Annotated in this window: 45 protein-coding genes and 5 pseudogenes (1 of these 50 cut by a window edge); 28 read left to right on the top strand and 22 right to left on the bottom strand. The window is 64.9% G+C overall.

What is annotated here, in order from left to right; genetic code table 11:
* Window positions 1-414, bottom strand: the beginning of a protein-coding gene (locus tag ACH413_RS12055; protein WP_360031184.1) for a GAF domain-containing protein. 621 nt of this gene lie to the left of the window's left edge; 414 of the gene's 1,035 nt are visible here — the first part of the coding sequence; the start codon lies at window positions 412-414; its stop codon lies off the left edge, out of view.
* Window positions 415-560: 146 nt separating this feature from the next.
* Entirely contained in the window at window positions 561-1,619 is a 1,059-nt protein-coding gene (locus ACH413_RS12060) for a LysR family transcriptional regulator (protein WP_360031186.1), read from the bottom strand.
* A 321-nt stretch (window positions 1,620-1,940) separates the two neighbouring features.
* Between ACH413_RS12060 and ACH413_RS12065 the strand changes: the two genes are divergently transcribed.
* From ACH413_RS12065 to ACH413_RS12080, 4 genes are all read left to right on the top strand, one after another.
* Window positions 1,941-2,975, top strand: coding sequence for a radical SAM protein (locus ACH413_RS12065; protein ID WP_360031188.1), 1,035 nt, complete (start codon window positions 1,941-1,943; stop codon window positions 2,973-2,975).
* On the top strand, window positions 2,972-3,625 hold the full coding sequence (tmk, locus tag ACH413_RS12070) for a dTMP kinase (protein WP_360031190.1): 654 nt from the start codon (window positions 2,972-2,974) through the stop codon (window positions 3,623-3,625). The genes ACH413_RS12065 and tmk overlap by 4 nt, the downstream gene beginning before the upstream one ends.
* Window positions 3,616-4,455 carry an endonuclease/exonuclease/phosphatase family protein gene (locus tag ACH413_RS12075; RefSeq protein WP_360031192.1) on the top strand — a complete coding sequence of 280 codons (840 nt, stop codon included), beginning with the start codon at window positions 3,616-3,618 and terminating at the stop codon, window positions 4,453-4,455. Before tmk ends, ACH413_RS12075 begins: the two co-directional genes overlap by 10 nt.
* A 61-nt stretch (window positions 4,456-4,516) precedes the next feature.
* Window positions 4,517-5,008 carry an NUDIX domain-containing protein gene (locus tag ACH413_RS12080; protein WP_360031194.1) on the top strand — a complete coding sequence of 164 codons (492 nt, stop codon included), beginning with the start codon at window positions 4,517-4,519 and terminating at the stop codon, window positions 5,006-5,008.
* A gap of 3 nt (window positions 5,009-5,011) precedes the next feature.
* Here ACH413_RS12080 and ACH413_RS12085 read toward each other — a convergent pair whose 3' ends face one another.
* The gene (locus ACH413_RS12085) at window positions 5,012-5,776 is read right to left on the bottom strand and encodes an aminoglycoside phosphotransferase family protein (RefSeq protein ID WP_360031196.1); all 765 of its coding nucleotides are present in this window, start codon (window positions 5,774-5,776) and stop codon (window positions 5,012-5,014) included.
* Between the two features lie 143 nt (window positions 5,777-5,919).
* A complete protein-coding gene (locus tag ACH413_RS12090) occupies window positions 5,920-7,152 on the bottom strand; it encodes a helix-turn-helix transcriptional regulator (protein WP_360031198.1) in 1,233 nt (410 codons plus the stop codon).
* 217 nt (window positions 7,153-7,369) lie between these two features.
* On the opposite strand from ACH413_RS12090, the gene ACH413_RS12095 reads away from it, so the two are divergent.
* The 4 genes from ACH413_RS12095 (at window position 7,370) to ACH413_RS12110 (ending at window position 10,233) form a co-directional block, all read left to right on the top strand.
* Window positions 7,370-7,660, top strand: coding sequence for a hypothetical protein (locus ACH413_RS12095; RefSeq protein ID WP_360031200.1), 291 nt, complete (start codon window positions 7,370-7,372; stop codon window positions 7,658-7,660).
* 322 nt (window positions 7,661-7,982) lie between these two features.
* Window positions 7,983-8,939: a DUF5753 domain-containing protein gene (locus ACH413_RS12100; protein WP_360031202.1), complete on the top strand. Its 957-nt coding sequence runs from the start codon at window positions 7,983-7,985 to the stop codon at window positions 8,937-8,939.
* 94 nt (window positions 8,940-9,033) lie between these two features.
* A complete protein-coding gene (locus ACH413_RS12105) occupies window positions 9,034-9,372 on the top strand; it encodes a hypothetical protein (RefSeq protein ID WP_360031203.1) in 339 nt (112 codons plus the stop codon).
* A 15-nt stretch (window positions 9,373-9,387) separates the two neighbouring features.
* Window positions 9,388-10,233 (top strand): helix-turn-helix transcriptional regulator, encoded by an 846-nt coding sequence (locus ACH413_RS12110; RefSeq protein WP_360031205.1) that lies wholly within the window; start codon window positions 9,388-9,390, stop codon window positions 10,231-10,233.
* Between the two features lie 81 nt (window positions 10,234-10,314).
* Here ACH413_RS12110 and ACH413_RS12115 read toward each other — a convergent pair whose 3' ends face one another.
* Window positions 10,315-10,539 carry a hypothetical protein gene (locus ACH413_RS12115; protein ID WP_360031207.1) on the bottom strand — a complete coding sequence of 75 codons (225 nt, stop codon included), beginning with the start codon at window positions 10,537-10,539 and terminating at the stop codon, window positions 10,315-10,317.
* Window positions 10,540-11,999: 1,460 nt separating this feature from the next.
* On the opposite strand from ACH413_RS12115, the gene ACH413_RS12120 reads away from it, so the two are divergent.
* On the top strand, window positions 12,000-13,382 hold the full coding sequence (locus ACH413_RS12120) for a hypothetical protein (protein WP_360031209.1): 1,383 nt from the start codon (window positions 12,000-12,002) through the stop codon (window positions 13,380-13,382).
* A 414-nt stretch (window positions 13,383-13,796) separates the two neighbouring features.
* Window positions 13,797-14,123 carry a hypothetical protein gene (locus ACH413_RS12125; protein WP_360031211.1) on the top strand — a complete coding sequence of 109 codons (327 nt, stop codon included), beginning with the start codon at window positions 13,797-13,799 and terminating at the stop codon, window positions 14,121-14,123.
* A gap of 116 nt (window positions 14,124-14,239) precedes the next feature.
* On the opposite strand, the pseudogene ACH413_RS12130 reads toward ACH413_RS12125, so the two are convergent.
* A pseudogene (locus ACH413_RS12130) lies at window positions 14,240-14,642 on the bottom strand (arsenate reductase ArsC).
* Between ACH413_RS12130 and ACH413_RS12135 the strand changes: the two are divergent.
* Window positions 14,593-14,832: a hypothetical protein gene (locus tag ACH413_RS12135; RefSeq protein WP_360031282.1), complete on the top strand. Its 240-nt coding sequence runs from the start codon at window positions 14,593-14,595 to the stop codon at window positions 14,830-14,832. The pseudogene ACH413_RS12130 and the gene ACH413_RS12135 overlap by 50 nt on opposite strands.
* Window positions 14,833-14,954: 122 nt before the next feature.
* Window positions 14,955-16,838 carry a hypothetical protein gene (locus ACH413_RS12140; RefSeq protein ID WP_360031213.1) on the top strand — a complete coding sequence of 628 codons (1,884 nt, stop codon included), beginning with the start codon at window positions 14,955-14,957 and terminating at the stop codon, window positions 16,836-16,838.
* Between the two features lie 7 nt (window positions 16,839-16,845).
* On the opposite strand, the gene ACH413_RS12145 is transcribed toward ACH413_RS12140, so the two are convergent.
* Window positions 16,846-17,358 carry a DinB family protein gene (locus ACH413_RS12145; protein WP_360031215.1) on the bottom strand — a complete coding sequence of 171 codons (513 nt, stop codon included), beginning with the start codon at window positions 17,356-17,358 and terminating at the stop codon, window positions 16,846-16,848.
* Window positions 17,359-17,509: 151 nt separating this feature from the next.
* On the opposite strand from ACH413_RS12145, the gene ACH413_RS12150 reads away from it, so the two are divergent.
* From ACH413_RS12150 to ACH413_RS12165, 4 genes and pseudogenes are all read left to right on the top strand, one after another.
* Window positions 17,510-18,229 carry a thioredoxin domain-containing protein gene (locus ACH413_RS12150; RefSeq protein WP_360031217.1) on the top strand — a complete coding sequence of 240 codons (720 nt, stop codon included), beginning with the start codon at window positions 17,510-17,512 and terminating at the stop codon, window positions 18,227-18,229.
* A gap of 13 nt (window positions 18,230-18,242) precedes the next feature.
* Complete coding sequence (locus ACH413_RS12155; RefSeq protein ID WP_360031218.1) at window positions 18,243-18,659, top strand: MerR family transcriptional regulator; 417 nt, start codon at window positions 18,243-18,245, stop codon at window positions 18,657-18,659.
* Window positions 18,656-18,946 carry a hypothetical protein gene (locus ACH413_RS12160; protein WP_360031220.1) on the top strand — a complete coding sequence of 97 codons (291 nt, stop codon included), beginning with the start codon at window positions 18,656-18,658 and terminating at the stop codon, window positions 18,944-18,946. The genes ACH413_RS12155 and ACH413_RS12160 overlap by 4 nt, the downstream gene beginning before the upstream one ends.
* Before the next feature lie 82 nt (window positions 18,947-19,028).
* Window positions 19,029-19,304 (top strand): annotated as a pseudogene (locus tag ACH413_RS12165) (arsenic resistance protein); the annotation flags it as partial.
* A gap of 55 nt (window positions 19,305-19,359) precedes the next feature.
* Here the strand turns inward: ACH413_RS12165 and ACH413_RS12170 are convergent.
* Window positions 19,360-19,497 carry a hypothetical protein gene (locus tag ACH413_RS12170; protein WP_360031284.1) on the bottom strand — a complete coding sequence of 46 codons (138 nt, stop codon included), beginning with the start codon at window positions 19,495-19,497 and terminating at the stop codon, window positions 19,360-19,362.
* Here ACH413_RS12170 and ACH413_RS12175 point away from each other — a divergent pair.
* The 4 genes from ACH413_RS12175 to ACH413_RS12190 all read left to right on the top strand — a co-directional run bounded on the left by ACH413_RS12175 (window position 19,496) and on the right by ACH413_RS12190 (window position 22,843).
* Entirely contained in the window at window positions 19,496-19,840 is a 345-nt protein-coding gene (locus ACH413_RS12175; RefSeq protein ID WP_360031286.1) for a hypothetical protein, read from the top strand. The two genes, ACH413_RS12170 and ACH413_RS12175, sit on opposite strands and share 2 nt — an antisense overlap.
* Before the next feature lie 99 nt (window positions 19,841-19,939).
* Window positions 19,940-21,901 carry a hypothetical protein gene (locus ACH413_RS12180; RefSeq protein WP_360031222.1) on the top strand — a complete coding sequence of 654 codons (1,962 nt, stop codon included), beginning with the start codon at window positions 19,940-19,942 and terminating at the stop codon, window positions 21,899-21,901.
* 196 nt (window positions 21,902-22,097) lie between these two features.
* Window positions 22,098-22,247, top strand: a complete 150-nt coding sequence (locus tag ACH413_RS12185) for a hypothetical protein (protein WP_360031224.1) — start codon at window positions 22,098-22,100, stop codon at window positions 22,245-22,247.
* Window positions 22,244-22,843 (top strand): hypothetical protein, encoded by a 600-nt coding sequence (locus tag ACH413_RS12190; protein WP_360031226.1) that lies wholly within the window; start codon window positions 22,244-22,246, stop codon window positions 22,841-22,843. Before ACH413_RS12185 ends, ACH413_RS12190 begins: the two co-directional genes overlap by 4 nt.
* Here ACH413_RS12190 and ACH413_RS12195 read toward each other — a convergent pair.
* The 3 genes and pseudogenes from ACH413_RS12195 to ACH413_RS12205 all read right to left on the bottom strand — a co-directional run bounded on the left by ACH413_RS12195 (window position 22,836) and on the right by ACH413_RS12205 (window position 25,977).
* Window positions 22,836-23,891 (bottom strand): hypothetical protein, encoded by a 1,056-nt coding sequence (locus tag ACH413_RS12195; RefSeq protein WP_360031228.1) that lies wholly within the window; start codon window positions 23,889-23,891, stop codon window positions 22,836-22,838. The genes ACH413_RS12190 and ACH413_RS12195 overlap by 8 nt on opposite strands.
* Window positions 23,888-24,973: an XRE family transcriptional regulator gene (locus tag ACH413_RS12200; protein WP_360031230.1), complete on the bottom strand. Its 1,086-nt coding sequence runs from the start codon at window positions 24,971-24,973 to the stop codon at window positions 23,888-23,890. Before ACH413_RS12200 ends, ACH413_RS12195 begins: the two co-directional genes overlap by 4 nt.
* 225 nt (window positions 24,974-25,198) lie before the next feature.
* A pseudogene (locus tag ACH413_RS12205) lies at window positions 25,199-25,977 on the bottom strand (hypothetical protein).
* 232 nt (window positions 25,978-26,209) lie between these two features.
* Here ACH413_RS12205 and ACH413_RS12210 point away from each other — a divergent pair.
* Together ACH413_RS12210 and ACH413_RS12215 are read left to right on the top strand one after the other, a co-directional pair.
* Complete coding sequence (locus ACH413_RS12210) at window positions 26,210-26,719, top strand: hypothetical protein (RefSeq protein WP_360031234.1); 510 nt, start codon at window positions 26,210-26,212, stop codon at window positions 26,717-26,719.
* A gap of 392 nt (window positions 26,720-27,111) precedes the next feature.
* Window positions 27,112-27,465, top strand: a complete 354-nt coding sequence (locus tag ACH413_RS12215; protein WP_360031236.1) for a DUF1304 domain-containing protein — start codon at window positions 27,112-27,114, stop codon at window positions 27,463-27,465.
* 176 nt (window positions 27,466-27,641) lie between these two features.
* Here ACH413_RS12215 and ACH413_RS12220 read toward each other — a convergent pair whose 3' ends face one another.
* The 10 genes and pseudogenes from ACH413_RS12220 to ACH413_RS12265 all read right to left on the bottom strand — a co-directional run bounded on the left by ACH413_RS12220 (window position 27,642) and on the right by ACH413_RS12265 (window position 37,199).
* Entirely contained in the window at window positions 27,642-27,821 is a 180-nt protein-coding gene (locus ACH413_RS12220) for a hypothetical protein (protein WP_396424965.1), read from the bottom strand.
* Window positions 27,822-27,942: 121 nt separating this feature from the next.
* Window positions 27,943-29,107, bottom strand: a pseudogene (locus ACH413_RS12225) (IS3 family transposase).
* A 195-nt stretch (window positions 29,108-29,302) separates the two neighbouring features.
* Window positions 29,303-29,506: pseudogene (locus ACH413_RS12230) on the bottom strand (IS5/IS1182 family transposase); the annotation flags it as partial.
* 797 nt (window positions 29,507-30,303) lie between these two features.
* On the bottom strand, window positions 30,304-30,894 hold the full coding sequence (locus tag ACH413_RS12235) for a hypothetical protein (protein ID WP_360031238.1): 591 nt from the start codon (window positions 30,892-30,894) through the stop codon (window positions 30,304-30,306).
* Window positions 30,846-31,652, bottom strand: coding sequence for a carboxylesterase family protein (locus tag ACH413_RS12240; protein ID WP_360031240.1), 807 nt, complete (start codon window positions 31,650-31,652; stop codon window positions 30,846-30,848). Before ACH413_RS12240 ends, ACH413_RS12235 begins: the two co-directional genes overlap by 49 nt.
* Window positions 31,653-32,066: 414 nt before the next feature.
* Window positions 32,067-32,450: a transposase gene (locus ACH413_RS12245; RefSeq protein ID WP_360031278.1), complete on the bottom strand. Its 384-nt coding sequence runs from the start codon at window positions 32,448-32,450 to the stop codon at window positions 32,067-32,069.
* Between the two features lie 2,901 nt (window positions 32,451-35,351).
* On the bottom strand, window positions 35,352-35,636 hold the full coding sequence (locus tag ACH413_RS12250) for a hypothetical protein (protein WP_360031242.1): 285 nt from the start codon (window positions 35,634-35,636) through the stop codon (window positions 35,352-35,354).
* Entirely contained in the window at window positions 35,617-36,189 is a 573-nt protein-coding gene (locus tag ACH413_RS12255; protein WP_360031243.1) for a hypothetical protein, read from the bottom strand. The genes ACH413_RS12250 and ACH413_RS12255 overlap by 20 nt, the downstream gene beginning before the upstream one ends.
* Before the next feature lie 166 nt (window positions 36,190-36,355).
* Window positions 36,356-36,994: a hypothetical protein gene (locus tag ACH413_RS12260; protein WP_360031245.1), complete on the bottom strand. Its 639-nt coding sequence runs from the start codon at window positions 36,992-36,994 to the stop codon at window positions 36,356-36,358.
* Window positions 36,978-37,199 (bottom strand): hypothetical protein, encoded by a 222-nt coding sequence (locus ACH413_RS12265; protein ID WP_360031247.1) that lies wholly within the window; start codon window positions 37,197-37,199, stop codon window positions 36,978-36,980. The genes ACH413_RS12260 and ACH413_RS12265 overlap by 17 nt, the downstream gene beginning before the upstream one ends.
* 2,537 nt (window positions 37,200-39,736) lie before the next feature.
* Between ACH413_RS12265 and mptB the strand changes: the two genes are divergently transcribed.
* From mptB to ACH413_RS12290, 5 genes are all read left to right on the top strand, one after another.
* Window positions 39,737-41,248: a polyprenol phosphomannose-dependent alpha 1,6 mannosyltransferase MptB gene (gene mptB, locus ACH413_RS12270; RefSeq protein ID WP_360031249.1), complete on the top strand. Its 1,512-nt coding sequence runs from the start codon at window positions 39,737-39,739 to the stop codon at window positions 41,246-41,248.
* Window positions 41,241-42,440: a glycosyltransferase 87 family protein gene (locus ACH413_RS12275; protein WP_360031251.1), complete on the top strand. Its 1,200-nt coding sequence runs from the start codon at window positions 41,241-41,243 to the stop codon at window positions 42,438-42,440. Before mptB ends, ACH413_RS12275 begins: the two co-directional genes overlap by 8 nt.
* Window positions 42,437-43,819, top strand: coding sequence for a glycosyltransferase 87 family protein (locus tag ACH413_RS12280; protein ID WP_360031253.1), 1,383 nt, complete (start codon window positions 42,437-42,439; stop codon window positions 43,817-43,819). Before ACH413_RS12275 ends, ACH413_RS12280 begins: the two co-directional genes overlap by 4 nt.
* Window positions 43,725-44,702 carry a radical SAM protein gene (locus ACH413_RS12285; protein ID WP_360031280.1) on the top strand — a complete coding sequence of 326 codons (978 nt, stop codon included), beginning with the start codon at window positions 43,725-43,727 and terminating at the stop codon, window positions 44,700-44,702. The genes ACH413_RS12280 and ACH413_RS12285 overlap by 95 nt, the downstream gene beginning before the upstream one ends.
* A 513-nt stretch (window positions 44,703-45,215) precedes the next feature.
* Window positions 45,216-45,530 (top strand): DUF6176 family protein, encoded by a 315-nt coding sequence (locus tag ACH413_RS12290; RefSeq protein WP_360031255.1) that lies wholly within the window; start codon window positions 45,216-45,218, stop codon window positions 45,528-45,530.
* Window positions 45,531-46,448: 918 nt separating this feature from the next.
* On the opposite strand, the gene ACH413_RS12295 is transcribed toward ACH413_RS12290, so the two are convergent.
* Window positions 46,449-47,072 carry a DUF3152 domain-containing protein gene (locus ACH413_RS12295; protein ID WP_360031257.1) on the bottom strand — a complete coding sequence of 208 codons (624 nt, stop codon included), beginning with the start codon at window positions 47,070-47,072 and terminating at the stop codon, window positions 46,449-46,451.
* A gap of 277 nt (window positions 47,073-47,349) precedes the next feature.
* Between ACH413_RS12295 and ACH413_RS12300 the strand changes: the two genes are divergently transcribed.
* Window positions 47,350-47,678: response regulator (locus ACH413_RS12300; protein WP_360045982.1), on the top strand; the 329-nt coding region annotated here is incomplete at its 3' end.

Genomic DNA, 47,678 nt, shown 5'->3' on the forward strand with positions numbered 1-47,678 from the left:
GTCATGCTCGTTTCGCCACCTGTCCGCCCGCGTCCCGTAGAGCCGCAGCAAGTCGTCGGACCTGCTGCTGACGTGTCGCGCGAGGTTGATGTGCCAGGCGCCGGCGGCAGGCCGCGGCGGCGGATCTTCGCCCAGCGGCCCCACCCACAGCTGGACGCCGTGGACAGCCTCACCGCCATAAGCGAGCAGCGGGTAGGCGATCACTCGACGTTTGCCCGTCGTTGATCGCGCCTCGACCCGCTCGCGCCCTATGACCACTCGTGCGATCGCGCCTAGCACGTCTGGGAGAAATGGCCCCCGTCCGAGCACTGAGTGAACCGACACCATGTTCTTCGGGTTGTTCCCGACCGCGAGCACCGTCGGCTCCTGCCGAACCCCGCCAAATGTCTCGACCAACAGCCAGTCAGCCGCCATCGCTCCGTCCCCCCGGTCGAAGATTGGCCTGCTCAGGCAGGCTAACTCCGCCAACCGGGCTTCGCTTGGAGCTTCTCCAAGAAGCTGACGCTGCGACTCTCAGTTCATTCAGTTGAGTGAATCACTTAGTTGGGAGCATCCAACTTCTACCCAGGCAGGGCTGTCGACACTGACCCAGCGGGGCTGGCTTCGGCGAAGGCCCTCCACAGGAGGTTGAGTGGGTGGTCCGCGGCGTAGCGAACGCGCTCGCCCTTGCGCGCGAAGATCCCGGTGACGATTTCAAGAGCGGGTTCGTAGTCGTCTGCCAGCTCGATCTTGCGAAGGCCACGGCCAGGCAGCCGACCTTCGAGGACCGCGTCAGCAACTCGTTCGGTCGTGATCATGCAGCCGTGCAGCAGCTCGGCGTTGAGCAGGTTCAGACCGTAGTTGAGGGAGTCGATGTCGGCGATGACGTCGAGTTTGCCGCGGTAGTCGGGGCCGTACCAGCGGCCGAGGAACTGAGCCAGAAGGCCCGCCGTCGGGGCGAGCAACGGCAGGCTGGGCAGTTTGCCAACGGACACCGGGGTGTCCGGCAGCTCGCGCGTGGTGAGGTTGGTGAGCAGCGCGACTCCTTCTCGGTGCCATTCGAGGAAGTCGTAGTCGAGCTGGGGCGGCTGTCCCACGAGGGCCGAGAAGCTGCCGCAGACCATGTCGACCTTCTTCGCGTCGAGCTTGCGCCATAGATCGCGGGTGCGGACGTGCTCGATGTTGAGCTGGATTCCGCGGCGCTCGAAGTCCTCTCGCAGCCCTGGCCACACAGCTCCGAGGAACTCGACGGTGAACTCGGTGGTGCCGAAGGTGACGGTGGAACCAAGCCGTCGTCGGCTGCGGTGCAGGCTGTCCGTCCACGAGGCCAGAGTCTGAATCGCCAGCTCGACCACCTCCTCGCCTGACTGCGTGAAGAGGAAGTCCTTACCCCGCCCCTGTTTCACCACGAGCGCCTCGCCGACGAGACGGGTCGCCGCGCGGTTGAGGTTGTCGATCTGCTTCTGCACGCTGGATTGCTCGCGTCCCAGAACGCGCGCCGCGCGCTGAGCCGTGCCGGTCGTGTGCACGACGGCGAGGGTGCGGAGCTGATCGAGACTGACGTCGAGCATCTCTGGCGGGCACATCAGCAACGTCGCCAGCAGTTCCTCAACATCGACTTCGTCTCCGGTGTCGGGCACCGTCACCTCCGGGTTTCAGCGGACCGAGGAACACGGCCTGACGTGCGTGTTGTCCGGTCAAACAATTGAGTTGTTGCTGTTCGCAGTTGTACTCGAACTATCCAAAAGATGTCCACTCGGACATCTAAAGTCGCTCTACTGTACTTCCGAACATCTATTCGGGGTGCTCGATCCAGCACTCGATCATCAGCAGCATTGGCGTGTCGCCTGCTGCGGACGAGGAGGTTCACCATGACCGGGACCCGAAGCATCGCCGAGGCCGCGCTTGCCAGCTCCTGTTACTTCCGGACCACAGTGGACAGTCCGAACCGCAAGGCTCTGGTGCAGATCAACGAGGACTGCAACCTGCGCTGCGCCCATTGCTTCGTGTCTGCGACCCGCGTCGGCAAACAGATGCCGCTGGACAAGATCGTGGCCAATGTGATCCCTCAGCTGGCAGAAGCCCGAGTCGAAAGGGTCACGCTCACCGGCGGCGAACCGACGATCCACCCTGACTTCATGGCGATCGTGCGCGCCTTTCGCTCGGCTGGCATGGACGTCGGGATCTGCACGAACGCCACCACCCTCGCTGACGAACAGATCACCGAGCTCGCCGAACTCGACGTGCACTGCAACGTCTCTCTCGACGGATTCGCCGCCAGCTCGCACGGGAAGTTTCGCGGCGATCGAGGCAGCTTCGACGTCACGGTCGCCACCGTGAAGAAGCTGGGTGAGGCCGGGATCCTCCAAGGCCTGCTGTGCACGCCGAACTCCTTGGCACAGAACGAGGAGTACGCCGCTCTGTGCGAGTTCGCCCGCGCCAACGGAGCGCGCTACGTCCTGCTCAACCCGCTGGGCAGCATGGGCCGGGGCGTCAAGTCACAGGAGCGGCTCGCGAAGACGACGATGCACATGCAGGAGATACATGCGTTGACCGAGCCGTTCGCCGGTCCGGATCTCGACATCGCGCACATCCGCTTCCCGAACACCGCCGGCAAGCCGCTCTCGGGCTGCGAGGCTGGAACGATCATCTACGTGTTCACGCCAGGGGAGGTAACGGTGTGCCCGTACCTGGTGTTCGCTGCCAGAACACCAGCGTCCCAGCACGCCGACACCGAGTTCATCGTCGGGAACGTCTTCACCGACACGGACATCGCTCGCCGTCTGGACAACTACCGATTCCACGACCGCTATCAGGTCGGCACCAACAGCACCTGCGGCTCGTGCTCAATGGCGTCCGGCTGCGGAAAGGGCTGCCCTGCCGCGGTCGTCGCGTCCGGCGGACGAATCGGCGATGTCGATGCGGAGCAGTGCCCGGTCACGACGACTGGTCAGGTTTCGGCGGAACGTCGGCTGCTGCCGCTGATGCCGGCATGACCACCCTCCTGGACGAGCCTCGGCGATTGCCGGGAACGCTGATCACGCTGGACGGCCCTGGCGGTGCGGGTAAGTCCACCGCAGCGAAGCTGATCGCCGACGCTTTGGCCGCCCAAGGTCTCCCGGTACACCTCACCGCGCAGCCTTCGCGCGCTCCGCTGGGCGAACTCGCGCGGTACGGCACGGATACCTATCAGGGAATGGCTCTGGCCTGCCTGTGCGCGGCTGACCGCCACCAGCAGCTCGATGCTGAGATCAAGCCCGCGCTGCGGGAGGGACAGGTGGTCGTCTGCGATCGCTACGTCGCCTCCTCCATCGTCCTGCAGGGGCTCGACGGCCTGTCCGCCGAGACCGTGTGGCAGCTCAACCGCGGGATCTACCGACCGGACCTCTCCGTCGTCCTTAACGGCGACCCCGCCGTGATCGACCATCGACTCCGGGCACGCGGCGGACACAGCCGCTTCGAACGCGCCGAAGACAACAGCGACATGGAGTCCGGGCTCTACGCTCACGCGGTCGTGGACCTGCAGGACAAAGGGTGGCCCGTCGAAGTGTTGGACTGCACCTCCGACGATGCGGCCACGATCGCGGCGAGGATCCTGTCCCTCGTTCACCACGTGCTTGAGGAGAAGATCGCGGTATGTCCCTGAGCCTGCTCACCGTCAACGTCGGGGCCCCGTCCGTCGAGCGCGCTCAACGGCAACTGCGGTGGCTCGCAGCACGTCCCGAGGACGTCCTGGTCCTGACCGAGACCAAAGCCACCGCAGGCAGTGAGTTCCTAGCGAAGACCTTCGCGAACGCCGGGTACTCGGTGACCTTCCCCGAGCACGCCCCAGGCGAGCTCGGCGTGATGATCATCAGCAAGATCAGTACAACGCTCGATCCACTTGGCGCAGCGCTGGACTACCTGCCCGCCCGCGCCGCCGGCGTCGTCATCGACACCGATCAGGGCCAACTCCGCGTCATCGGCGCCTACGTGCCGTCCCGAGACGCCACCGAGGAGAAGACCGAGCGCAAGAAGACCTGGATCGTCCGGTTCCACGAAGCGCTGAACCGGACGGCGTCGAACACACCGGTGTTGCTAATCGGCGACCTCAACGTGCTCGAACCCGATCACCAGCCCGCCCACCGCGGCCAGTTCGCACCATTCGAGTACGACTTCTACACGGACCTCACCGAACGGCACGGCCTCGCCGACCTGTTCCGACAACTGCACCCTGACCAGGTCGAACACAGCTGGGCCCGCCGCCCCGAACTCGGCTACCGCTACGACCACGCCCACGGGTCGCCAGCCCTCGTCGACCAGCTCGTGACGTGCGAATACGTCCACGAGACCAGAGAAAACACCGACGACGGCACCCGCCTCACCGATCACTCGGGACTCGCCGTCCGGTTTGGGCTGAGCGCAAACCGAACGCTAACGTCTGACCCCGCCAAGGCGGTCGACGCGCTCACCGAACCGGAGCCGACGCTCTTCTGATCTCCGGTACCCACTCGCGCAGGCTGCCGCCCGCCAGCCGACCGCGAGGAATGCCTGCCGGATGTCCGCCACCGTCACCACCCCACGAATCGGCGCACGGGTGCTGCTGCTCGACGCCGACGACCGCGTGCTACTCATCCACGCCTGCGACCCGCAGGACCGCGGCCACGACTGGTGGGAGCTTCCGGGCGGCGGCATCGACGAGGGCGAGAAGCCTGAAGATGCCGCTCGCCGAGAGGTAGCGGAGGAGACCGGACTCGTACTTCCGACGCTGGGACGCAAGCTGTGGGTCCGGGAGTCCCGCTTCCACTACAAGGGCCGCGACCATCACCGTGTCGACCACGTGTTCTTCTGTCGCATCACGGACACGGCGCCGAAGGTCGCGCTCAAGCCCACCGAGAACGAAAAGGCCGGCCTGATCGAGCGGCGCTGGTGGTCTGCCGCCGACCTGCGCGCCTCCACCGCCAAGCTGCTTCCGGCCACGCTCTCCGTTCTGGTGGACGACCTCTTGGCGGGCACCTTCAGCGCATCGCCGCTCAGCCTGTCCGACTGACCCTCAGAGAATGAACCACCTGGAGCTCGGGTCGTCGTCCAGCTGCGCGATGCGCCGATGCACCTCCTCGGCCTGCGGACTCCCCACGGCCGACTTCCGAGCGTTCGTCGTGATCATCCTCAGCTCACGCAGGTCCCTGAACGTGCTGTAGCCGGACCATTCGCGGACGTCACGTCCGTAGCGCTCGCAGAACTCGTCGTACTCGGTGTGCGCGAACCCGAACCTGCGGCAGTGGACCTCGATCGTCACGAGATCCCACTCCACGGGGCCGAACACTGCACTCTCCCAGTCGATGAGGACCGCCACCTGAACATCGTTGTCCCATAACGTGTTTCGGTGCTGCGGATCGCCGTGGATGAGGTGATCCCGAGTCGCATCAACGTGCTTGAGCCGGAGGCGAAGAGCTTCGAGCCGCTCTTCCAGCAGCGCCCGTTCGCCATCCGAGAGCAGCGCGCTGGTCTCGATCGAGCGCCGGATCGCACCTGGAGCGTCGAGCCGCGGCAGCTCGAACGGCACATTCTCCAAGCCGTGCAAGGACAACAGCGGTTCCGCGATTTCCCAGGCGGTGATCGCTCGGTCTTGCGGAAGAAACCGCCACAGGGTGACCGCACAACCAGCGATCTGAAGCGGCAGTTCAATGTCGAGAAGCGTGGCCGTGGGAACCCGGGACGCTGTCAGCCAGCGCACCAACTTGACCACGTCTTCGGTGTGCAGGATGCCCGGACGAACGACCTTGATGACCACCGGCGCTGTGGCCAGCAGGTACACCGCGTTCGTCTGGTGTCTCAACAACGTCATGCCTGCGGGATCGAGGCCTGCACGACGGCATGCCTCGATCGCGACGGGTCTTGTGCGGTCCGGGGTGAACGTGGATTCGGTGAGGTTCGGCAGGTTGCTGATTGCCACCGGCGTCAACCATCGCCCTTCGTCGCTCCTACGAGCTGGCGGAGTTCGGTGACCGTCGGACGTTCCCACCTCTGCGTCGGGATCGCCTGTACGACGTCGGTGGCGCGCCTGAGCACGATGCGAGTGCGGTGCTCGTCCGGCAGGCTGCACAGGGTCTCGACTGCCAGCGAGCACGCGTCGTCGATGTCGCCGTCAACAGCCTCGCCGACCGCTTGGTCGAGCCTGATTAGGGCGGGGTCGATCACGAGCGTCGGATCGCTGCGGTAGCGCTCCAGCGCTTCTTGCTGCACGTGGCGTGCCCGCGAGAATTCACCCATGTAGGTGAGCGTGCCGGACAAGTACAGCAGCAGGCGCTTGTCGTTGAACTCGAAGGCGGCATCCGTGGAGCGGAAGTCGAGTTGGTCGACTATCCGCTGAGCGGTGGCCATGGCGCGCTCTGCGCCCTCGGCATCGCCGAGTCGGGCAAGGGCACGACCTTCAGCTGCAGCAGCAAGAGCGTTGGCGCTGCACACAATTCCGGTAGAGAGCGCCTGGGCTTCCCTCGCCAAGGACACCGTGCGATCGAGACGTCCGTAGTAGTACGGCAGCATCGCCTCCTGTGCCCGGACCTGAGCACGCAGCTGACCATCCGTGGTGTCGTCAGCAGCAAGACGAGCGGTGCCGTACCAGTAGCGCGCTCGATTGGTGTCTCCGAGCTTCATCAGGGCGTCGGCGCTCAACAGCGCCAGCACGGCCGTCGCCGTGGACAACCGTGCCTGCACGCGGGCTGACTGCCGATCGTCTGCGAGCTGATCCACCTCAAGCAGCTCGGGCATCAGCTCGTCGAGCATCTCAGCGGGCGGCGTATGGGTGTAGCTCTCGATCCGGTCCGCAACCCGTTCCTCGATCTGCGCCAGGCGTTCCATTGAACCGAGCCCTTTCGACAGCGTTCGGTCAACACGTTCACGCGTGCGGTCGATCCGTGCAAAGAGGTCGCCGTGGGATGCCGGACGTGCGGGCCAGACGATCGAGACTTCGGCGGTAGGCAGCTCTTCAGACGAGGCGAGCAAGCTGTTCAGCTCGCTGAGGGAGATCTCCAGAGCAGCGGCGAGGGCGATGCGGTGGTCGGCTTGCGGCATGTCCGTGCCCCGCCAGCGCGAGACCGTCGACCGGTCGACGCGGACCTTCGCCGCCAACGAGTCGATCGTGTAGCCGGCGTCTTCGCACGCCTTGATGAACTTCTCTCGCTTAGCGCTCATCGGCCCACCTCCCGTCATCCCCCAACCTACGGTAGCGGATACGCGTTCTTGCAGGTCAACACCCACATGCATATGAAATGCGTACGAACTGCGACCACTTTGCGCACTGAATGCTCTGTTCGAATGACGTCGCTCCCACTTTCCTGGAAAAACACACCTGGCAGCGGATGAACTCTCGTCGATCTGCCGGTGACCCACGTGAGGGCAGGTGGTGAACGTGACCAAGCGAAAGGCGTCACCGAACGTCGCCAAGGCGGCGCGAGAGGCACCCAGCGGAGAAGACAAGGTGGTGGCAGTCGTCGTCGAATTGAAGCTGTCACAGGCCAAAGTCCTCGCGAGGGCGGCTGTCGTGGTCACATCCGCTTTGGACTGCAGGGAGGTCAACGCCGCGGAACAGGGGCTGCTCGTGTTTCGCGGAGCCGTCGCCAGAGCCCTTGATCGAGACCGGACGTGCGAGTCGCCGAAGCAGCTGCAGTCGCTCGGTCAGCCTCACAAGCGCGCGAGCTGATCGGCCGAAGGTGACCAACGATGAGCAACCAGGTCCTGTTCAGGGAGTTGCGGCAGCGCCTCACCGATCACCTTGATCTCGTGTCGAGGGTCGCGGTCGAGGGTGACGCCGCATCCGTCGTCCCGATGATGCAACGGGAGGTTCCCCGGCTCGTGGCAGCACTTCACGCGTTTGTGGACGAGCACACCGCCGATGAGAACGGCGACTGCAGGAAGTGCCGCAGCGGACCGTTCTGGCGCAGAACGCCTGCACCATGCCGAATGCTGCTGACGGTCCATCTCGCTGTTGGCGCGGCCGAAGCCACAACGCGAGACCGCGTGTTGTGGAGCGCCCGCAGGCGACACCGGCTGCCGGAGCCCTCAAGGAACTGACCAAGTTTGATCTTTTCGCACCAGCACAAGGAATGCGCATGCCAAAGAGGTACTCCACCGCGCGTGGACGGGAGTTCGGCGCTGGCGTTCGAGCGGCGATCGGGCGTACGGCGATGACGTCGCGCGAGGTCGCCGAGAAGCTGAAGTGGCAAGAGGCCAAGGTCTCGGACATGGTGAACGGCAAGGGTGGAGTCAGCCTCCTCGACATCACGTTGCTGCTCGGCTTCTGCCAGAGCCCGGCAGATGAGCGCGAGCACTTGCTTGCGCTCTACCCCGAAACTCATCGTGAAGGCTGGTTGCAGGAGCACGGCAAGTGCACGCCGATACGGCCTCACACCGTGTGCAGCAACCTTGCGGCAGCCAAATCATTGGTCGGTTGGCAGCCGCACGTGATACCGACCTTCCTCCGTACGACTGCGTACATGTGCGCACTGTTGACCTCGTCCGCCACCGTGCAGTCAGAAGAGTTCAAGGATCGGCTCGGCGCGATGCAGGAGCTGCAGCAGTTGCCTGTCAGAGGTCTCGACTGCACGTTCTACATCCACGAGCTCGCGCTCGATCTTCAGGTCGGCGAGCTCGAAGTACATGTCGATCAGTTGCTGCATCTCCTGGTTCTGTCCAACCGCAAGCGGATCAAGATCCACGTGGTGCCGACATCCGCGGGAGCACACGCCGGCGTGGCCGGGCCGTTCACACACCTGTCCTTCACGAAGTACGAGTCGCTGGTGCTCCTGGAGCCCGAGAACTCCAGCATCTTCATCGAGCAGCCGGAAGCGGTTGCGGGCTACGAGTCGGTCATTGAAGCGCTCAGCAAGACCAGCCTGGACGAAGCCGAGTCGAGGGCCTTGATCAGCGTCTGCACCGCACGCCTCAAAGAGCGTCTAGGCGATCCCTTTCCATCGTCATAGGCGAGGAAGTCCCTCGCCGTTCTCCCAGCACGGAAGCGAGCAAGCAGTGACAGCAGTTGGAACACACGAGCTGACCGAAGCATCCGCCGAAGCCGTGGCGACGCAACTGAAGAACGCGATCGAGCGGGGGTTTCGCGAAGACCCCAAGCTCCGCCGAGCGGTCCAGCGCGAAGTCGACTCCAACGTCGGCTTCGGACCGCCGTACCTCTCGCTCCCCTTCTCGCTGGTGGTTCTCGCCGTACTCCTGATCAGCGGATTCGGCGGGTTCCTGACGGCTGCGTCGGCGCGAAGCTGGTGGTTGTGCGTGCTTTTCGGAGTGCTCACGACCCTCGGAGTCTTCCTGCTCGACCAGGTGCGGCTGATGCAGCGGCGCGACACGGCGCTCAAGGTCGGCCTGTACCTCGACGCCAAGAGCCGCAAGGCTTCCGCGTAGGACGAATGCACGATCATGCCGAAGGATTTCCGGGCCACTGCGCTGGAACGGGCTGTGGGCCGGGAGCTGCGCGGGTGGCGGGATGAACGCGAACTGAGCCTGACCGAAGCCGGCAAACGAGTGGGGTTCAGCAGCGCCAAACTGTCCACGATGGAGAACGCGATCCAGCCCTCCACGTCGATGGACATCATGGCGCTGGGCTACGTCTACAAAGTACCCGTTGACGAGTGGCAGGCGACCTCTGCCAGGGCTCAGCTCGCCGTAGCGCTTCGAACGGGACTTCAGGCCGCTCCTGCGATCTTCGATCCGACGGAGGACTTCCCGCTCCTGTTCGGTGACGCGATCCAGCTCCGTGCTTTCGCCGGCGAAGCGGTTCCGAGCGTGTTCCAGCTCGCCGGCTACTCGGCCGCGGTGACACGGAACGGTGACCCTCAGAAAGCCGCACACGTGGCCCGCGTTCACGAGGTGTGGCAGGAGCGATCCCACGCCAAGGACCCGCTCGCAATCGAAGCAGTGGTCCCCGAGGCGGTGCTGCGCCAGGTCATCGGTGGTCCGCGCATCATGAAGGCTCAGCTGCTCCGGCTCATGGAGATGAGCGAGCGTCCAGAGGTGTGCGTTCGAGTCATACCTCTGGACGCGGAGGCGTATCCCGCGACGGGATGCTCGTTCACGTGGCTGAGCTTCCCCCACCTTCAGTACGACGACGTCGTGTACACCGAGATGTTCCTGCGCTCCGAGTACGTGGAGGGTGCACACAAGATCGAACAAGTGCGAGACCGGTTCGACACGCTGCAGCGCATGACCCTCGACGAGGGTGAGTCGATGGAACTGATTGCTGAGGTTGCAGCGGCTCTTCGTTGACTCTGGACAACCGGCCGCAGGTCCGCCGGTGGCGGGCAGCCTGCACAAGCGCTGCCCACCACCGATGCACGACGACCGACCTCAGATGCTCGAGTCTGGAACCGTGGCCGGGTACGGGGCGTGCTCGTTCATCGGCGCAGGCGCGTGAACCACTTCGGGGTTGCTGCACGTTTCCACTGGAGGACGACCGATTTCGATCCCCAGGAACTTGACGTGCACGCCCGAAAGCGCGATCGCCCCGATCGTGAACCCGACGAGGATGATCGTGTGGACGACTGCCTTCCTGCTTCCGATGACGAGCCGCAACGCCCGGACCGTCACCGAAGCGCCGGCCCCGTCGTTGTTCTGGTCGCGGGCAGTGTCCCCAGGGGAACGTCCTCGTGTCCTTCGGATGGAATGAAGCTGCTTCGGCGTTCGGGAACCCGGAGTTCGCCGTACGCTCATGGTTGCCTCCCTGTTGAGATGCCTCTGTGAAACGGGATGTGTCAGCGGGGAAGTACGACGGACCACCTGCTCCAACAGGAGGTTCGTCTCCCCGTCCGGGGGCCGCATTGCTGTGCGGTCCCCGGACTCCTACCGGCAGTCGCCATCGCGACAGAAGCCGGCAAGACAAGGTGGGGTGCTGATCGTCCGGCGGAACCCTGACCTGCCGCTCACCGGTAATCGGTGGCGTGCGCGGAGGTCCGGCTCTGCCTTTCGCTGATCAGTTCGGCAGCGGCCGGTACACGACGGTTCTCCGCCGAGTGCAGCTGCGCGTCCGAGCTGCTAAGTGCACGGCATCGAAGAGCCCGGGCAAGACCGTCGAGGGGTTCGCGAGCACGGTCATCGCGTTCCTCCGATCGTGGCGACTCGTCGCGTAGACAGGCCAACTGCACCTACGCGGGCGCCAGTGTGACACAAGTCACGAAACATTCTGCCGGGCTCCTCGATTTCTTGCATGTGCGGTTCAGGGCGGACCCATTCCGACCGATAGTCATCCGGTGGCTGCAAGCGCCGGAGCTTCCGATCGGATGCATCAGTATCACCCATCTCAGCAGCAGTTCGCTCGCAGGTCCATCATCCAGCAATCGAAGATCAAGAAGTGGACGACCGCCTGACCAACGGTGATTCCACTCGACATCCACAGCCAGGAGCAGCCGACCACCAGCAACACGAATAACAATACGACCATCCGGTATGCCGCCAGCCCCTCCACTCTGATCACATAACCGCAGGTCAAGCACCCCACCATGCGCCCAATCGGGCTACACCGCTTGCCATGCGCCCACCAAGCAGTGGAATGTCTGCGATGCAGAAACTCGCTCGAACCAGGTAATGTCTGAAATACAGAAACTCTCGACGCGCCGCTCCTCAAGGTTCAGGGCAGGCGCCGAAAGACCAAGAAAGTCGCGCCTTGGCTGCAAACCTGCGGGCGTCACTTTCCACAGAGATTTGCTGGATAACTGGACAAGCCCCTCTGTCCACTTCGGATGCGCCAACAAAATAACGGCACGTCAGACCCAGCGACCCCAAGGAGTCGCAACAAACTTCCCCGCGACCGACACCGCGTCGGCAGCAGGAGCGACAAACACGCTCCGACACATCGCTGTGTTCTTCGTCACTCGTTTGGGGTAGTGCCTGCGACACACGAACGCGGAGGGTGCACCAACCTGGTCTCTGGATGAGGCATGCTGTCGGTCCGCCTGCGAGCGCGTCGCCAGCCACCATCGGCCCGCTCGCAGGCCTTCTGTCAGCTCGTCGGGGAGCTAAGGAACCTGGGACCACCGATGGATACGCCGGACGAGCCGAAGAACCCCAACGTGCCTGGGCGCCAGCTGCCCCACTGCGTGGAGGACTTCGGCCCGAGGTCGACGCTGAGCGACGCCGAGAAGGAGTTCGTCGTCGACGTCGTCAAGATCCTCTGCTCGCACTCCGAGCGCGGAACCATGCGCAAGTTCATCCTGTGGGCCGAGAAGCATCCCGATCGGCCCGACTGGGTCAGGAACTCGCCGACCAGCCTGAAGAACACGCTCTACAGCGCCCTCGGCTGCTCGTCGAAGAAGCTGCTGCCGTGGCCGGCGTTCGAGTGGATCCTGGCGTCGTCACTCGAAGGCAGCGACGACCGCGAAGAGGTCGAGTTCTCCCTGGCTCACAGGTACTTGAAGCTCACCGGCCGCTACCCGGAGGGCTACGTCAACCCGGACAGGCCGCTGCCGGGATACGAGTCCATGACCGTGGACGACGCACCGGACATCCGGACGAAGGCCCGGCTGCTCGCACTGGAGCTCGAACGCAAGAACCAGTTCATCGACGAGACGACCGAACTGGTGCGGAGTCTTCGGGGTCAGGTCGACTCGCTGTCCGCAGGACGCGAGCGGCAGGCGTTGCAGCACAAGACCGCCGAGATCGAGACGGCGGTCAGCACCCTCCAGCTGGCGATGCACGAGCTGCGGGCCCGTTCGAGCAGGCGGATCTTCGACCTCGAACGAGCTGGGACTCGTTCGGCGAACTACGTAGCGGTGCTCAGCGCATGGATGGACACCTACAACCTGACGCACGACGAGTTCACCACCGACGTGCGCAAGCTGAACGTCCACAGGTACCCCGACGCCCAGGTGCCGCGGATCCTCACCGCCCCTCCTCAGCCCAAGTACCGAGCCGTGACCAGGTGGGTCTCGGTCTACCTGCGCGCGTTCCTGCTCGCTCGGTACGGCCCCGACCTCGAAGCCGCCCACATCGACGACTCGACCGGACAGCTCTCGGCGCTCATCGAGCACGGGTTGTTGCCTTCGCAGGCCGCGGTGCAGCCGCTCCTCGACGCACACGGCTTCCTCAACCGGTTCGTGCCGCGCATGCTCAGCGAGGCCCTGGCGGAATGCAGCGGCCGCGCCGCCGAACGCGCGAGCATGGCGGAGACCGCGGTCATGGACGCCCTTCCGGCAACGGACACCGGCGGCCGCAGGGCGCCCGTCGTTCTCGGCCGGGGATCGCCCACCACTGCTCTCGCCCGGATACACGACTTCGCGGAGGCGCAGGTGCGAAGGAACGCCAACGCCCAGACGGTCGTGCTCCGACTCAGCGATCTCACCCACGAAGGCATCACGAGCACAGACGACCCTGCCGACGACGTCATCGCCCGGCTCCGCGACTTGGAAGCGCGTTCCGCCTGACACTTTCGTGGTGGAAGCCGGTCCGACAACAGAGGAACATCGCCACACGCGTCCAACCGAACATATGTGCGAATCCGGTGATAGGTTCTCGCGTCATGGATCGACAGCTGCTCGAACCGTCCCAAATGGACGGTACGCTCACCTACAGGTACGACTCGACTGGACGGCCAGTGGCCCTTTTGCCGGCGAGGTGCAAACTCGGACGGCACACACTCAGCCACTCCCAGTTCCGGGCGGTCGTGCGCGACGGCGAGGCTCACATCAGCTGCCTCGCCTGCGCGACCAGTGGCGCTGACGATCTCTGGCGGCTCGTGGCCTCATCGCCCGCCCCCGCCAGTGCCGAACTGTCCGAGGAACGCTACTTCGAGCTCGCCCTACACCGCGCGAACCGAATGTTGTCCACGGCAGGTGTACGTGACGCTTAGAAGCCCGTACACCAACTGGGAAGGCGATGATGTCCACGGCCGGAGAGTCGTCCTCACCGGCGTCGGGGTCAGGCTGGACCGTCTGTTCGCCCGCGTCGCCGGGACACCCCGACATGTGATCGAGACCGGGTTGGACATGACCGGCGAGGTGCGCGGCAGACTGCACGGTCGCTTCCCCAGCATCGATGGCGGCTGGTACGGCGTCGTGAACTACGAGATCGGCTATGCCGACGGCCGCCCCCAGAAGGTGTACCTGGTCGACCAACTGGTGCCGTTCCACGTGCTGCGGCCACTCGGCGAGACGAAGCCGCGCTGACAGCCGGAGCCAGGCCGTTCGGGTTGCCGTCAGATTCCCGGTGAGCAGGCAATACACAGGGTGACACGTCCTTGGTCACGCGGTACCGACAGCCCACAGCAACGTGGTCACGCTGTTCAGCCCCAGTGGTCCGCGGGCAGGAGTTCACGGAGCAGAACCTTGACGCGGGTCTCGATGTCATTGCGGATGGAGCGGACAGCGTCGATGTTCTGATCGGCGGGGTCGTCGAGCTCCCAGTTGAAGTAACGCTTGCCGGGATGGACCGGACAGAAGTCGCCGCAGCCCATGGTGACAACCACGTCGGCGGCGGTGATGGCTTCGACAGTGAGCGGCTTGGGGAACTCCCGAGCCAGGTCCAGGTTGAGCTCAGCCATCACCTCCACGACAGCGGGATTGAGCTCGTCGGTCGGGGCTGACGCGGCCCTGAGCGTGGTGGCCGAGCAAGGCGGCCATCTGAGAGCGGCCCGCGTTGCGGACGCAGACGAACAACACGTCGGGCGAGCACGTGGACGCGATCATCTTGGCCACCGGCTACCGCCCCGACCTGCCGTACCTGAGCGACCTCGGTACCGACCACGACCGCGGCCTCTCCCGCCGCCACCGCAGACTCGGGTTCGTCGGCCTCGAATGGCAACGCAGCCTCTCCTCCGCCACTCTGCGCGGCGTCAGCCGCGACGCGGCGTACGTCGTCCGCCGCCTGCTGAAATGAACGATTTGTGACAGCGGATGAACGTCCACCGATGAAGTGATTGCACTTCTCAAGGGGTTCTCAACAAGGCGAATCGGGAGATAGCTTCAGCGCCGGGTCGGGTACAGGAAGAGGGGTCGCGGGTGCCGTACGCAGTGTGGGTCGAGATTTCCGACCCGGATCCCGGAACCTCCGACGAAGTCACCCAGGCCCAACGCCCCGAGCTGATCATGGAGATCATCGAAGCGGGCTGGGAGATTCCCACCGACCACGCCGACGACGAAGTCCGCGACATTCTCGATGTCCGCGTTCTCACACACCCCGCCGGCGCCTTCATTTGCCTTGCCGTCGCCGTGGACCGGTTCGAGGTGGCAACCGAGTGCGGAACAAGCCTCGCTCACCACATGGCGAGCACACCGGCCCTCTTCGGCTGGACCCTCGACTCCCTGCGCGTGGAAAAGCTCGAAGCACCGCAACCGTCCGGCAGTTGGCTGCCCGAACTGAACGACGACACACCACGTTGGCCGGTCGCCACTTACCTTCCCCGCGAGTTCCAGGAGATGTCGGCGCAATACCTGATCGCCGCGGCGGTCCGCCACATCACCGACCCGACCGGCAAGACCGAACGAGCCGCAGACGCCGCCGACCTCATCTCCGGTGCCGTCCGCGAACACCCGTGGGATCGCGAAATCGTCGGCACACTCGGCGCGCTCCTGGTCGCCGCATGCCGACGCGAAGCGGCAACAGGCACGCGACACCAACTGATCGCCCGCGGCGAAGGCGATCCCGAACTGGCAGAAGCGCTCCTGCTCACCGTCCGGAACGACTTCGACTCGCCGTCGACCGATTACGACGACGACCGGATGCGCGGGCACGTCCTCATCGAGGAGTTCAGGTCAAGCCACGGTCTCCGGGACGACGAGTCGACCGACGCCGAACCGTCCGAGGAACGGTGGCGTGACCAACGCCGCGCACTGTTGTGGGCAGGCTTCCGGGTGCTGGCCACGTTCGGCAAAGACACGCTGGAGCACGCCCGCTCACCGTGGCTGTGGCTCTCCGCTCTCGACAGCGATGCGGTCGACCCGTTGGTGAACGAACTGGCGGAACGAGACAGCGACAATCTCGAAGAGTCCGACGAGGAAACGGAAACCGAACTCGCCACCGCCGCCGACGCACTCCTCCTCGTGCGCTTGGCGTTGCTCCACCCCGAATTGCTCGAACAACAGCATCCCGAGCTCCACTCAACACTCGGTGACACCGAGATGACGACGGGCCCGCTCCACCACGTCGTGTTCTACGCGTTCATGGCTTTCGGAGCCGCCCCGGTTCAGGCCGTCGCGGCATCGCCCAACGATGAGGCCGCGCAGCTCCTCCTACCCGTGCTGCAAGCGATCGACGCCGAGGAAGGCGACGCCCTCGACGGGCTCTACGGCGTCGTGAACGAACTCCTCCCACAGCCAGGAGCGATGCCCGACGAGTGCAGGCGAAAGACGACGGCGACGTTGCGCTTCCTGACCGCCATCGCGGCCGAAGCAGGTCCGACCCGCACCGATGAAGTGGCGCGCGAACTGTTCCGCCATCCCGTCGAGATGGCGTGCGCGATCGTGTACAGCGACGACGACGACAATGTCGTCCGAGCGCTCCAGGTGCGCGCCTTGGCCGCAGCAGCAGCGATCGACGTGACCGTCGTCGGCCGGCTCGCCGGAGAACTCCGTGCGCTGGAAGGCACGGACCCGCGCGACGAACCGGCACTCCGCGCGGAAGCCCTCAAGTGGTGGGGAGACACCCTCAAAGTCGTACAACGACTTCAGCTCGACGAGAGCCTCGACATGGCTGCCCTCACGTGCCCAGATCCGGGAGCTGATCTGCTCAAGTTGGTGACTGAGCCAGAGAACGAGGCTCAGTCCGTTCTGGCCGGCATGTCCACCAGAACCGCCGTCGTGGCGATCGTGCAGGCGGTATCAGCGTTGTGCAGTGCGCTGGAGAGTCCCGAACTCGCGTACGAACTTCTCTCGACGTGGGACTGACGGGCGCTCAGCTGAGCGAGAGCTGCGCGCGGTGGAAGTCGAAGTGCTGCACCGGAAACCGGTACAGGTCTTCCACGGTCATGAACTCGCGGAAACATGGATCCCACCTCGTCGGATAGGGCATCCCCTTCCCGAGGCCGATCTCGGTTTCCCGGTCAAGACGCCGGCCCAGTGCCGCGACGGTGCGATCGCACAGAGCGGCCATCGCCCTCGTGGGCATCACGCTGCCACCAAGCCACGAGCCCACGAAGTTGACGACGTCGAACGGCCTCGTACCGGCGTTGAGCAACCTGGCCCAGCCACGACCTGCCCAGTCCGGCAGCCGCGCCATGATCTTGGCCAGCGCCAACAACGCCCGCATGATCAGGAAGCCGAGCAGCATGTGGAACAACAGCTGCCGGTTGGTCCACCAGGTTCCGTTCGAGCGGCGTCGCAGGTCATCTCGCGCAGCGCCGTTGAGCAGCGCGTGAAATGCCAGCCGCGCATGCTCGAAGTCATCGTGAACTGCCTGCTTGTCCACGGTCTCAGTGTGCTCCTTGCCAGCACAAACGTCATCAGGCTCCCGACCGGCTGACCGCAAGCGATGTGACGCACGTCTCGTTGAGGACTGTACCCAGGTACAGGCTTAGCGTTGTGGTGTCAGCCCTGGTGGAGCACTTCGGAGGTGCGGCATGGCGGTGGAAGGCACCGACGCGACGTTCGAGCAGGAGGTCGGACAGGCCCGACTGCTTGTGGTGGTCGAGTTCTACACGACCTGGTGCGGCAACTGCCGCAGGATCGCGCCGGTCCTCGACGAGCTGGCCGCCGAGTTCGCGCCGCGCGTGCAGTTCGTGAGGATCAACGTGGACGAGAACCCGCACCTGGTGTCCGAGTTCGGGGTCACCTCGACGCCAACGCTGTTCGCGCTGTCAGACGGCCGTCAGGTGGCCTCGGCGATCGGCGCCCAGCCGACCGCGGTTCTGCGCGCCGTGTTCGACGCCGCTCCCAGCCTCACCGTCACCGCGCCTGGAACGGGATGCGGGTGCGGGCCGTCCTGCGGTTCAAGAGCTCCGTCCGGGACGGCGCCCAGCTGGGTGCCAGCCGGGGCGTGCATGTTGCCGACCGCAGACCAGCCGGCACGCCTCGCCGAGTTCGACGCGCTGTTCACGACGTCGCTGCACGAGGTGCACCGCCACGCACCAGGGTGGTTGCGGCTGAGCCTGAGCGCCGATGCCGAGGACCGTGCGCGCGACCTGACCGCGCGCGAGGCCGAGTGCTGCAGCTTCTTCGACTTCACCGTCGGGCGCGACGGCGATCAGGTTCTCGTCGATGTGCGTGTGCCCGAGGACAAGGAACTGGTGCTCGACGGTCTGACCACGCAGGCCGAGGCGGCTCTGGCCGCCCAGGTGTGAGGAGAAGCCGAAGATGAGGTCTGGAGAACTGGCCGCTGCGGCCGGGGTGAACGTGCAGACGCTGCGCTACTACGAGCGACGCGGCCTGCTACCCGAACCGCCTCGATCACTGGGCGGGTACCGCGAGTACGACGAGGACGCGGTCGCACTCCTGCGCGTGGTGAAGGCGGCCCAGCGCCTCGGATTCACCCTCGACGAGGTCGCCGACCTCATCGACACCGGCCGGCAACGCCACCCCACGCCGGACCTGCAAGCCCGCGCCCGCACCAAGCTCGACGAGGTCGACAGCCGCATCGAGGACCTCACCAAGATCCGTAAAGGGCTCGTCCGGGTCATCGACGCCCGCTGCGACAGCCTGACCAACTGCACCTGCTCGGACTGCCCACTCCCGTTCTTCTCGCTCACCTCCCTCACGGAAGGCGCCACATGAGCAAGCCCGCATCCAGTCCATCCCTCAGCGTTGAGGCCGAACAGCCGGGCCCGCCGAAGCGGAGCAAGGCGGTCGCGTTCCTCGCCGCCCTGGCGTGCATCGGTTGCTGCGCGCTACCGCTGCTGGTGCCGCTGGGAGTTCTCGGCACGGCCGGAGTCGCCGCGGCCACCACTGGCCTGCTCGTCGTCTCCGCAGTCCTGTTCGGACTCGCCGGGCTGCTCTGGTTCCTCCACCACCGCCGGTCCCAGCAGAAGGCCAAGACCTGCGCCGACGACTGCGCCTGCTGACCCTCAGGAACAATGCGCAACGGACAGCTCGTGAAGGACGGAGCGCACGTTGACGCAGGGCACCAACGGTCTGGTCGCACAGATGGAACAGCACCAGGTCCCGATCTACATCGGCGGCATCCTCGCCGGTGTCCTCGTCGGCCTGCTGGTCCCCGCCGCCGGCCCCGGTCTCGAAGCCGCGATCAACCCGATCCTGGCCGTCCTGCTCTACGTGACGTTACTGCAAGTCCCGGCACGAGAGCTCGTGCGGTCATTGCGCGCAGGCAGATTTCTCGCCGCCATGCTGGTGGTCAACTTCGTCGTCGTACCGCTCGTCGTCGCCGCGATGTTCGGCTTCCTGCCCGCCGACGACGGCGTACGCGTCGGCGTGCTCCTAGTGCTGCTCACCCCATGCGTGGACTACGTGATCGTGTTCAGCGGCCCTCGAAGCGTTCCTGATCCTGATCGTGATCCCGCTTGCGCTGGCCTGGGCCACCCCAGGCCTGGGCAGCGCGCCACCAGTCCGGCGTCACCTTCTCCGACAAGACAAGCGCGGCCATGGTCCCGCTCATGGTCGCCACCCTGCTCACCGTCGTCGCCTCCCAGGTCCCCAAAATCGGCGACGACGCGTCAGCGGTACTCGGCGTGATCCCGTTCTACGTCGTGTTCCTGATCGCGATGACCGTGCTCGGCCTCGCCGTCGCCCGCCTGTTCCGGCTCGGCCCGCCGGAGACCCGCGCCATCATCTTCAGTGGAGCCGCCCGCAACTCGCTCGTCGTGCTCCCGCTCGCCCTTGCCCTGCCGGACACGCTGGCCGTCGCGGGGATCGTGATCGTGGCCCAGACCCTTCTCGAGGTCATCGGCATGGTCACGTACGTCCGGCTCGTTCCGCGCCTCGCACGTGACACCGCCTAACGTGACTCCGCATTGATTCAGCTTCGCCACGCGGTACTTCAAGGGCATGTCGGACTTTGCCTGCCAAGAAATCCGTTGCGCCAGTCGTAGCCTTACTAGATGGGGCAACAACCCGACGATCCAGACGAGGTTCTGAGGAGAACCGTCCGCGCGTTGACGGGCGGCGAACCCGCTGGCCTTCCAGGCACCTACCTCGCCGTAGCTCGCTCGGAGATCGCCCACGAAGGTTCGACCTTGCCCTTTCTCGGAGCGAGGCTGGCAACGCGGAGGCCGTCGGGTCTGATCGCACCGGACTCCGGGGCTCCCGAACGGTTTCCCATCGACCTGGTCGCCGTCCTCATCACTACCGAGGACGTGGGCCTGACGCCAACGCAGTTCAGCGACATCGCCGCGGAAATGGAGCGGTGTCCGCTGACGAGCACGGTAGAGGTGCTGGCCGGTTTGCTGGCCCGGTTGCGCGACAGACCGACCGATCGCAAGGCTGTGGACCGCGTAGTCGCCGGTGAGGTGTTCACCGAACCCGTTCTCGGAGAACTGTTGTCCCGCATCGAACAGGGCGGGTACCTGGTCACGGAGTACAACCTCCTGAAGCTCATGGAGTTCGCGTTCCGCCATTGCTATGCGGACTCCGAGGAGCAGGTCGAGCTGGAGTCACTTGTCTGGATGATGCTCGCTGTAAACGAACATTCGCATATGAGGGATGAACCAGAAAGCGCGCCGGACCTCGGACTGCGCATCGACGACGAACCAGTCTCACACGCCTCCGCGCTGGCCGCGGAGATGACGGCGAACCAGTACTTCAACGCGTCTCGTGACGTCGTCTCCCTCATCGCGCAGTTTCAACGTCGGTGGCGAGGAATGCCGGCTGAAGACGTGTCCCGTGGTCGTGGCTTCAACCTCGACGAGCTCTACAACACAACCGTCGGAGTACTGTTCGAGGACCTCGTCACCCTGGCGACGATGCTCTGGCCGTTGTGCACGAAGGAAGACCCTGCGCTCCAAATTGCAGACTTGGGCGACAAGCTGTCCTGGGAACCCGAACGGATGGACAGGGCTCTGGGCATGCTCGCCAGGGACCGTGAGGGGTTCGTCGCGGAGTTGGACGCGGAGGAGTTCCCCGGCCCCTGGTCGTTCAACGCCTTCGAGCGCTTCCCGCTCTTCGTGGAATCGGGGCGCGTCGTCGTACTCGACCCGGACTTCCTTATCAACCGGGTCTACGGGTGGTTGCCGATCTACGACGTCGGCGATGCCATGGTGACCTCAGCCCCCGACGAAGAGTCACGCTCTGCAGCTTCCAAGCAGATGAACACAGTCGTGAACTACTTGCGTGGCAATACCGAGCGGTACGTCCTGGAGGTACTCGAACAGTTCGCGCCTCGGCACGGAATGTTCAAGCGGCTTTGGGATGAGGACGAGCTGAAGGCCGCCTATCCAGGCAAGAAGCGCGGTCAGGTCTGCGACGCGGTCATGGAGGGCCACGGCTCATGGGTCGCCTTCGAGGTCAGCTCTCGGGTTGTCCAGCGAAGACTGGCCTCCTCCGCATCGCCCGAAGCGCTGCTTGACGACGTCATGTTCGGCATCGTGGAGAAGGCCCGGCAACTCGAAGCCACGTTGAACCGGTTGAAGCAGAACGAATCCAACCTGACCGGACGTCCTGCGGAGCACCGGCGGAGGTTCGTCCCGATCCTGGTGATCGGTGAAGGCTTCCCGCTGGGTCCCATCACCCGCGCGGTGATCGACTACCGACTCCAGGAAGCAGGAGTACTGCAGGCGCCAGAGTTCCGGCCGCTCCACATCCTTGGCATACACGAGCTCGAACTACTGGAGTACGCCGTCACGAAGGGCGGCCGCGAGCTGATCGAGATCCTCGATGCTCACATGCGGTCGAACATGGCTCAGATGAACTTGAGAGACTTCCTCACCGATCACCAACGACCGCAGCGTCAGCTTCTGTTGTGGGAACGTGCGCTCCAGATCGCCACCAAGAGCTGGGCCCACTCACACCAAAACAACGGCGCCCATTGTCTATTATGGACAGACGACCGACGACCGATGAGTTAGACGCACCTCTGTGTCCATTTGAGACGACCCTGGCGACTTGCCAGCTGCCGCGATTCGAACTCGAAACGCTCCATAGCCGCCAAATTCCCTCGGGTTGTGGAACGCGTGAACCGCCGTACTGTTGGATCATGAGAAGCCGGTGTGGCCCCCAGCGAGAGTACGGACGAACTGCGGCCTGCCCATACTTGTGCGGCGGGTGACGATGCTTGACCTCACACCTCAATACAGCGTCTACTTCGAGGCTGCTGCCAACGACGAACCGGAGGTGCGTATCGTGCCCGGTCGAGCAGTCGAACAGCACAACCGCGACGGGCATATCGCCGCGCAAGGGGAATCAGCATCGTGATCACCGCGGACCAGCAGCCGCTGCCCATGCCCGCGCCTGCCGAGAGCTGGCATGATGCTCACCTCGCGGCCGCGGCTCACACTCTCGGGTGGCGTGGCGTCGTGCTCCCGCGAGTGCAGGCATTCGGTGACGTGATCACGGTCGTGGCTGAACTCGACGACGAGGTGCACGCCGATCGAGTGCGGTCCGGCTGGCCACCGGTGACCGACCGGACGACCATCGCAATGTGGTCCTGGCCGGAACACGCAGACACCAGGCCCGCCGCCGCGATGCGCGTCGTCGGAGTGCTGGCTTCCGGTGCTCGTTGGCAACGGAGCGTCAAGCTCGCGGCCAGGTATGGCGGTTTCGGCTCCACCGCGCTGATCACCGAGAGCACGCGAAGGCCGCCCCAGAATTGCCTGCTCCACGCCCAGTACCGCGGCGTCGGAGTGGTCTGGGCTCAGCGCGATGGAGCCATGGCGCTGGCGAGCCCAGGCAGGGTGGGACCGGTGCCGACCGCGCGACCAACGGACATCTCACGGTGGTTCGAGGAAGTCGTGTACGAATGCGCGCTGAAGACCGGGAAGATCCCGGCGCACGCCGACGCGTCTAGCTGATCGACTGGGCGCCGCGGAGCGATGCCCAGTTGCCGAGAACGGGCTGCGGGCTCCACTCTGCGGCGGTGTCTTCATGCTGGAAGATCGCCGAGTCGCACAGCCCGATCCAGGCAAGACGCCGCTCTGCCGAGGTGGCGAAATTGTCGAAGAGCTCGGCACGGATCTGGTACAGGACCTCCACGGAGTGCAGGTAGGCCGCGTCTTCAGGCTTGGGCGCAGACTTGATCCAGCTGAGGCTCTGCCCGCCGCAGACCACGCAACCACACTTCCAGAGGTCGTTGTCGGGGTTCTGCTGGATCTCCGGCTCGATCTTGTCGAGGCTGATGTAGGACAGCATGCCGCGCACGAGGGCTGCGACCGACGGCATCGCGCCACCACCGCCGCCGTTCTCCTTCCGCGGGAAGAGGTGACGCAAGCCCGTCCTTGTACCGACGGCCGCCGCCTCGGCACCGAAGCACAACGCTCCGACCGCAGCCACGTCGCACCGCAACAGGTAGACCTTGACTCCGAGTTGCAGCACCTCGACAAGGCCGTGCAGCAGACTCCTGGTCGCGTACGGGTCCTTGGCGTGCTCGATGGTCAAGGCGATGGGCACACCCGCATCGCCGGCGTGACGGAGAAGCGTCGGAAGCCCGGCCTTGGCATCCAGCCAGCTCCTGTGCAGAGCCAGAGGCGCCGCGAGATCAGGCCGACCGTCGTCGTGAACTCGGGTGAGGATGCTGAGCAGGCCGCTCTCGTCGCCCTCGTCGACGTAGCCGCCGTCCGGCAAGACCACGGGCAGCCCCAGCCGGCGTTGCTGGCTGATCCAGTTGGCGTCGAACGCGTCCGGGGCGAGCTTGCGGTGCTTGCCCGTGTACGCGTCGGCTTCAACGATGAGAGGCCGCTGAAACTTCTTGGTGTCCTTGAGGTGACGTGCCGCCATGAGCGCCTTGCCCTTGCCGTGCAGGACAAGACCTCCGCCGTCGCGGTCAGCGAGTTCCAGGGCCAGCTCGGCACGGTCGGCATCGGTGTGCACCAGCAGGGCCTGATGCAGGTCAGTCGCGGTCATGGTTCCTCGTTACTGCTCGTGGCCGCGGGCCGCGGCGATGCTGTGGTCTCGAGGTAGTGGCGTCTGAACTGCTCCGGCAGCATCAGCGCGATCTCAGCGAGTTCCTTTTCTGTGCGACCGGTTTGCAGGTGCCGGTCGATGGCGGTGCGCAACCTCGTAGGTGCCTCGGGCACGAGGTCGCCGGGCTCTCTGCGGTTCCAGCCGTACTGGTTGAGCCTTATTCGGAACGACTTGAACTGCGTGGGACTGATGCACTCCAACTGCGCCGCGCGCTGGATCAGGGCCGCGATCGACACCTTCCACCGCGCCTTCAGCTCGGCGAGCCGGCCGAACTGCCGCACCGTGAGACCGTCGAGCTCGATCCGGATCAGGTCCGCCGGCAGCAGAAACTCCGCCGCGAACGCGTTCGCCTGGTTCTCCTGCTCGTCATCGGGCAGCTCGTGCATGAGGAGATGCCCGAGCTCGTGCGCCAAGGTGAACCGGAACCGGTCCGGCGGCAAGCCCATGTTGACCAGGACGATGGGGTGCCCTCCCGGCGGCCATCCGCTGACCGCGTCCTGCGCGTCTGAACCCAGCTGCCGGACGATGACCGTGACGCCGGCGCGTTCCAGCAGGTCGGTCATGTTGGCCACCGGGCCGGGAGTCATCCCCCAGTCGGCCCGCAGTTTGGCCGCGATGTCCTGCGGCGTCACGTCCGGCCCCAGCGGCCGCCTGTGCAACGGCAGCACCAGCCCGCTCTCCGACTCCTCCATGAGCCGTTGCGCTGACATCCCGACGAGCTGTGTAAGGCCCTCGATCTTCTTCGCCGTCACCACGGCCATCCGACTGGCCCGCCGACGGTGATGAAGGCACGTCGCCTCCAGCGCGAGCGGAGCTTCACCCATGCACAACAAGGCTGGCGGAACCTCCAACGCGCTTGCCACGCGTTCCAGGCCCTCCTCGTCCAGCGACATGTGCCCGCGTTCGACCTTCGAGACCGACCCCTGAGCCATGCCCGACTTCTTCGCCAGGTCCAGCTGCGTCCACCCCTTGGCCTCGCGAGCCAGGGCGACCATCTGCCCAGACGCACCCGCGTCAGCCATCACATCACCTCCACTGAGACCTACATCTCCAGGAAGTGTATCAAATCCGCCATTTTTCATTCCACACTGATTCGCGGGCGATTCCCGAGGCCATCTAGCACGCCTGGACAGAGCACTCGTCCGGCGCCTTGACCTGCGCATCGACGTCGATACCAGCTGACAGACGGGGCGCTGCCGCAGGGGCGACTACGCGAGCGCGGATCTGCGGCAGCTCAGCTCAGAACCTCAGGCCGCCGCATTCACGACGTCCGTTCGGGACGGCTGCGCGAGCTCCCCCAGGCCGGACAGGCGGATCTCCTGAAACTCAGCGCGAACGATCTTGACCAGCCGCCGGGCCGACGCAAAGCCGATCCCAGCTTGACGCGCAGCGTCTCGGCCGAAATGGGCTTCTGACGAACCGTCCGGTGAACCGCATCCTCGTGTCGCGCCCGAACAAGAAGATCTTCGTGTGGGAGCTCGTATCCGAGCGGCCGATCAGCCACCACCGAGTTCGCATCGGCTTCAGGTCGAGGCGATGCAGGTTCCCAGCCGCCAGCTGTAAGTCCCTCGGACTCGGTGTTGGCCGCCTCGACTGACTGCGGCCCACGATTCGCACCGATGGCCTGCAGAAGACCGGGCCCCACCTCGGCCCAGCCGATCAGCAGCAGCGGACCGACGGCGTCGAACGCCGCCTTGCCGTACTCACCGGCCACCACCGGTTCAGCAACGTTCAGCGCCAACGTGACCGCGCTCGCGAACATCAGCAACCGACGAGCGGGACGCAGCACCTCAGCAGAAGCACCGGCGAGGGCGAGATGCCGAATTCCCAGCAACAGACCAAGAATCGAGAGGTCCACCGCGGGCGCGACGAGCGGGGCCACCCACATCGGCACGCCCAGGCGAAGCCCCAGGCTCAGCACGTTGCCGAACCCGAACAAGAAGGTCAGCCCCACGACCGAGGCCATGATCACCGTGACCGCGCGGACCACGAGTCCTCCTGTGCCTCGTTCCGCCAAGCCGTTCATCGCCCACCTCGCGGTTCGTCCACGACGAAGCTGCTCTCAAGCACCAACTTGCCGGTCAGGCGCCTGGCCGAAGTGGTGAGCAGATCTGTGTGGTGCCCTGCCGAGGATTCGAACCTGCGCACGCCGGCAACGCCGCCTGAACGCGCGCCGTCGAGCCACTCGCCCATCAGCCGAGCGCCACCGCCTCCAGGCGAAGGTTGGCTGACTGAGAGGGATCGGCCAAGGTGGTTAGGTGCCGATCGAGCGTCAGTCCAGAGATCCGTCCAGCACTCTCAACCGATTCCTGGACAAGCACTTGCCACACCGCTCCGACATCACTGCCACCTGGCTCACCGAGCTGCAGGCAGCTCCTTGGATACCGCTCAGCGTGTCCCACGGTGCGGACGACATCGGCTGCGCCTTGGAGATGCGTATTGGTTTGGATGTCGCCACACGGCTGGCACCATGGCCGCTCCTCTCCTATCTGCCGATCGAGGAGTGTGCGACGTTGCTCAGTGCGGTCGGTTTCGAGCACACACGTGTGGGGAGCCTGCCTCCGAGTGGTACATCGGACCCGATGCTGATGCACTGGTCACGTGATCACGAGCACCAGCCTGACTCCCAAGACATGAGGCAGGCACTCGCGACATGTCTGGACCTCGTCGAGCTGCAGAAATTCGCCCACAAGCGAGGAGACACGATCACCGTTGACGAACGACGATCCTGGTTCATCGCGATCGTCGAGGAAATCCAGAGCCGCTGACTGCCGTTGCACGCCGTTGGGCTGCAGGACGTCCGATGATCTGTTGGGACCGGTGCGGCGAGTCTGGTCACGCCTGCGTCTTCAGCAGGTACAAGATCGACATGCTGACCGGCAGACCAACGCGTTAGGAGGCCGGCTCGTCGAGGCTCGCGGACCGCGGACCGGTCACCCTCGAGGCGGCGGTGCTGATCACGTGGGCGATCTTCTTTGTCAGGTCGCGTGGAGGAATGGAACCCCCTTGCTGCCAGCTGCGTCGTCACCGCATGCTGAAAGCAGCAAGGTACTTTGCCCGTAAGTGTCGGTAATTTTGCCTGAGTGCCCTCTGCTGTGGCGTTGAATCCCAGTCCCGCCTAGCATTGCGACAGGTCATGATCTTTCTGTAAGGAGGAATGGTGCGCGCAGTTGCTGGCGTTCTGATAATCCTGGTTGCGTGCATCCATCTCTATATTCTTGTGTTGGAGATGTTCCTGTGGACCACTCCCAGGGCGCTGAGGGCATTCGGCCTGACGCCGAAACTCGCCGAGGAGTCGAAGGCGCTGGGTGCGAACCAGGGGCTGTACAACGGATTCCTGGCAGCTGGTCTGATCTACTCCCTGCTTCTCGACGACTTCGGTACCGCAGTGCTATTTACGACTTTCGTGATCGTCGCTGGGGTGTACGGCGCCATCACGGTGTCCCGAACGACTCTGTTCGCGCAGGTGGTTCCTGGCTTCTTGGCGCTGGCTGCAGTCTTGCTCGCGGGCTAGCTGTACTGATTGAAGGTCTAGGACGAGGTTGAGGCTGAGTGCGTCGGCACTCGCGGTTTGCGCCTCCTTGCCTTCACCGGCGTCACCTTCATAGTGTCGGCAGGTTTCGCATGCTCCTCCACTGGCAGAACACAACAACTGAACGTGGGATGCGGCTCAGGGTTGTCCTGTAATGATCAAGAGTGTTGGCTGGCAGGGGTGATGGCGCTGTCGTCCGGGGTGATGACGGCGTCGTCCGCTGTCGGTGGTCGTTCAGCGGTCATGGTCAGGTTGCACAGCTGGGCGGTGCTTCGGGTGGCGTGGCTGACGCCGTCGCGTTTGCGGTGGCAGTTGCGCGGGATGTTCCAGGACTTCATGTGTGCCGGGGTGTGCTCGGCTCGTGCGCGGACGCTCTTGTGGACGGTGTTGAGGTCGGGTCTGCTGCACCGTTAGGTGACATTTTGACCTGCCCCACCGGAAGGGTTCCAGTCGTTGTGGCTAACTGGCAGCGGTGGTGGTGTCGTGGTCGGAGCGTAGTTCGTACTCGATCGGGGTGAGGTAGCCGAGGGCGGAGTGCCGTCGGCGGCGGTTGTGGAAGATCTCGATGTAGTCGAAGATCGCGTTGGCCAACTCCACGCGGGTCTTCCATCGTTGACGGTTCAGTAGCTCGATCTGCATCGATGACCAGAAGGATTCCATCATCGCGTTGTCGAGGCCGTCGCCGACTGTTCCGAAGGATGGCAGCAGACCGGCTGAGCGGATCTTCTCGCCGAAGACCCAGGAGGTGAACTGGGTTCCGTGATCGGCGTGGACGATGCCGCTGGGCTCGGGGCGCCGGTTGCGGATGGCCATGTCGAGTGCGTTGACGACCAGGGTTGAGTCCTGTGTGGAGTCAATCGACCAGCCCATGATTCGACGGCTGAACGCGTCCAGAACGGCCGCGCAGTAGAGCCATCCTTCTCTTGTCCTGTGTTGGGTGATGTCGGTGACCCATAGTTCGTTCGGTTTCAGTCGATGGAACTTGCGGTTCACCAGGTCGCCGGCGGTGGCGACGCCGCGGAGCTGTTTCACTCGTGCTGGACCAGGAAGTCCGTGGATGCCGGCTTGGTTCATCAGTAGCCATACGGTTCGCTCGCAGACGGTGATGCCCATGCCGAGAGTGAGTTCGGCGTGCACCCGTCGATGGCCGTAGGTACCGCGTGAGGCGACGTGTACCTCGCGGATCACGCCGGTCAGCCAGCGGCGTCGCAGCTCCGTCGGTGTGGTCGGTGTTCGTTTGGCCTTGTAGTAGTTCTGGCGCGCGACTCCGAGGACGCGACAGGAACGATCGACCGGAATCCCGGCGTCGGTGAGCCTGTCGATCACCGGGTAGAACCTTTGGGCGGGGACGCTCGTTCCCCAGGAACGTCGCTGCCTGACGCACGATCAACAACTCGGTCTCGAGCTCCTGGATCCGCCGTCGAGCGTTGCGCAGCTCGACGGACTCGCTGCTCGGGGTGCCGGGAATCTCACCCCGATCGACCCGGTCCTGCTTGACCCATTTCGACAACGTCACCGGATGGATACCCAGGTCCACCGCGGTCTGCTTCTGCTCTTTGCCAGCTCGGACCAACGCGACGGCACGCGCTCGGAACTCGGCGGGGTACGGACGGGCACAGTGCACAGCCTCTCGAACAGGCCGCCAGTTAGCCACCAACTCTGGAACCCATCCAGTAGGGCAGGTCACACTGTCACCTACTCGTGCAGCAGACCCGTCTTCTCCTTTCCATTGCGGCAGCGGTGGTTGCCCTTCCGGGGTGCGGCAGGGCATGATCACGGCGGGGTTGCCCTGGTAACCACCGTCGGCCATCATGTTCGCGCCCCGGCACTGCTGATCGATGCGCGAGTCGGTGCAGGCGCGGCAGTCGTTGCGGTTGCCGGGTGCGGGGTCGCCGACCGCGGCGGCCAGACGGGTGTTGGCGTCGATGACGACCCGCATGTTCACCGGGTGCCGGTAGTTCTTCGACGACGCGGGGATGCTCCGGTCGTGGGCGGGCACCAAGGTGCCGTCCACGATCAGCACGGTGTCCGGGCTGTGCTTGCGGGTCACCGGCGCGAGCGCCGGCAGCGGCGCCAGGTGATCCACCACCCGGCCCGCCGCGGACTCCGAGATCCCGAACAGCAGCGCGACCTGCCGCAACGTCAGGTTCATCCGGCAGTACACCGCCACCAGCAACACCCGATCCGCCGCGGCAAACCCCACCACCGGCTGCCGCCGGTCTGCTCACCACCCCAACGGGCCACGACCCGCACAAGCCGACAGAACACCCCGCACCGACAAGCCCGTCAACACCGCCACCCACTCCAACCGCCCCGCACCGATCACCCGCTCCACCAAGATCATCGAACACACCGAGACAGCACTACAGGACAACCTTTAGGCGAACGCTTTATTCAGAGTGCTCGACAAGTTCTCAACGCGTTGATCACTGCAGTTCGGGGTATCCCGGGACCATCACGTGCGATGGGGCTAAGCAATTGCTGCGGCACGACAGAAATCAATGCCAACGTTTCGGATTACTACACCGACGCGCGCTGTCACACCACATATTCCAGCGCGCGATACACAACGCCGAAAGACCCTCTTGCAGTCAAGCCGCCGCGCGTGCAACTCAAATATAAGTGCGCGTAACTCGACGCCGATCCTGAGCGGGCGTCTTGAAGTAGACAAAAGAAAACAAGGGTGCAAGCAGGGCTTGGACAATGCCGAACGGCCGCGAACAACGCGATTCGATAGGACACTTTGGACACCGCAGACGGCCCTTCCGTACATACCGTGGTCGGCCCGAGCACGGCAGTCCGCGCTCGGGCTTGCAAGGTTCACATCTTGTCGCTCCAGATCCGACGCGATGCCGACTCGGGGTCGGCGGCGACCGACGGCTGCGTGTCCCAGATCCGAGTGAGCGCGTCACCGCGCTGGTACTCCGGCCATCCCGGATCTCCGGTAGCAGCGAAGGAGGTCAACGACCTGCGAATCTTCTCCCCGAGCTCGACGGCCTCCCGAGGAACGGCACCACCGAAGAGCATCCCTGCCATGGGCCCTTGGAAGTTGCCGAACGTCAGAGGCACGTCCAGGAGATGACAGGCACCAAGTGCACCACCGAACACAGGGGTCGGCCACGTCAACTCGTAGCTCCAACTCCGACCGGGATGTTCCTGGGCACACCACAGCGATGGGATGCGGAAGAAGCCGTCCGACTGGATCAGCAGGTACAGATCGGTGTCGGAGGCGTCCGGGTACACAGCGCGATACGAGTCGAGCTCCACGCCGTGCATCTTCGCGACTGCGGCGACATCCACGGTGGACATGTCCTCGTTCATCGCCATCGCGAAGAAACTGTACTCGTCGCGGGTGAAGCCCGTCATGAGGTCGACCTCCGCCCGCAGACCGAGCCACGGCTGGTCACGCACAAGGTCACCGTCCACCACCAGTCCGTACGGAGTGACCTCCCCGGGATCGACTGCACGGCATGGATAGCCTCAGGCGGCACTGCCGCGAAAGCATCGGACGTGAGCGGCACGCCGAGTGCTGCCCCAATCCGCTCGGCTGTGCCGCGTGCCTGGTCCTCGGGCAGAAACGCAGCGGTGACGCTTTGCCCGATGGCGCGGCGGAACAGTCCCTTGCCTGCCTCGGCGGCAGTCAATGCCGCCACGGCGCTGGCGCCCGCGGACTGGCCGAAGATTGTTACGTTGCCCGCGTCGCCGCCGAAGTTCCCGATGTTCTCTTGTACCCAGCGCAGCGCCGAGAGCTGGTCGAGGAGGGCTCTGTTGTGTGGCGCGTCAGACAGCCAGCCCAAGCCTTCGAAGCCCGTTCGATAGTTCACGGTCACCAGCACGACACCCTCGCTGGCGAGGGTTGCGCCGTTGTACTCGGGCTGGCTCGCGCTGCCGAAGATGAAGGCACCACCGTAGAACCAGACCATCACAGGAAGCCCAACCGCGAGGGGATCGGGCGTCCACACACTGACGGTAAGGCTTTCAGTGTCGTCGCCCGGTAGCCACAACGGAGGCAGCGGCTGCATCTGAGCCTGAGGAGGCGAGGCGCTGAAGGCAGTGGCGTCACGAACGCCGTCCCACGGCCGTGGCGGCTGAGGCGCCTGGAAGCGACGGACGCCGTCCAGCGGAGCGGCGTAGGGAATGCCCCTGAAGACGCTGATGTCCTCGTCCACGGCTCCGCACACGGCGCCATGCGTGGTCTGCACGATTGGTTGCATGACCCCATTCAACCCCGCAAGCCACAGAGGGCGCACGGCCGCAACGCTCAACCAAAGCAACCTGAAAGCAATTCAAGAACATTTCCCCGCCAATCGATCAAGCTTTTTCTGCGAGTCTATTTTCAGAGCACAGCCCGAGTGCTCATGTCAATCAGCTTGCCTGATACACCCTCAGTCATGGCTGAATCAGCACGATGACGGAACTGCTCCGATCCAATTGCCAGATGACCCATCGACGAGATATCTCAGCAGTATTGCCCTGAGCGCGCGAACCCGAACCGCCGACACGCCAAGAAAGGCCGCCAACACCAAGAACGCGCGGCCGTATTCGGATTAGTTAAGCAGGCCACCTAAGTGCTTGTTTCCGAGCTACTGAGACCGCGTGAGTCGTCGGGCGGTGATGCGGATCATCGACCATCGCACCATTGCCTCGTGGTGGTGGCGTAGTCGTTCGTAGTCGCGGACGCAGTGGCGGTGGCTGGTGATCCTTGCCAGGGTCCGTTCCACCACCCACCGCCGTGGTAGCACCGTGAAGTGCGGCAGGTCGGGCCGTTTCACTATCTCGACGGTCAGAGCAAGGGGCCTGCGTGCCCAGTCGAGCAGGGTTCCGGTGTAGCCGCCGTCCGCCCAGGCCAGCTGGACTCGCGGCCCCGCGACGGATCGCAGGGATCGCAACAGAGAGCGGGCGGCGACTCTGTCCGATGTGGATGCCGGGGTCACCAGTACCGCGATCAGCAGTCCCAGGGTGTCCACGGCGATGTGGTGCTTGCGTCCCTGTACCTTCTTGCCCGCGGCGTAGCCGCGGGGTCGAGGCGGCAACGGTAGGCGCCGCGCGCACGGACTGTGGAGTCGATGATCGCCGCCGACGGGGCGGCGTTGCGGCCGTCGGCCAGCCGGGCACGGTCGCCGTGCGCGTCTTCGTCTGGGTATGCGACATCGGCGCGTATCGGGCCTGCACGCCGCCGCCGATCGTGCCCGCGCGGAGCTTTCCGTCCTTGCCGGCGTCTACGTCGCGGACGCGGCCGTGCATGTAGGCCGTGAAAGTCACACCGCCCGCGCTCTTCGCGTGCGAGGATTCCTCGGCGTCGACCGATGAGAACACCGTGCGGGCCGCAAGCCTGCGCACGAGTTCGATGGAACCCTCTCCTGGTGGCCGGTCCCACTCCGCGTCGATCGCCAGCACATAGGTCTCACCGCTGAACCGGTGCTCGCTCCGGAGCGGGGTGCTCACGCCACCGTTGACAACGATGCCGAACATCTTGTCGACTCCGCCCAGCTGCTCCTCGGCGATCCGCGTGTTGTTGTGGATGCCCGTCAGCGATGACTGGGGCAGCAACGCGTCCGCCAGTTCGTCCCCCGACTGGGCGCGCAGGTCCGGCAGCACATCGCTGATGTCGACGACTCCATCGACCGCACCGATGCCCAGCGATCCGACGTCGCGGGACAGCGACTCCGGGGCGGGCAATGTGCGCGTGGTGACAGGTTCGGGAGGAACAGCTTGCCTGCGTTCCAGCTCGGCCAGTTGCTCTTCGGCCATCCACACCAGCACCGATCCGGGCAGTACGAACTGCTCGCCCGCTGTGCGGACCGGGCTGCGTGAGATCATTTCCAGCCGGTCGATGTTGCCGCGCGTCTGTGTCTCGGCCACGACGTTGGCCCGCACACCGACTCGTACTAGCACGCGCTTGCCGACGCCGGACATGAAGTAGGTCTTCTCAGTGCCCTGCATCTTCCGCGCGTGCTTGCGGCCCCACTTCGCGGACCACAGCGACAACGTCGCGCCGATCACACCGAAGTGGGCGCCGTCGGAGTGCTCGTTGCGGGACGAGATGACACCCCTGGGCGTGAAAGTGGTGGAGAGGTCGGCGTCGGCCGATGTGGTGGCGCCGTTCGACCAGTCCGCCCAGGTACTGCCGACCGCGGTCTGCTTGAGCCACTGGCACTCCACAGGATCCAGTCGCTGTGGCGCGACCGGGCTGAGCACCACGGCGACCTGTCCGTGCACGTCGGCGCGGCGTCGTGGATAGACCAGGCCCTCCACGACGTGCTTGCCGAACAGGCGGGGCTCCTTGCGGAGGTGATCCGGGGACAGGCGTTCAGCGATGAGTTCAGCGTTCGTGCCATCGGCTATCGCGAGCGCGGTGTCGCCGGAAGCCTGAGCGAGCAATGCGTGCGCCGAGCTGATGAGGTGTTCGGTGCCCGCGATCGACAGGATGTTCGTGCTGTCCAGGATCCTGGTGTCGGGCTTGAGGTCCAGGATGCGCGTGCCTTCGGCCAGCGGCTTGCGGTCCTGCGGTGCGACGGCCACTGGCGCGGGTCTCTTCTTGCTCACCATGTGTTCCGGGAGCAAGAACTCCACCGGCACGGTCAGAGGGGCCACCGGGACCCGCTTGACGTTGGGGACGTGCCGTCCGGGCCGTCCGAACGTGATCAGGCGGGCCTCGTTGCTCGCCCGGCGATACGCGGTGATCGTCGGCGTTATCTTCAGGACACCGCTGAAATGCCTGAGCCGCAGCTCGGCCACGGTCGAGCCAGTGAGCTTCGTGCCGTGCTTGTGCAGCACCACTTCGCCTGACTCGGCACCTACGGCGTGGGTGCGCGTCCACGTGCGGCCGAGTTTGAACGTCGAGTTGATCGCGTCGGTGGCCTGGTGCAGGAACACCGTGACGCGACCTTGGACGCTGCCGCTGACAGTCGTCGCGTTGGCCGTGGTGAACGTCCGAGTGTCGCGCTGCTTCACCCTGGACTCGGTCGAGGACTGGTCCGCGCCGATCTGGAGATCGCCGTCGGCGAGCCCGTCCAGCTCGGCCTTCAGCCGGATCGTGACTACGTTGTCGTGGAAGAACCTCTGCTTCACCAACGTGATCACCAAGCCGGGGCCGATCAGTTGGTCCACCAACTGCACCAGTTGCTCGTCTGAGAGCCGGTGCTTTACTGCCTCCTGCCGTTTGATGATGTCGTTGACTGTCGCTTTGTGCCCGGCTGCCAACGCGGGGTCGCCGAACTCCTTGATGAACGCTGATGAGCTGAAGTGGTACCAGCGGTGGTCCGGTACGCGTCGCAGCGCGTCGGCGATCGCCGAGTACAGGCGGTCATGGGTGCGCACTGACTCTACCTTCGCACCGGTCAGCGTCAGCCCGGACTCGAGGAAGTCAGGGCCGAAGTGCGTGCGCTTGTCGCCCGTGCGATACCCCGAGACCTGGTCCTGCTCGCCGGCCGGATCGACGATCCCGGTTGCCAGCGCCCGTTCTCGCGTCGTCCACTGGTAGGCGGTGACGTCGCCTTCCAACGTGCGCGCCGGTTGGCCCAGTGCGCGGACCTGCAGCTCGTGCACGGTTCGGTAACGCACCAGCCTGCCCTTGTACTCCTGGTTGTAGCGGAATCCGGTCTCCCGCTTGAGTGCGACGCCACGTGATCGCTCGTGGCTGAAATCGGCCCCTGGCCCGAGCGAGAACATCACCGGCTCGGCGTGGTGGACCGCGGCGGCCGTTCCGCTGATCCCGAACTTCCGCTTCGCGGTTCGGGTGCTGACGCGCGCGGCCTTGCCCGTGCTCCAATCGTTGAACTCCATGCCGTGCAAGTCGTCGAGCACTTCGATCTGTCGTGCTACGACCCGCATCTCGACCGCATTACCGCTGTGCAACAAGGCTCCGGCTAGCGGTGGGATCGCCGCCACCCCGTCTCCGGGTGCCTGTCCGGGTCGTGCACCACCATGCCTGGCAACTGCGCGGCGATGTTCGACCGATGCAGGAATTCCGCCAGTACTTGGCGCCCCGGCGAGCCGATCCCGGTCAGGTGCTTCGGCAGCAGTCGCACCACCTGGTCGAAGAACGCGCCCTTGACGATCACGTCCTCCAGCGCAAACGCGGTCGGCGGCGGGGTCGCCAGCGGCTTGAACCCGGTCCCGTTGTCCGAGCGGTCACGGGTGGGACTGCCCATCGTGAACGTCCCGGTGAGCCGGTCGTCCTCGCCGTAGTCGATCTTTTTGATTAGCTTCTCGTCCGCGGCGAGCAGCTCGATCGCTTATGACACATGGGTTTTCGAGTCCGGTCTCGGTGTCCACGGCGTTGGAGGCTCGCTTGAACTCGTGCTGCACGTCCTGGTCGCGGGTCTCGTTGACGTTGGTCGTGAACGACGGCGTGACGGTCGCGGTCAACGGTGCCACCACCGCGACCGTGATCGGTACTGCCAGTGCGGGAGTCGAGGACGTTCCGGTATGCGTGGTGGCAAACCGCCGCGTCTTGGTCTTCGGCACGAACGTCCTGCCGGTCTTGCCGGGCAGTTCCTCGGTCGCGTCCCAATCGAGTTTGGTGCGCACCAATAGTTCGTAGTGCTTTCCGTCCCGCTGGATCGGGTACCGGCGCACGTCGCCCACCAGCGTGCCGACCCCGTTGCGCAGATCCCGTTCCACGCGGTCGATTCCGTGTAGCGGCTGCTGCCTGCGGGCAGGCGACTCGTCGGCTACCGGCACCGATGGCGGCGTGGAGAGCATTTCGGTGACGACAGTGCGGATGCCGATGCCCCGACATGGGTGTGCTGTATGGATTTCCCGAAACCCAGACTTTCGGTCACGTAATCCGGCATCGCCCGGCGCGTTCGCTCGAGCAACCTCGGTAGCCTCTCCTCCTGGATGGTCGCCAGCCCACCAGCGGCGGTCGTCAGGTCGCTAGAAGCGGTCTCCATCCCGGAGAAGGTCGCCGTCGGCCCGCGGGACATCGTATCGGTCCGGCGCGGGGCGTTGATCGGGCCGCGTCGAGGCCGAGATCGGCGAGGCCCTGCTGGTCTACGTCGAGGAGCACGGATTCGTCTCGGCCACTCAGCAGCGGTACCGCTCCTGCCGGCACCACCACCCACGACGGTGTGGCCCGCACGAGGTAGCGGTCACCCACTACGTCCAGCAGTTCCCGGTCGTGCAGGTCGGCCTTGAGTACCAGCGGTGGTCCGCCGACCTCAATCCGGTATCCCTGCGAGGACAACGCCTTCAGCAGATTGTTCGCCAGTGTGCGTCCGGCGGTTGCCGTCGTCACTGACGAGAGGTCTTCACGCGCGACCGCGCGCTGCAGTGTGGCGTGCAAGGCCACGGCGACGAACGGCCGGGCCTCCAATGTGGATTGTTGCCGAATGCCCTGCTGCCCGGTGAGTTCCCACGTGTGGCGCAACGACCCGATGACCCGGTCGCGCGGGACACTCCAAATCTGTTCGTCCGCGTGGGTTTCAACGCGAGGCACTGTGGACTGGACCGCGTCGGGAACCACCACGTTCCGCTGCCAGTCACCCGATTCAACCGACACGTTCAATGCGCAGACCGTGTCCGAAGCGATCCTCGCCGCCAGCAGAGCCCTTGAATGCTCCGGGTTCAAGCGATGCCGTCAGGACCGCGTTCTGCTCGACCACCCCTGCGGGGGTGTCGACCGCGATCCGCAGCGGCACACCGGTTCCGAGCAGTTCGGTGAGGACCGCGCGCTCATCACGGCCGGGTCCGGTGGCCAGTGCCTGGCTCACGGCTGCCTTGGTGAACGCCGCGTTCCCTAGCCCGCCTCCGGGTTGACACAGGCCTAAAAGGCTCTGCGCATGGGCGTCTTGCACGACCGCAGGTCCGGGAGGGCCGTTCGCGGGTCTGACCGGTGACCTCGACCAGCAGGTCGCCGTCAAGCGTCACGATGACGCCGCAGTGACGGCGGTTGGTGCTGACCTGCGACCACAGCTCGGTGTAGTCGATGCCGTGCGGGGTGGCCAGTCTGGCGAGGCAGGAGGTCGTGAGCTCGTTGTGCGCGGGCCGCAGGCGGATCGGCAGCAGGGAGACCGTCAGACGCTGGCCTGCTTGGTCGTCGCCCGGTTTTGCGGCCGCCGAGCCGGAGTGGAAGTGGAGCGTTCGGCGGCGAAGTCGACGGGGACCAGGTCGAGCAGGTCTCGGGTGATGCGTTCGCTGCCATCGTGTATCGGTTGGCCGCGCACCGCTGCGGTGAGATCGCGTGCCGTTGCCCATCGACATCGATGGACAGCTCGGCCTCACACCGTTCCTTCATCTGATGGGGCCGAGTGAAGCAACGTTCCCGTTGTGCCGGAAGCCGGCGACATCCGGCACCACGACCAGCTTGCTATCAAGTCTGGTCAAGCAGAACGGTGAGTTCGACCTCATTGGTCGTCATGATCGCCAACTTCTCACGGCCAATGCTGGGTCTGGCACACCAGTGAGCAGACGGCAGGACGCGAACCCGCGCATCGGGATGGCGACGACGGCGTCTTCGGAAGCGACTTGCGACGGTATGACGCGCACTCGTCGCCATACCCGCCACAGGTGTGTGCCCAGCCATAGACCTGCGCCTCAGCCGTCCAGGTCCACCTGTTAGTGGTCACAGGAGGGACAGTCGGTGGTGGGTGTTCCACCTGGAACACCCACCACCGAGGCCCCACTTACCGTGTCCTGGCGGAAATACGCGGCCTGCGGGACCCGTACCGTTCCGGCCCGGCGGACCCACCACGACGAGCGGGACGAGCATCGAACCGGCAACGACACCAACAACACCTCACCAGAACCTCATCTCACCAGCCTCGACCAGCAGGCCGAAATGACACAACGGGCACAGTACGCGACCCGTTCGCCCCCAACGGTTCGCCGCAACCAGGCCAACGACCCCAACACCGCGTCGACATCAGCGCCGACACGATCAGAGCCGGTCGACGAACAAGGACCTTCTGACACCCCAATACATGCATGGGTGCCTGACCGAACCACATGGGAGGCTGATTCGCGACAACCGCGCCCCAATCCACCAGACACCAGGTCCATCGCGGTCAGCCGTTTGTCCACACAAGACACACCAACGTCTCCGCGCCTCGTTTACCCAACGGAGGCATCACCGCACCCTGTCACAGCCGCGGACAGCTCATCAGCAGACCTTCGAGACACCGCCATCAAGGTTCGCGACTTCGCCCTCGTCAGCGAACTACGGGTAGTCGCCGCTGCAGCCGCCACTGAAAATCCCGCCACTCGGTCGGCGCCGCCGGGCCTCGATGACCGCTGTCGAACTCCGCAACAACGTCGCCGAGCAACGTCGCCTCAATGGAGAGTGCACGTGTCCGCCGGCCCCGGTCGCGTCGCGGTGACGCACCCTCACAGCCGGAACAAGAGAACGGGTGTCGACGCGGAGATCCAGGGCAGGTCGCGCGGGTTCATCGTCGACAACCGTGGCGAGTCGTCGTTCGTGTTGCACAACGACTACCCGAGAGGCTGCCGTTCCTGCTGGCGGGGATGCCCTGTGTCGTGGACCAGGACACCCGTGCCGAACGCCAGGCAGGAGGGGCCTGAAGGCGCGACTGGTTCAGCTCAACGACGTCAGACTGCAGCCCAATGGCCACATAAACTGCCCGAAGGTGCTACGTATTATGACCTCTTGGCGCCCGGTCGGTCTATATGACCAAAGGAGTCATCGGAAGAATCTATCATTCCAGTGTGGATCAACACGGGGTCGCGTTCTCCGCATGATCGTCGCATCCGAGGCAGAACCGAGCGTGGCGCACACTGACGACACCAGCGTTGCATTTATGGGAGTGATAGCGGGGACGCTGGGACATGAGCTGCGGACGCACATGCTGTTGCACTTGAAGATCTGGACGATGACCTGGGTACTTCCGTCTGACAGATCAGGCACCGGATCGGCAGTGCTTTGTGGCACTCTGAACTGCGCTACGACGGTGCGACCTTATTCCTGGCCAACAGCACGGAGCCGTTCCAGAAGATCTTCTACTCCCACCTGCACGTCTTTCCGCGCTTCCTCGGCGATGGCCCCCAATCGGCTACCGGCTGCGCGACCGGGGTTTGTCAGCTGCTCGACGAGGGCGCCCAACGCCATTCTCCGCGGGTTAACGCCGTCTTGATCCGATCGGCAGAAGCAACTGCAGCACCTGTCGGCCGCGTCGCGGTCTTCTGATCGCCTGCCAGCAAGAGCCAGTTCCGGTTCGGACCCGATTGCATTGACCCGTGAGATCGGTGTCGCAATCGCGCTCGCCGCGAGGCATCAAGAAACATTTTCAAGAAGGTGGATCTGGTCGTGAACGGATGGCTGGGACTGCTCCGGCGAATTCCGAGACGAAGCCTGTTGCCTGGCGCTGTTGGCGCCATGCTCCTCGCAGTCGGTGGGCTGGGGGCTGGCGCGATCGTCCGCAGGGACCCGCTGCTGAGCGACACGCCCCTGAACGCGGTCAGGTACGGCCATGGCCACGACCTCGCATTCATGGTCCTGTTCGCTGGTCTGGGACTTATGGTGCTGTCGTGGGTGCGGCTCGGCCAGCTGGTGCTTGCGGATCAGGCCGGTGGCCGCATGGTCGCGATGGCCACCGCCGTGTGGGCCGCGCCGCTGACCATCGCGCCCCCGCTGTACAGCCGGGACGTCTACAGCTATCTGGCGCAGGGTGCGGTCGCGATGCGCGGTTTCGATCCGTACAGCCGTGGAGCGTCCGTACTGGACCTACCGCTACGGGGCAACGTAGCGGACCTGTGGCAGGAGACGCCGTCGCCATACGGGCCGCTATTCCTGTTGCTGGGCAAGGTGACGGTCTTCCTGACCGGGGACAATGTCATCCTTGGCGCGATCTTCATGCGCGTCGTCGCGCTCGCCGGACTGGCGCTGCTCACGTGGGCGATTCCTCGCCTGACAAGGCATCTGGGCGGGCGCGCCAACGTCGCGTTGTGGCTCACGGTCGCCAATCCGCTGATCTTGGCGCTGGGCATCGGCGGGGCGCACAACGACATTCTGATGGTTGGGTTCATGGTGGTCGGCGTGCTGTACGTCCTCGATCGGAAACACCTCCGCGGGTTCGCTTTCATAGCACTGGCCGTAGCGGTGAAGGCGACGGCGCTGCTGGTGGCGCCGTTCCTCGTGTGGGTGTGGGCGGCTCGGCTGAGCGGGTCGGCACGGCATCGCTTTCTGATGGCCGCCGGGACTGGAGGAGCGGTCTTCGTAGTCGTCTTCTCTGCGGCCAGCATGATCGCTGGCGTTGGTCTCGGCTGGATTGGTGTACTGAAGTCCCAGAGCCCCCTGCTGACTTGGATGTCGTTGCCCTGCGCGGCGGCGGAGGTCCTCTTCTACTCGATCGGCACACACATTCCCGGATGGACCCGCGAAGGCTTCCTCAGCTTCTTCCGCGCGTCCGGGGTGGTCGTGCTCGCGGGAGTGCTCGTTCGCCTGTGGTGGCTGGCCAGGGAAGGTGGTGTGGACGCGATCAGGCGCGCGGCCATCGCCCTGCTCGCCGCGTCCCTGCTCGCGCCGTCTGTTCTTCCTTGGTACTTCACGTGGACGCTGGCACTGGCCGCCGCCTTCGCCTGGAAGAAGCGCGGAATCGCCGTGCTGGCCGGCATTTCGGTGTGGATGGTGCTGGTCACCTTGCCCGACGGCACGATCGTCTGGCGCTGGACCTACGACAACATGAACCCCTGGGTGTGGTGGCCGTACCTGGCCGCCACCGTCGTGGCCGGCGTGTGGGTCGGCCGGTCCCTCCTGCAGCCACAACCGGTCAACGCACCGCAGTTGGTGGGAGGTAACCGTGGCTGAGCTCGAGAACCGCGTGCTGAGGTTCGCACCGCTGCTGCTGTGCCTGTCGCTAGGCATCTACGCCTGGACGCTGGGAAACCCGGCGAACTGGGGGATGATCGACCTCAAGGTGTACTGGAGCCTCGCGCCGAACGTGCTGTCGGACCAACTCTACGAGATCAACATGCCGTTCACGGCAGACTTCCAACTGCCGTTCACCTATCCACCGTTCGCGGCGGTGGTATTCCTGCCAGTGTCCGCGTTGCCGTGGATCGCCGCGCGCATCCTGTGGCAGGTTCTTTCACTGTTCAGCCTGTGGTGGCTGGTGCGGACGGCGCTGAAGCTGGTGGCCGCAAAGGCAGAGAAGCCGTATGACGTCACGTGGCAGCGCCGAACATTGCTGTGGACCGCCGTCGTACTTTGGTTCGAACCAGTGCGCAAGACCTTCGACTTCGGACAGATCAACCTGCTCCTGGTTGCCGGGATCTTCGCTGCGATGGTGGCGACACGTCAAGCGCTGGCAGGACTGGGCGTTGGTGCTGGCATCGGGACGAAGCTGACTCCGGGGATCTCGGTCTTGTACTTCCTCGCAATGCGCAGATTCACTGCCGCTGGGTGGTCGGCCGTGGGCTTTGTGATCACCGTGGCGCTCGGGTTTGTCGTGTCGGCCCAAGACTCCTGGCGCTACTGGTTCGAGTTGCTCGGTGCCGCGGACAGGGTGGGACCGGTGGGGTCGGCGATCAACCAATCGTTGCGTGGCGCATTGTCCCGTTCGTTCGGTTACGACGTCGAGATGTCGTGGCCCTGGCTGGTAGCAGTCGCGGTGTCGGCTGCCTTGACGTGGTTCGCCCTGCGTGCTGCGGTGCGGGCAGGGGACCAGCTTTCGGTCGTGGTCACGGTGCAGATGCTCGGGTTGCTGGTCTCACCGATCTCGTGGAGTCACCACTGGCTGTGGATCATCCCGGCCGTTCTCTGGATGGTTTACAGCGCAGGACATCCCATGCGCCTTGGGCTCGCCGGAGCCTGGGTGCTCGTCACCACCACAGACGTGATCACGTTTCTGATCAACCAACAACCGTCCATCTGGGAGATTCCGAGGCCATGGCCGCTCTCCGCACTCGCCTGGGTGTACCCGGCGCTCGGCCTAGTCACCCTTGCGACGACGCCTCGTCTACTGCGCGTGGCGGCACAACGCTCGGAGGTCGCACTGTGAGGCTCGAACAACGGCTGCTGACCGTCGCGCCATGGCTGCTCGCGATCTCTCTGGCCGTGCGCACCTGGATCATCGTCACCGGCTTCGGCAACGAGTCCATCGACCTCTACGTATACTGGTCGCTCGCCCCGCACGTGCTCGACGGCGACCTGTATCAGGTGTTCTCCCCGCACTCGCCGCCGGACTTCCCGCTGCCGTTCACCTATCCGCCATTCGGCGCGCTGGTGTTCCTGCCGATGACGTGGATGTTCTGGAGCCTCGCACAGTGGAGCTTTCGTCTGCTGTCGGTGCTGTGCCTGTACTGGATGGTGCGAGTTGCGCTACGGCTGGTCGCGGGCGAGTCCTGGACGACTAACGCCCGGTTGTGGCGTCAGCGCGCGATCCTGTGGACTGCGGTGCTGCTGTGGATGATGCCGGTCTTCCACACCTTCGAGTTCGGTCAGATCAACCTGGTACTGGCTGCGATCGTGCTGGCCGCGATGGTCGCCCATGACGATCGGGTGGCCGGTGCCGGGCTCGGTCTGACATCCGGTGTGAAGCTCGTACCGGCGATCTCGGGCTTGTACTTCCTGGCCACGCGCCGATGGGCAGCCGCGGGGTGGTCGGTTGCCGCGTTCGCCGCGAGCGTCGGCCTCGGCTTCCTGGTGGACTTCGACCAGACCAAGAAGTACTGGTTCGAGTTGCTGGCCGACGCTGACCGGGTGGGTCCGATCGCGACCGCGCACAACCAGTCGCTGCGCGGAGCGTTGTCTCGGACCTTCGGCTATGACGTAGGCCTGTCCTGGCCGTGGGTGATCGCGGCGCTCGTGTCGATGGTGCTGGCCCTGTTCGCGTTGCGAGCTGCGATCCAGGCGAACGACACACTGATTGGTGTGCTATCCGTACAGTTTCTCGGGCTGTTGTTGTCACCCATTTCCTGGGACCACCACTGGGTGTGGGTCGTGCCGCTACTGATCTGGCTGGTGCACGCCCAGATCTCTCCATGGGCGCGGATCACGTTGCTAGGGCTGTGGGTGCCGGCCATGTTCTCGGACGTCATCGCGTTTCAGCTGCACCGGCAGCCAACCATCTGGACGATCAGCCGACCCGGCTGGCTGTCCGCGATCGGGTGGGCCTACCCTGCGTTCGCGCTGATCACCTTGGTGGTGATCACGTGCGCATTGCGCCGCTCCACGAGGACTCGCTCGCATCACCGAGGAGGCACTCGCGATGTGCAGTTTCTTCCGCACCACAGTGGACAGTCCGTGTCGCAAGGTTCTCGTCCAGATCAACGAGGACTGCAACCTGCGCTGCGCCGACTGCTTCGTTTCGGCGACTCGAGCGGGCAGGCAGATGTCCCTGGCCGACGTCGTAGGCAAGGTGATCCCACAGCTTCGTGACGCGCGGGTTCGGAGGATCACCTTGACCAGCGGGGAGCCCTCAATCCATCCCGACTTCATGGCCGTCGTGCGAAAGTTCCGCGCGGCTGGCATGGCCGTCGGGGTGTGCACGAACGCGACAGCACTGAGCGACCAGCAGATCGCCGAGCTCGCGAGTCTTGAGGCGCACTGCAACGTTTCGCTCGGCGGGTTCGCCGCGGACTCGCACGGCAAGTTCCGCGGTGACCGGGCCAGCTTCGACCTCACCGTCGCTACGGCGCAGAAGCTCGGGGCGGCAGGGATCCTGCAGGGCTCGCTGTGCACTCCGAACTCGTTGGCACAGAACGAGGAGTACGTCGATCTGTGCGAGTTCGCCCGCGCTCACGGCGCGCGTTCAGTGCTGCTCAACCCGCTCGGCAGCATGGGTCGCGGCATCAAGTCCCAAGGTCAGCTCGCGAAAACGACCATGCACATGCAGGAGATCCACGCCCTGACCGAGCTGTTCGGCAGCTCAGACCTCGACATCACACACTTCCGGTTCCCCAACGCCGCGGGCAAGCCACTGTCCGGCTGCGAAGCTGGAACGATCATCTGCATGTTCACGCCCGGCGGGATCGCGGTGTGTCCCTATCTGGTGTTCGCAGCGAGAACTCCGGCCTCTCAGCACGCCGACACCCGAATTCACCGTCGGCAACATCCTCACTGGCACGAACATCGACCAGCGCCTCGACGACTACCGGTCCACGATCGCTACCAGGTCGGCACGAACAACACCTGCGCGTCGTGCTCGATGAGCTCTGGATGCGGCAAAGGTTGCCCAGCCTCTGTCGTCGCGTCCGGATCGGCGACGCCGAACAGTGCCCGATCACGACTGCCGATCAAGCTGCGGGAGAGCGCCGCGTAGCGGGCGCCGATCAGCAGGCCGACCTCCCGATTGAACCACAGGTCGGTGAACACCACCCTGATCTGGCGGACCAGACCGTCGACGCCGAGGGCGGTACTTCCGTCGGTGCCATCGGGCAGGGCAGCCTGCACCCGGACGTCAGGCGAATTGACTCTCGGCACCTTGACGATCTCGCCGTTCCACACGAGGGAGCGCTGTCGTCGCGTTCGGCCTCGTCCTGCCGGATCCAGTCGCGCAGTGCTCGCGATGTACCCCGAGTTGCTCGGCCAGCAGCCGAATCGCCGACTTCAGATCCGGCTCTCGACACAACCGGACCGCTCGAGATCCCAACTCGTCGGGGTACCTCGGTGCTGCTACGGAGGGCTCCCTTCAGGCCCTATCGGACCATGCATGAATGTCGTCTAGCTGCCACGGAAATCTCACACCAACGGTCTCGGGATCAGCGGTCCTGTGCGATCTTGACAGCCAGATCCAAGCCCTAACTACACGACATTGGGGCTAGACTGCGATGTGATGACCATCCGGGTTACCCGCGTAGAACCAAGCAAGGTGGACCAACTCCGAACGTGGTTGGCGACGGCACGGCTACGCGCAGACGAAGTGCGGGCCACGTTCGTCGATGAGGGTGTGCGGCACGAGCGAGCGATGCTGGTGGACACCTCGGACGGGCCACTACTGATCTACGCGGTCGAGTGCGAGGACTTCGATGCGGCCACGGCCGCGTTCGCAAAGTCCACGCATCCGATCGACCAGGAGCACAAGCAGGTGATGGCCGAAGTGCGAGGCACCCCGGTCGAGGTAGAAGACCTGCTGGACCTATGGCTTTAGGCAGGCGTAACAACGGCACCGTCATCAGATCCGTCGACTGTCAATCGTCTCGAATCGTGGAGACGGTGTTATGCCGCAGCGACCCTGACCTGCACCGCCGATACTGCCTGTGCTTGTACCGTCTAATGCTCGAACGGAATCGGGGCCAGTCCGTGGTTGGCGCTGTGCCGCCGGTTGGCGGTGGGAGGTCTCCGAGCGCCGGTATGCCGCCACGGTTCTGGCCGTCTGTTGACCCGTGATTCCGCGCCGGGGCTTGGCGATGACGCCAGACCGAACTTGGTGCGGTTCCATGCCAGCGCGGTCGGCCTTGTGGATGACCTCTTCCTCGAAGGCCGTGCGCCGGATGGTGAGATCCGACGGATGTCCGTCGGACACCGGCTTTCGTGGCGAGCGAGGCGCCGTACGAGCACTTGTTCGCGTCCCACCTGCGAGTGGTGACTACGCATTAGGAGGAGGTGGCCGCGGGGCGATGGCGTCTGGCCCTTGTCGTAGCCAGCCCCAACCTTGCAGTCCGACAACTCCGTGCCCTGTGTGTAATCACCCAGGCCCCGACAGCAGCCATCGTTTCGTGCCAAGGTTGCAGAACTTGGCGAGGCCAGCCAACCTGTCTGCGCTCGGCTCGAGCACATCGACTCGACGGCGACCAACGCGCTCGCCTGGCGGTTGCTGTCAGCCCTGCGCCCGCTGGAAGTGCGCCTAAAGGCCTGGACCAATCCGACCGCACGATCGTGGTTCGCCAGCTACGCCCGGCCACCCGTGAGGAAACGCCGGCAGCGGCGGACCAGTTGTTCACGCGCCTGCCGGAACTCACCGGTCAGTACGCGCCCGCTGGAGCTGAGGTGGCCGAACGGTTGCTACGCGTCGAGCCGGTGTTCACGGCCGAGGGCGAGACCACGACCACGGTCATGGCCACGAAGGTCATGGATACGGCCACCCATTCGCCTTGCACGCCTTCCCGTCCCGCGGGATGAACGCGCCCTGGGAGACGCCATTGGTGATGCGGACGATCTCGTCGTTGGACACGCTGAACGTCTGCTGCATCATCACCGGCGCCAGTCCGCCGTTCACGTCGCACGGGCGGTGTCCCTGCCCGAACGCGTGCCCAACCTCGTGGTTGACCATGTACGTCCGGTACTCGTTGAGGTCCGGCAGGAACGCTACGGCGCCGCGCGTCCAGCGGGCCGCGCTCAGGTACACGAAATTGCCGTCACGGCACGAGACGTCGATCGGGATTTCGAACCCACACACGTTCCGTGCGGTCTGTTGTGACGTGAGACGCACACGCACAGACGCGACACCGATTACACGACGCACTGAAAGCGCGCCACGGGCCGTCCAGCCGCGCGGGTCCGTCAGAGTGCGGTCCACGAACACCGAAAAGGCATGTTCGTCGATCGTGATGCCGTCCTCGATCTCAACGGCGTAGGTGCGCACCGGGCCCGTGCCCACTACGTCACCGGTGCCGGGGACTACGTGGAACGTGCCGCTGCCAGCGACCGGGAACTCAGGTCCATCGGGCAGGTCCGAGCTCGACGCGTACACACGAGGCGGAGGCGGAGGCGGTGGCGATGGCGCTGCCGGGCGGACGGAACCGAGTCAGGCGTGTTCGGCGACGGCACCGAAACCGGCACCGGCGTGGTGATCGGTGCTGCGGCAGGAGAGATTTTGCCAGCCAACTGGACCGTCGTCAGCAGCAGCGCCGTCAAGCCGACCGCTGTCAGAGTCAGGTGGACCTTCATGACGGCAACGCTCGCCGGAACTGATGAAGAACCTGTTTACGTCCCGCTTGACTGTCGTGAAGGCCTGCATACTTCGCACTGTGTGTGCCCACATTCTCGTCGCCGAGGACAACGTTCACCAGGCTGAACTCGTCCGCCGGTACCTCGAGCACGACGGGCATTCCGTGGTGGTCGTCCACGACGGACGGGCGGCGATCGACGAGACGCGGCGGCGCAACCCCGACCTGCTGGTGCTGGACGTGATGATGCCGCTGGTCGACGGAATCGACGTGATGCGCGCGATCCGGACCGAGTCGGACGTGCCGATCGTGCTGCTCACCGCGCGCTCCACTGAGGACGACGTGCTGCTCGGGTTCGACCTGGGAGCGGACGACTACATCACCAAACCGTTCCGGCCACGGCAGATGGT

The organism is Lentzea sp. NPDC020367, from assembly GCF_044387305.1.
Taxonomy (GTDB): Bacteria; Actinomycetota; Actinomycetes; order Mycobacteriales; family Pseudonocardiaceae; genus Lentzea.

Bases quoted from the DNA above. Each gene is read 5' to 3' on its own strand.
- tmk (WP_360031190.1), top strand. From the start codon at position 2,972: ATGACCACCCTCCTGGACGAGCCTCGGCGATTGCCGGGAACGCTGATC.
- ACH413_RS12075 (WP_360031192.1), top strand. From the start codon at position 3,616: ATGTCCCTGAGCCTGCTCACCGTCAACGTCGGGGCCCCGTCCGTCGAG.
- ACH413_RS12080 (WP_360031194.1), top strand. From the start codon at position 4,517: ATGTCCGCCACCGTCACCACCCCACGAATCGGCGCACGGGTGCTGCTG.
- ACH413_RS12090 (WP_360031198.1), bottom strand. From the start codon at position 7,152: ATGAGCGCTAAGCGAGAGAAGTTCATCAAGGCGTGCGAAGACGCCGGC.
- ACH413_RS12110 (WP_360031205.1), top strand. From the start codon at position 9,388: ATGCCGAAGGATTTCCGGGCCACTGCGCTGGAACGGGCTGTGGGCCGG.
- ACH413_RS12120 (WP_360031209.1), top strand. From the start codon at position 12,000: ATGGATACGCCGGACGAGCCGAAGAACCCCAACGTGCCTGGGCGCCAG.
- ACH413_RS12150 (WP_360031217.1), top strand. From the start codon at position 17,510: ATGGCGGTGGAAGGCACCGACGCGACGTTCGAGCAGGAGGTCGGACAG.
- ACH413_RS12155 (WP_360031218.1), top strand. From the start codon at position 18,243: ATGAGGTCTGGAGAACTGGCCGCTGCGGCCGGGGTGAACGTGCAGACG.
- ACH413_RS12160 (WP_360031220.1), top strand. From the start codon at position 18,656: ATGAGCAAGCCCGCATCCAGTCCATCCCTCAGCGTTGAGGCCGAACAG.
- ACH413_RS12175 (WP_360031286.1), top strand. From the start codon at position 19,496: ATGGTCGCCACCCTGCTCACCGTCGTCGCCTCCCAGGTCCCCAAAATC.
- ACH413_RS12170 (WP_360031284.1), bottom strand. From the start codon at position 19,497: ATGAGCGGGACCATGGCCGCGCTTGTCTTGTCGGAGAAGGTGACGCCG.
- ACH413_RS12180 (WP_360031222.1), top strand. From the start codon at position 19,940: ATGGGGCAACAACCCGACGATCCAGACGAGGTTCTGAGGAGAACCGTC.
- ACH413_RS12195 (WP_360031228.1), bottom strand. From the start codon at position 23,891: ATGACCGCGACTGACCTGCATCAGGCCCTGCTGGTGCACACCGATGCC.
- ACH413_RS12200 (WP_360031230.1), bottom strand. From the start codon at position 24,973: ATGGCTGACGCGGGTGCGTCTGGGCAGATGGTCGCCCTGGCTCGCGAG.
- ACH413_RS12220 (WP_396424965.1), bottom strand. From the start codon at position 27,821: ATGAAGTCCTGGAACATCCCGCGCAACTGCCACCGCAAACGCGACGGC.
- ACH413_RS12250 (WP_360031242.1), bottom strand. From the start codon at position 35,636: ATGGGCAGTCCCACCCGTGACCGCTCGGACAACGGGACCGGGTTCAAG.
- ACH413_RS12255 (WP_360031243.1), bottom strand. From the start codon at position 36,189: ATGCTCTCCACGCCGCCATCGGTGCCGGTAGCCGACGAGTCGCCTGCC.
- ACH413_RS12290 (WP_360031255.1), top strand. From the start codon at position 45,216: ATGACCATCCGGGTTACCCGCGTAGAACCAAGCAAGGTGGACCAACTC.